The 49,913-nt window shown below is 56.1% G+C and carries 40 protein-coding genes and 7 tRNA genes (1 of these 47 only partly in view); 42 read left to right on the top strand and 5 right to left on the bottom strand.

The features are described 5' to 3' along the window. From aroC to AAF465_01040, 17 genes are all read left to right on the top strand, one after another. On the top strand, positions 1 to 712 hold the 3' portion of the coding sequence (gene aroC / locus AAF465_00960) for a chorismate synthase (GenBank protein ID MEM7081296.1). 374 nt of this gene lie to the left of the window's left edge; 712 of the gene's 1,086 nt are visible here — the last part of the coding sequence; the start codon falls outside the window, past its left edge; the stop codon is at positions 710 to 712. A gap of 65 nt (positions 713 to 777) precedes the next feature. Beyond that, complete coding sequence (locus AAF465_00965; protein MEM7081297.1) at positions 778 to 1,803, top strand: aspartate-semialdehyde dehydrogenase; 1,026 nt, start codon at positions 778 to 780, stop codon at positions 1,801 to 1,803. Positions 1,804 to 1,921: 118 nt separating this feature from the next. Then, positions 1,922 to 5,296 (top strand): FimV/HubP family polar landmark protein, encoded by a 3,375-nt coding sequence (locus tag AAF465_00970; GenBank protein MEM7081298.1) that lies wholly within the window; start codon positions 1,922 to 1,924, stop codon positions 5,294 to 5,296. A gap of 128 nt (positions 5,297 to 5,424) precedes the next feature. Then, positions 5,425 to 6,216 carry a tRNA pseudouridine(38-40) synthase TruA gene (gene truA / locus AAF465_00975; protein ID MEM7081299.1) on the top strand — a complete coding sequence of 264 codons (792 nt, stop codon included), beginning with the start codon at positions 5,425 to 5,427 and terminating at the stop codon, positions 6,214 to 6,216. 104 nt (positions 6,217 to 6,320) lie between these two features. Then, positions 6,321 to 7,208, top strand: a complete 888-nt coding sequence (accD, locus tag AAF465_00980; GenBank protein MEM7081300.1) for an acetyl-CoA carboxylase, carboxyltransferase subunit beta — start codon at positions 6,321 to 6,323, stop codon at positions 7,206 to 7,208. 22 nt (positions 7,209 to 7,230) lie between these two features. Next, the gene (locus AAF465_00985) at positions 7,231 to 8,526 is read left to right on the top strand and encodes a Mur ligase family protein (protein MEM7081301.1); all 1,296 of its coding nucleotides are present in this window, start codon (positions 7,231 to 7,233) and stop codon (positions 8,524 to 8,526) included. A 9-nt stretch (positions 8,527 to 8,535) separates the two neighbouring features. Beyond that, entirely contained in the window at positions 8,536 to 9,318 is a 783-nt protein-coding gene (locus AAF465_00990; protein MEM7081302.1) for an SPOR domain-containing protein, read from the top strand. A gap of 193 nt (positions 9,319 to 9,511) precedes the next feature. Continuing rightward, complete coding sequence (locus tag AAF465_00995) at positions 9,512 to 10,081, top strand: CvpA family protein (GenBank protein MEM7081303.1); 570 nt, start codon at positions 9,512 to 9,514, stop codon at positions 10,079 to 10,081. A 14-nt stretch (positions 10,082 to 10,095) separates the two neighbouring features. Continuing rightward, a complete protein-coding gene (gene purF, locus AAF465_01000; protein ID MEM7081304.1) occupies positions 10,096 to 11,619 on the top strand; it encodes an amidophosphoribosyltransferase in 1,524 nt (507 codons plus the stop codon). A gap of 229 nt (positions 11,620 to 11,848) precedes the next feature. Further along, a complete protein-coding gene (locus AAF465_01005; GenBank protein ID MEM7081305.1) occupies positions 11,849 to 12,151 on the top strand; it encodes an Hpt domain-containing protein in 303 nt (100 codons plus the stop codon). A gap of 53 nt (positions 12,152 to 12,204) precedes the next feature. Further along, positions 12,205 to 13,452, top strand: coding sequence for a protein kinase (locus tag AAF465_01010; protein ID MEM7081306.1), 1,248 nt, complete (start codon positions 12,205 to 12,207; stop codon positions 13,450 to 13,452). Between the two features lie 51 nt (positions 13,453 to 13,503). Then, a complete protein-coding gene (locus AAF465_01015) occupies positions 13,504 to 14,232 on the top strand; it encodes a response regulator transcription factor (GenBank protein ID MEM7081307.1) in 729 nt (242 codons plus the stop codon). A gap of 80 nt (positions 14,233 to 14,312) precedes the next feature. Beyond that, positions 14,313 to 14,891, top strand: coding sequence for a hypothetical protein (locus tag AAF465_01020; GenBank protein MEM7081308.1), 579 nt, complete (start codon positions 14,313 to 14,315; stop codon positions 14,889 to 14,891). Positions 14,892 to 14,909: 18 nt separating this feature from the next. Next, entirely contained in the window at positions 14,910 to 16,766 is a 1,857-nt protein-coding gene (locus tag AAF465_01025) for a hypothetical protein (GenBank protein ID MEM7081309.1), read from the top strand. 18 nt (positions 16,767 to 16,784) lie between these two features. Then, positions 16,785 to 17,291 carry a Rab family GTPase gene (locus AAF465_01030; GenBank protein ID MEM7081310.1) on the top strand — a complete coding sequence of 169 codons (507 nt, stop codon included), beginning with the start codon at positions 16,785 to 16,787 and terminating at the stop codon, positions 17,289 to 17,291. A gap of 2 nt (positions 17,292 to 17,293) precedes the next feature. Next, positions 17,294 to 18,847, top strand: a complete 1,554-nt coding sequence (locus AAF465_01035; GenBank protein ID MEM7081311.1) for a response regulator — start codon at positions 17,294 to 17,296, stop codon at positions 18,845 to 18,847. Then, the gene (locus tag AAF465_01040; GenBank protein MEM7081312.1) at positions 18,844 to 19,476 is read left to right on the top strand and encodes a tRNA-(ms[2]io[6]A)-hydroxylase; all 633 of its coding nucleotides are present in this window, start codon (positions 18,844 to 18,846) and stop codon (positions 19,474 to 19,476) included. The genes AAF465_01035 and AAF465_01040 overlap by 4 nt, the downstream gene beginning before the upstream one ends. Before the next feature lie 177 nt (positions 19,477 to 19,653). On the opposite strand, the gene AAF465_01045 is transcribed toward AAF465_01040, so the two are convergent. Both AAF465_01045 and AAF465_01050 read right to left on the bottom strand, forming a co-directional pair. After that, positions 19,654 to 20,520, bottom strand: coding sequence for a UDP-2,3-diacylglucosamine diphosphatase (locus tag AAF465_01045; protein MEM7081313.1), 867 nt, complete (start codon positions 20,518 to 20,520; stop codon positions 19,654 to 19,656). A gap of 5 nt (positions 20,521 to 20,525) precedes the next feature. Then, on the bottom strand, positions 20,526 to 21,149 hold the full coding sequence (locus AAF465_01050) for a peptidylprolyl isomerase (protein ID MEM7081314.1): 624 nt from the start codon (positions 21,147 to 21,149) through the stop codon (positions 20,526 to 20,528). Between the two features lie 200 nt (positions 21,150 to 21,349). On the opposite strand from AAF465_01050, the gene cysS reads away from it, so the two are divergent. The 14 genes from cysS to AAF465_01120 all read left to right on the top strand — a co-directional run bounded on the left by cysS (position 21,350) and on the right by AAF465_01120 (position 33,892). After that, the gene (gene cysS / locus AAF465_01055) at positions 21,350 to 22,732 is read left to right on the top strand and encodes a cysteine--tRNA ligase (protein ID MEM7081315.1); all 1,383 of its coding nucleotides are present in this window, start codon (positions 21,350 to 21,352) and stop codon (positions 22,730 to 22,732) included. Between the two features lie 156 nt (positions 22,733 to 22,888). After that, positions 22,889 to 22,965, top strand: a tRNA-Pro gene (locus tag AAF465_01060). 33 nt (positions 22,966 to 22,998) lie between these two features. After that, positions 22,999 to 23,075 (top strand) — tRNA-Arg (locus tag AAF465_01065). Positions 23,076 to 23,097: 22 nt separating this feature from the next. Then, positions 23,098 to 23,173: transfer RNA gene (locus tag AAF465_01070), tRNA-His, on the top strand. 226 nt (positions 23,174 to 23,399) lie between these two features. Beyond that, a tRNA-Leu gene (locus AAF465_01075) sits at positions 23,400 to 23,484 on the top strand. Between the two features lie 73 nt (positions 23,485 to 23,557). Further along, the gene (gene tig / locus AAF465_01080; protein MEM7081316.1) at positions 23,558 to 24,847 is read left to right on the top strand and encodes a trigger factor; all 1,290 of its coding nucleotides are present in this window, start codon (positions 23,558 to 23,560) and stop codon (positions 24,845 to 24,847) included. 159 nt (positions 24,848 to 25,006) lie between these two features. Then, complete coding sequence (gene clpP, locus AAF465_01085; GenBank protein MEM7081317.1) at positions 25,007 to 25,654, top strand: ATP-dependent Clp endopeptidase proteolytic subunit ClpP; 648 nt, start codon at positions 25,007 to 25,009, stop codon at positions 25,652 to 25,654. A 141-nt stretch (positions 25,655 to 25,795) separates the two neighbouring features. After that, positions 25,796 to 27,103: an ATP-dependent Clp protease ATP-binding subunit ClpX gene (clpX, locus tag AAF465_01090; GenBank protein MEM7081318.1), complete on the top strand. Its 1,308-nt coding sequence runs from the start codon at positions 25,796 to 25,798 to the stop codon at positions 27,101 to 27,103. A 127-nt stretch (positions 27,104 to 27,230) separates the two neighbouring features. Continuing rightward, positions 27,231 to 29,657 (top strand): endopeptidase La, encoded by a 2,427-nt coding sequence (gene lon / locus AAF465_01095; GenBank protein ID MEM7081319.1) that lies wholly within the window; start codon positions 27,231 to 27,233, stop codon positions 29,655 to 29,657. Positions 29,658 to 29,859: 202 nt separating this feature from the next. Further along, positions 29,860 to 30,132, top strand: a complete 273-nt coding sequence (locus tag AAF465_01100; GenBank protein MEM7081320.1) for an HU family DNA-binding protein — start codon at positions 29,860 to 29,862, stop codon at positions 30,130 to 30,132. Between the two features lie 21 nt (positions 30,133 to 30,153). Next, positions 30,154 to 30,229 (top strand) — tRNA-Val (locus tag AAF465_01105). A 7-nt stretch (positions 30,230 to 30,236) separates the two neighbouring features. Beyond that, a tRNA-Asp gene (locus AAF465_01110) sits at positions 30,237 to 30,313 on the top strand. Between the two features lie 239 nt (positions 30,314 to 30,552). Continuing rightward, on the top strand, positions 30,553 to 32,433 hold the full coding sequence (locus AAF465_01115; GenBank protein ID MEM7081321.1) for a SurA N-terminal domain-containing protein: 1,881 nt from the start codon (positions 30,553 to 30,555) through the stop codon (positions 32,431 to 32,433). Between the two features lie 175 nt (positions 32,434 to 32,608). Further along, entirely contained in the window at positions 32,609 to 33,892 is a 1,284-nt protein-coding gene (locus AAF465_01120; protein MEM7081322.1) for a dicarboxylate/amino acid:cation symporter, read from the top strand. A gap of 115 nt (positions 33,893 to 34,007) precedes the next feature. Here the strand turns inward: AAF465_01120 and AAF465_01125 are convergent, their stop codons facing one another. Further along, positions 34,008 to 34,787, bottom strand: a complete 780-nt coding sequence (locus tag AAF465_01125; GenBank protein MEM7081323.1) for an enoyl-ACP reductase — start codon at positions 34,785 to 34,787, stop codon at positions 34,008 to 34,010. A 10-nt stretch (positions 34,788 to 34,797) separates the two neighbouring features. Next, the gene (locus tag AAF465_01130; GenBank protein ID MEM7081324.1) at positions 34,798 to 36,333 is read right to left on the bottom strand and encodes a LysM peptidoglycan-binding domain-containing protein; all 1,536 of its coding nucleotides are present in this window, start codon (positions 36,331 to 36,333) and stop codon (positions 34,798 to 34,800) included. A gap of 199 nt (positions 36,334 to 36,532) precedes the next feature. On the opposite strand from AAF465_01130, the gene AAF465_01135 reads away from it, so the two are divergent. From AAF465_01135 to AAF465_01180, 10 genes are all read left to right on the top strand, one after another. After that, positions 36,533 to 37,297, top strand: a complete 765-nt coding sequence (locus AAF465_01135; protein ID MEM7081325.1) for a methyltransferase domain-containing protein — start codon at positions 36,533 to 36,535, stop codon at positions 37,295 to 37,297. 45 nt (positions 37,298 to 37,342) lie between these two features. Next, positions 37,343 to 37,774, top strand: a complete 432-nt coding sequence (rnhA, locus tag AAF465_01140; protein MEM7081326.1) for a ribonuclease HI — start codon at positions 37,343 to 37,345, stop codon at positions 37,772 to 37,774. Positions 37,775 to 37,844: 70 nt separating this feature from the next. Continuing rightward, a complete protein-coding gene (dnaQ, locus tag AAF465_01145) occupies positions 37,845 to 38,582 on the top strand; it encodes a DNA polymerase III subunit epsilon (protein ID MEM7081327.1) in 738 nt (245 codons plus the stop codon). Between the two features lie 166 nt (positions 38,583 to 38,748). Continuing rightward, entirely contained in the window at positions 38,749 to 40,275 is a 1,527-nt protein-coding gene (gene nhaB, locus AAF465_01150) for a sodium/proton antiporter NhaB (GenBank protein MEM7081328.1), read from the top strand. 41 nt (positions 40,276 to 40,316) lie between these two features. Then, positions 40,317 to 41,594, top strand: coding sequence for a Vi polysaccharide biosynthesis UDP-N-acetylglucosamine C-6 dehydrogenase TviB (gene tviB, locus AAF465_01155; GenBank protein MEM7081329.1), 1,278 nt, complete (start codon positions 40,317 to 40,319; stop codon positions 41,592 to 41,594). A gap of 17 nt (positions 41,595 to 41,611) precedes the next feature. Beyond that, positions 41,612 to 42,619 carry an NAD-dependent epimerase gene (locus AAF465_01160; protein MEM7081330.1) on the top strand — a complete coding sequence of 336 codons (1,008 nt, stop codon included), beginning with the start codon at positions 41,612 to 41,614 and terminating at the stop codon, positions 42,617 to 42,619. Positions 42,620 to 42,672: 53 nt separating this feature from the next. Then, positions 42,673 to 44,013 (top strand): UDP-glucose/GDP-mannose dehydrogenase family protein, encoded by a 1,341-nt coding sequence (locus AAF465_01165; protein MEM7081331.1) that lies wholly within the window; start codon positions 42,673 to 42,675, stop codon positions 44,011 to 44,013. Between the two features lie 41 nt (positions 44,014 to 44,054). Next, a complete protein-coding gene (locus AAF465_01170; GenBank protein MEM7081332.1) occupies positions 44,055 to 45,488 on the top strand; it encodes a mannose-1-phosphate guanylyltransferase/mannose-6-phosphate isomerase in 1,434 nt (477 codons plus the stop codon). Positions 45,489 to 45,550: 62 nt separating this feature from the next. Continuing rightward, the gene (locus AAF465_01175) at positions 45,551 to 46,915 is read left to right on the top strand and encodes a phosphomannomutase (GenBank protein ID MEM7081333.1); all 1,365 of its coding nucleotides are present in this window, start codon (positions 45,551 to 45,553) and stop codon (positions 46,913 to 46,915) included. Between the two features lie 264 nt (positions 46,916 to 47,179). Continuing rightward, positions 47,180 to 49,150, top strand: a complete 1,971-nt coding sequence (locus AAF465_01180) for a nucleoside-diphosphate sugar epimerase/dehydratase (GenBank protein MEM7081334.1) — start codon at positions 47,180 to 47,182, stop codon at positions 49,148 to 49,150. A 67-nt stretch (positions 49,151 to 49,217) separates the two neighbouring features. Here AAF465_01180 and AAF465_01185 read toward each other — a convergent pair. Then, positions 49,218 to 49,292: transfer RNA gene (locus AAF465_01185), tRNA-Val, on the bottom strand. Positions 49,293 to 49,395: 103 nt separating this feature from the next. On the opposite strand from AAF465_01185, the gene AAF465_01190 reads away from it, so the two are divergent. Continuing rightward, positions 49,396 to 49,913 (top strand): glutamate--tRNA ligase family protein (locus AAF465_01190; protein MEM7081335.1); only part of this gene is annotated, 518 nt, incomplete at its 3' end.

The following is a 49,913-nucleotide window of genomic DNA, read 5'->3' on the forward strand; positions in this document are numbered from 1 at the left end:
GTCGTCGGCGCGCGAAACCGTCATGCGTGTGGCGGCGGGTGGTATTGCGAAAAAGTACCTCTCCGACAAGCTGGGTGTGCACATTTACGGTTACGTGCGGCAGCTTGGTGAGTTGCGATTTGATGTGGTCGACGCGGCCAGCGCCTACGACAATCCGTTTTTTTGTCCCGACCCTTCTCGAATAGATGAGTGCGAGCGCTACATGGACAGCGTTCGTAAATCCGGCGACTCGGTGGGAGCCCGACTGGATGTGATTGCGTCCGGTGTACCGGTGGGATTGGGTGAGCCGATTTTCGACAAGCTGGACGCCGATATCGCGCACGCCATGATGAGCATCAATGCGGTCAAAGGCGTTGAGATCGGCGCCGGTTTTGCGTCGGTAGAGCAAAAAGGCACCGAGCATCGTGATGAAATCACGCCGGATGGATTCCGCAGCAATCACGCCGGCGGCACACTGGGCGGCATTAGCTCGGGTCAAGATATTGTGGTTAGCACAGCGTACAAACCCACGTCGAGCTTGCGACTCGCCTGCGATACCGTCGACATCAATGGTGAGCCGGTTGAAGTGGTGACGCATGGTCGCCACGATCCCTGTGTGGGTTTGCGTGCCACACCGATCAATGAGGCGATGCTGGCGATTGTGCTGATGGATCACTACCTTCGACATCGTGCGCAAAATGCGGATGTCACCACGTCGCTGTCGCCTATCTAGCCGCGAGCAACGCGACAACATAAGATTGCATTGAATCCGATTAATACAAACGAGTACTGAGGTAAATCGTGTCCCGAACTTTTGACGTCGCCGTAGTAGGCGCCACGGGTCTGGTGGGTGAGACCTTACTGAACATTCTCGAGCAGCGTCAGTTTCCGGTGGGTAATTTATATCCGCTGGCGAGTGCGCGTTCGGCGGGCAAGACCCTTCGCTTCAATGGCAAGAGTGTGCGCGTCCAGGATTTGGCCGAATTCGATTTTTCGACGGCCGAGGTCGGATTGTTCTCGGCGGGCGGGTCAATTTCCGCCGAATTCGCACCGAAAGCCGCGGAAGCGGGTTGTGTGGTCGTCGACAACACCTCGCACTTTCGCAATGACGACGACATCCCCCTGGTGATCACTGAGGTCAATCCCGAGGACATTGGTCTGTATAAGTCGCGCGGCATCATTGCTAATCCCAATTGCTCAACCATGCAGATGTTGGTGGCGATTAAACCGCTTCACGACGCGGCGCGTGTGAAGCACATTCAGGTCGCCACGTATCAATCGGTCTCAGGCGCGGGCAAATCCGGCACGGAGATGCTGGCCCGCCAGACCGCGTTATTGTTAAATGGAAAACCACTGGATTTGGCACCGGATGAGCCACGGATTGCCTTTAATGCGTGGCCACATATCGACCGTTTTCAGGATAATGGCTACACCCGGGAAGAAATGAAAATGGTATGGGAGTCACAGAAAATCCTGCATGACCCCGATATTCTGGTAAACCCGACGGCCGTACGGATACCCGTATTCTTCGGTCACTCGGAAGCGGTAACTATTGAAACAGAAAGGGATTTATCGGTCGAAGAGGCCACGTCGCTGCTCTCGGAAGCGCCCGGCGTGAGCGTGATGGACAGTCACGAATTCGGTGGCTATCCAACACCTGCACTCGAGGGTGCCGACACCGATCCTGTGTTTGTGGGTCGGATTCGACGCGATATTTCGAGGCCTCGCAGCCTCAATTTTTGGGTCGTGGCCGACAACGTAAGAAAAGGTGCGGCATTGAACACCGTTCAAATTGCCGAAATATTGGTAAAACATCACTTGTAAGCTATAGTTAGGCGATTTTACTAATAAGACGCTTGAGGTTCCGGCTGGATCTGTGCGGCCAATGGTGGGCCCACATGGGGTGAACCCGGCATAACGAAAGTAGGACTAAGGCATCCGTATGTTACGTAAGATTTTGCTCGTTGGATTAGGATTATCAGCTCACGCCAGCGCGCTGGCACTTGGACTCGGTGAAATCCAGCTCGATTCGGCACTTAACCAGCCACTCGTAGCCGAAATTCCAATCAACGTGGCCTCGCGCGATGAGCTTCGTGGGTTTGAAGCCCGTGTCGCGCTCAATGACACCTTCGCCCGTTACGGCCTGGACCGCCCGGTCTTTTTGAATTCGCTGCGTTTTCGAGTGACCAACAACGCGGCGGGGCAGCCGGTATTGGCCGTCACCTCCACGCGACCGATCGCCGAACCGTTTGTCACCTTCTTACTTGAAGCGACGTGGGACAGCGGGCGGCTGCTGCGCGAATACACCGTGCTACTCGACCCGCCGGTGTTTAGCGAGGAATCCGTTGCAGCGCCGGTGAACACGGCACAAAGCGTGACGTCACTGCCGTCCAACGGTGGTCGCATCACGAGCGCACCTGCTCCGTCTCCTTTGCCGGCACCGGCGCCCGTTTATCGTCAGCCGGCGATCACAGGCCAAACCTATGGGCCGGTGCAGCGCAATCAAAATTTGTGGAACATTTCCAAAAGCGTTCAGCTGGACGGCGTGACGATCAATCAAATGATGGTGGCGATTTATCGAGCCAACCCGCAGGCCTTTTTGGGCAATATCAACTTGCTTAAGGAAGGCTCAACACTGCAAATTCCCGACGCCGCTTCTGTTCGAAACTTGCTGCGTAGCGATGCCAACAGCGTTGTTGTGGCTCACAATGCGGACTGGCAAAGCGGTCGTGTTTCGGGCGGTGGAAACCGAGTAGCGGCCTCGTCGTCCGATAGCGGCACCCGTAATACCCGACTCAAGCTGGTCGCACCGGAGGGCAGCGAAGCCGGGGCGGGAAGCGGATCTGACGCACTCGACGCAACGCGCGAGTTACTCAATGAAGAGCAGGCTGAGAACGCTCGCCTCTCCGATGAGCTGGACAGCGTGCGCGATGAGCTGGCCGACGCCCAGCGCATGATCAGTCTAAAGAACTCTGAGCTGGCGGAACTGCAACAATCACTCGGCCAGACTGCCGACAGCACCTCGACAGATGCAGTGAGCGACAGCGCGGGCGCCGAACCGGTGGCCGCGGTTGACGCACCCGATGACGCCGAGTCTTCCGTCGATGCCGGGCCGGCGACGGATGAGGTCGACGAAACGACGGCAGCGGTGTCCGATCCGACGCGTCTGCTTGACGAACCGAAACCGGCTGCCAAGCCGCCTGTTGTGGTCGACACGCCGTCGGACGAGCCATCGCTCATGTCATCAATCATGGGCGTCTTGACCAACTGGCTGTTCCTGATTCCACTGGCTTTGCTGGGTATTCTCGGCACGCTTTATGTGATGTTCCGTAATCGCGGCGAAGAGACGGTCGAACCTTGGGATGCGATTGAAGCGGACGATGACGATGCCAACCTTGACCTGGACGCGTCGCTCGACAAGATAGCGCAGCAGACCATGGCCAAGGACACCGCAAACATCAGCGCGCGTGAGGTGGAGTACTTCGAAGACACGGGTACCTTCAAGCCGATCGACTTTGACAGCAGCGACACCGGTCAGGTGCCCGCGCTCTCCGCCGATGACGCAGCGCCGTTTGAGGACACGCTTGCAGGCGAAACGGGCGTTAAGCTCGATCAGACCGATGCCTTGTCGGAAGCCGATTTTCACATGGCGTATGGTCTGTATGACCAGGCTGCCGAGTTGGTGGGTAAGGCCGCCGAGCAGGAGCCTGAGCGCGTCGATCTCAAGATGAAGTTGCTTGAGATCTTCTTTGTGTGGGGCAATAAAGACGAGTTCCAATCACACGCCGCCGCAGCGAAAGACATGCTTTCTGCGCACGCTGGTGAATGGGAAAAAATCATGATCATGGGTAAGCAAATTTGCCCAGGTGAGGAATTGTTTGCGGGTGAAGCAAGCGGCGACGCCATGGCGGACGATGTCGATTTGCAGCTCATGACGGCGTCCACCGACGTGGCTGGCATCGATTTTGAAACCGACGATTTTGGCGGCGAAGACGTGTTCGCCGAGCAGCCCGAAGACGCGGTTGATCTGGATCTCGGCGAGGCCCTCGTGGCGGCAGACGATGCCCCGACTGCGGCCGGTGCCGATTCAAACGCGCTTGATTTTAGTTTTGATGAAGAAGGCATCAGCGACGATTCGCCTACCGAAACTCAAGAGCGTGTGCGCGCGCAAATCGAAGAAAAACTGGCCGAGACAGTCGGAGAAGACACCGAAGAAATGGATCTGGATGAGTTGGGCATCGACCTCGATTTCGGGGACGTGACGTCGGTCAGTGAAGGCACGTCTGGCGAATTCGCGGTACATGATGTGCGCGCCAATGAGCAGGAAGCGGAGAACGACGAAGACTTTGACGAATTGTTTGATGGTCTTGGCGACGAAGACGATGCGCCCAGTTCAATGATCGACGCCAACATGATTGGCGAAGAACAAACCCACGATAAATTACTCGACACTTCCGAACTCAAAGTGGAGATGGAGGAGTTACTCAAAGCGGATACGTCTGGACTGATGGACAATGACGAAACGGCTCGCGGTGTTGAAGCCCTCAGCGATGAGGACGCGCCATTTGAAGCGACGGGATCGTTCTCGGCAGAAATTCGTTCACTGGCCAGTGATGAACTCGAGATCGGTGAAGAGCTGGCTGCAACGTCCGGCAGCGTCGATTTTGGATTCGGCGACGCCGATGATGACGATGACGATGAGACGGTGCTGCAAGAAGGGTTGTCACCGGACGCGTTTGAGACCCCGGTCGAGGCCGACTCGGATGAAGAAACGGTCATCGCATCAACACTGGTATCGGACGAAGGTCTCGACTTATCGGAACCATTTGGCGATCCATCGCAAGACACCACGGCCATGCCCGTAATCGATGAGACTATTCTGCTTGATGGTGATGTGGAACTCGAGGTTGAAGGGGAGCAGAGCGCCGGCGACGCCGACGCCGAAACCTTCCACGGTGTGTTTGGCGATGACAATGACGGCACGCAGGCAATGCCCGCCATGGATGATTTTTCCGAAGACGTTTTCCCGAGTCCGGAGGGTCGAACGCAGGAGATGCGTGCGATGGATTTGGATGTCGGTGAGACCGTTGACGATTCGGGTGACAACACTACGATGCGTGTCGCTACTTCTAACCTCGCGCTACCGGAGAACGCCGACTTGGCGGTGAATGAGGTGGGCACGAAGCTGGATCTGGCGCGAGCCTATCTGGATATGGGCGATCCTGACGGGGCGCGCGGCATTCTCGAAGAGGTGATTCAGGAAGGCAACGATAATCAGCAAGCGGACGCACAAGCACTGCTTGACGGGTTGAGCTGATCCTGACAGTCAACGATCACGTGACGAAAGGCTCGAACGCAGTTCGGGCCTTTTTTCGTTTTAGCGAGCGAACTATCGATCAAATAATGGCGGTTCCATCAGTGAGCGTCCTGCCTTAGACTGGCCCCATGCGATGGGCGATCGGGATTGAATATGACGGCACGCGGTATAGCGGCTGGCAAACGCAGCCCGACGGACAAACCGTGCAGGATGCGTTACAGCGTGCGTTGAGTCGAGTCGCGGACCATTCCGTTGTGACGCAATGTGCAGGCCGGACCGACGCGGGCGTACACGCCATCGCGCAGGTCGCGCACTTCGATTCCCACGCATCGCGCACAAACAGGCAATGGTTGCTAGGGATCAACACGAATCTGCCAAAAGACGTCAACGTGTCATGGATTAAGCCCGTTGACGAGACATTCCACGCCCGATTCAGTGCCAAAGCCAGGCGTTATCGATATGTGATTCTCAATCGCGAACACCGCAGTGCGTTATTGCGCCATCGTGTCCATTTTGAGCCGCGTGCGATTGATGTCGAGCGCATGCACGATTCGGCACAAGTGTTGTTGGGTGAGCATGATTTCGCCGCGTTTCGGGCCAGTGGCTGTCAGGCGCGATCCCCCGTGCGCGTTGTCCACCACATCGCCGTGAGTCGGTATGATGATCTCGTGGCGATTGACATTGAAGCCAATGCATTCTTACAAAACATGGTGCGCATCGTGACGGGTGCGCTGTTGCGTATTGGCCGTTTGGAGGCGGACACCCCTTGGTTGCAGCGCGTGCTCGAGTCGCGCGACCGACGACATTTAGGCCCCACCGCACCCGCAGATGGTCTCTACCTTACGGGTGTGGACTACCCGGCGCAGTATGGGTTGCCCGTCGTGCAACGCGGCGGCGGTGCCTTACCGTTCGCGACATGAGGCGCGCTGATTGCGCGGTTATCGTGTGCGATCAAATGGTTTATGATGGCGGCATTCGGGGGTACGCGGTGCGATCCGCCGGGCCGTAGACAAGAGGCACAGTTATGAGTTGGCTCAAGAAAATCATGCCGTCGCGCATACAGACCGACAAGCGCAAACGGTCGGTGCCGGAGGGGCTTTGGAGTAAGTGCCCGGCCTGCGATGCGGTGCTGTATCGGGCGGAGCTTGAACGCAACCTGCATGTCTGCCCCAAGTGCGGCCATCATGGCAAGATCACGGCGCGAACCCGCCTGGAGGCGTTTCTCGATGAGGGGGCGCATGAAGAAGTGGCGACCGATCTGCAGTCGCTTGATCCCCTAAAGTTTAAGGACAGCAAAAAGTACAAAGATCGACTCAATCAAGCGCAGAAAAAATCGGGTGAGAAAGACGCGCTGATCGTGCTGCGTGGCAAATTGCACGATCGCCCGGTCGTTGCGTGTGCGTTTGAGTTCGATTTTATGGCCGGTTCCATGGCATCGGTGGTGGGCGAAAAATTTTGGCGCGCTACGCAGCTTTGCATCGAACTGCAGTGTCCATTGGTGTGCTATTCGGCCAGTGGTGGTGCTCGTATGCAAGAAGGTCTGTATTCGCTCATGCAGATGGCAAAAACCAGCGCTGGGCTCGCGCAAATGAGTGAACAGGGCTTGCCCTACATTTCAGTCATGACCAACCCCACCACAGGCGGCGTGTCGGCTAGCCTGGCCATGCTCGGCGACATCAATATTGCTGAACCATTTGCCTTGATCGGTTTTGCCGGTCCGCGTGTGATCAAGCAAACGGTTGGTGAGACGCTGCCAGAAGGATTTCAGCTCAGCGAATTTTTGCTCGAGCACGGCGCGCTCGACATGATTGTGGATCGACGCCAGATGCGAGACGAGATCGGTCGTCTGCTGGCTAAACTCGGTCAGCGGCTGCCGATGGAAATTCCGCCCGAAACACCGGCCGAAGCCTGACACTGAACGGCGATCCCACTCTGTGACCCCTCCGGCGCGCACACTGAGCGACTGGCTCACCCGCATCGAAGCGATGCATCCGGCTGAGATTGAGCTTGGGCTGGAGCGCGTGGCCGAGGTGTATCGCCGCTTGCCAAAGGCCCGTGTGCCGGCGGTGATCAGCGTGGCGGGAACCAATGGCAAAGGCAGCACCGTCGAGTGCATACGGCGCTGCGCCCTAGCCAACGGTTGGCGCGTAGGCGCGTATACGTCGCCTCATCTTGTTCATTTTAATGAACGGATTTGCATTGACGAATCGAATGCCGGCGATGCCGATATTGTCGCGGCGTTTGCTGCCGTCGAGGCCGCTCGCAACGAGGTGCCTCTGACTTACTTCGAATTCACCACGCTGGCGGCTCTGGCCTTGTTTCGCGCTGCGGATCTAGACCTTTGGGTGCTTGAAGTGGGTCTAGGAGGTCGACTCGACGCGGTGAACGTGGTCGATGCCGATGTGGCGGTGATAACCGCCATCGGTTTGGATCACCAAGACTGGTTAGGTGACACACGTGATGCGATCGCCGCGGAGAAAGCCGGCATCATGAGGCCCGGTCGAATAGCGGTGTGCAGCGATCCGGATGCGCCAAACCCGATTGCGGAGCACGCCCGCACGATCGGCACAACGCTCTTTCAGATCGGTCGCGATTTTGCGGTGGAGCGACAGGCTAGCCAATGGACCTACTCGTGTCGTTTGTCGTTGCCGGGTCAATCGTCGTTGACCGAGCGGTCGCGGTCTGAGCTCGACGCACCGCTGGGTGCGGTGCTAAACAATCTCGCCGGCGCGCTGACGGCGATGACGGCATTAAACGCACTGCCAGCTCCCTCTGCGCTTGAACCGGTCTTCGAAAATTGGTCGCACCCGGGTCGCTTACAGCGTGTTCGTCGACGCACCACGTGGTGGCTGGATGTCGCTCACAATCGTGAATCGGTTCAGCATCTGGTCAGTGTGCTTGAGCGGGAGCACCGATCAGCGCGGCCTAAGCAATGCATCGTCGTGGTGGGTATGTTGGGTGACAAACCGGTTGACGATGTGCTCCAATCGTTAGCGTCCGTCGCAACACATTGGTGTGTGGCGTCGCTTGACTCGCCACGCGCATTATCTGCACAGGAACTCGCGGCGAAAGTGAACCAGGTGAGTGCGCACACGGTCGAACGCTTTGACTCCGTCGCGGGGGCGATGGCGGTGGCCCGGGCAAGGGCCGGCGCCCGAGACTGTGTCGTGGTGACCGGCTCGTTTCACACAGTGGGGCCCGCACTGGCCTGGCTCGGATATTCGGATTGAGGAAGCTCAATGGAGCGCGCAACACAAGAACGACTCGTTGGGGCAACGCTGCTCATCATGGCGGGCGTTATCCTGATTCCCTGGCTGCTCGACGGGGACGTGTCGCCGCCCGCGGTGAACGAAACGCCGTTGGTGCTCCCCGGGAGTGATGAGCGAAACAGTAACGAGACGCGACGCATTTCACTCGAGACGCCGCGAAACGAATCGCGCAGTGCGCCCGTCACACTCGACACCCGTAGCGTGCGCGATGTCGATACGCCAGCCCCATTGAGCTTACCCGCGCCGGTTGAAACGGTGGATGCCGGACCGGCGGCGCCGGACCGTGCCGATACGGCAACGCCAGCTCAAACGTCGGGAGCAGAGGAGGAACGCCGCGCTGAGGCGACGGTGCCGGCTCGATTCGCTCGGGCGATGCCACCGGATGATGAGTCGACACCCGCACCACCCGTCGACGTCGCGCGCGAGCCGGCCGTCTCTGAGCCGGTTACGCCCGCTCCCAGTGTCAGTCAGCCGGCTGCGACGCCGCCACCGGCATCGACACCCACCGCGTCGGTGGCTGAGTCGGGGTGGGCCGTGCAGGTGGGCAGTTTTGCCAGTGAGGCCAACGCGCGTCGTTTGACCGCTCAGCTCCAGGACAAAAGCTATCGCGCCTTTATCACCGAGAGCGACTCGAGTGGCCGCACACTCTATCGGGTACGCGTGGGACCGGTCGCCGAGCGCGATGAGGCGGAGCTGCTCGCCGCAGCCTTACGCGAGGATCGGCAACCTGCGCGGGTGCTACGCCACCGTTAAGCGCAGTGGGCACAGGACTTTTCGGTGGTCTTCGAGCAGACGTATTGCGCGCCCGCGGTCTCAGGAGGGACATGCGGGGGCGGATCTGGGCGTTGATGAGCCGTGTTTGTCGGGTTTGCGCGTATTCGTACCTGAGACTTTTCCAACAAGCTGATAGAATGCGCGGCATTACCCACACACGAGATATAACGCCATGATCACGATTGACTATCTGATTATCGCCATCTTGCTGGTGTCGATGATCGTAGGCTTTTTCCGCGGCTTTTTCCCTGAACTTGTTTCCATTGTCACTTGGATTGTGGCGATCTTTGCAGCGATGAACTTCAGCGGTCTTGTCGAGCCGTATTTGCAAGGCAAACTCGGATCGGTGGTCGTCGAACTATGGGCATCACGCATCATCGTTTTTGTCATCGCGTTGATTCTAGGGGGGTTGCTTGGGCAACTCGTGTCGCTAGCGATCGATAAGTCGGGTCTTAGCGGCACTGATCGAATGCTGGGCTTGGTGTTCGGTGTGGTGCGGGGCGCCGTCATTTTGGGTGTGCTTGTTATTCTTGGTCAGTTGATGGGTTTTCAGCGCGAGCCGTGGTGGCCCCAATCGCAGCTCATTCCGATGGCTGAGCGCGTGGGCGATACACTAAGGGTGATGGTCCCTGATAGCGTCAATGAATTTCTCGACAACCGCATCGAGCCCGTGGGCGACGACATGACGGATCCGCCCCTAGACAATCCGGATGCAGACACTTCCGATAACGGATCGAACTGAGGCAATAGAAGCGCATGTGTGGGGTAGTAGGAATCGTCGGGCGCCGCCCCGTTAATCTGGCCATTTACGATGCGCTCACGGTGCTACAACATCGCGGCCAAGATGCCGCCGGCATCGTGACGTGTGATGGCAACAAGTTATACGCGCGTAAGTCAAACGGCCTGGTGCGCGATGTGTTTCGTCAAGATCATATGCTTGAGTTGATCGGGAACTATGGCCTCGGCCATGTGCGCTACCCCACAGCGGGTTGTTCAAGTTCGCTGGAGGCGCAGCCGTTTTACGTGAATTCTCCCTACGGAATCTGTCTTGGGCACAACGGCAATCTGACCAATGCCGCTGAATTGAGCAGCATGCTCGCTCGGGAAGATCGGCGGCATTTGAACACCGGTTCAGATACCGAAGCGCTCCTCAACGTGTTTGCGCACGAGTTGCAGTCAATCGATCGCGCGGCACTCACAGCGGACGATGTGTTTACCGCCGTGCGAGCGGTGCATCGTCGTTGCCGGGGTGGCTATGCGGTAACGGCACTCATAGTGGGGCAAGGCATCGTCGGCTTTCGCGATCCCTATGGCATCCGTCCGCTGGTGCTGGGTAAGCGCGAAACACCCGATGGTCGCGAACATATGCTGGCGTCCGAAAGCGTGGCGCTGGATGCGCTTGGTTTTGAACTCGTGCGGGATGTCGCGCCGGGGGAAGCGGTCTATCTCGATCTCAATGGTCGTGTGCACAGTGAAATGTGCGCACCCAATGCGCAGCTCAATCCCTGTATGTTCGAATACGTGTATTTTGCGCGTCCCGATTCAATCATCGACAACATTTCGGTGTACAAGGCCAGGCTTCGAATGGGCGAGAAGCTCGCCGAGAAAATTCTGCGTGAGTTTCCGAATCACGATATCGATGTTGTGATTCCCGTGCCGGATACCTCGCGTACGGCGGCGATGCAGGTGGCCCACCATCTGGGCGTCAAGAATCGCGAAGGGTTTATGAAGAATCGTTACATCGGACGCACCTTCATCATGCCCGGCCAGACTCTGCGGAAAAAATCCGTTCGGCGAAAGCTCAACGCGATCGAGCTCGAGTTTCGCAAAAAGAATGTGCTGCTGGTGGACGATTCAGTCGTACGCGGTACCACTTCGCAACAGATAATCGAAATGGCCAGAGAGGCTGGGGCCAACAAAGTGTATTTCGCCTCGGCTGCGCCGGCCGTGCGGCACCCCAATGTCTATGGCATTGATATGCCCGCGACAAAGGAGCTTATTGCGCACGGCCGCAGTACCGAAGACATCGCCCAACTGATCGGCGCAGACTGGCTGGTTTACCAGGAATTGGAAGACCTCATCGAGGCGGTAGGTCACGACAAAGCCGATATTGAACAATTCGACACGTCCTGTTTTTCAGGTGATTATGTGACGGGCGACGTCACGGCAGCCTATCTCAATCGCTTGGAGCAACAGCGCGCGGATTCCGTAAAGAACAAGCCAAATCGGCAGAAAAGTCTGTTTGATGATGACGGTCGCAATGCGCTGGAGGCCATGTAGGTCGCACACCAGGACGTCTGGGCGGGTGGTTTGGCGAGCGTCGCACCGCATCAAAGCCGCGGGTTGGCCTGACCTTCTGTGACGAAGATCACAGTGCAGGTATCATGTGATCCGCATACTAAACGTGGACGGCTGCTCAGAGCGCGTCGACGCATCCGATACCGTCTACTTGGAACGCCACGTTCAACGGATGGCCTTTGCCAACCAATTTTCGCCTGGGATAGACAACATGCTTGAATCCGCAACACCGGCTACTGAAGAGCTGGATCCGGCCGTGAGGGCCTTGCTTCCTAATTACATTCGACGTCGAGAATCGGACGTTGAGATGATGGCCGTGTTGCTGGGTCGGCGAGACTACAAAGAAGTCGGCAAACTGGCGCATAATATGCGAGGCTCCGGCACGGCCTACGGCTTTCCGCGCATCACCGAACTGGGTGGCCAAATTGAACACGCTGCGATGACAAGCGATACCGAGACATTGGAACGTCTGGCGGGCGAGCTGGGTGAATTTGTAGCGACAATGCGTCCCTGACTCGGTTGGGGCGCGAGGCATTCTCGCATGACGCTCCACCGACCAACTCATCAATGAACAATGCCGGCATGCTTCGGGTGCTGGTGCTGGACGACGATGCCGCTTTTTCGGCGTCGGTCGAGCAGCGTCTCAGCCAGCTGTGGCCCGAGCTCTCCTTAGTAGCGCGTAAGTCGACACATTACCGCGACACCTTGTCGCACGATGTGCAACAAGCAAACATTGTGTTTCTGGATCACGAGTTCGACCAACGTTCGGGCCTAACGCTGTTGCGTGAACTGCGTGCTGAACGGCGGGCACCGGCCATTATTTTCGTCACCCATAATAGCGATGAACGACTCGCCGTGGCGGCCATTAAATACGGCGCCGACGACTATCTGCCAAAAGCGACGAGTAGCGCGGAACGTCTCGTGACCACGGTGAAAGAGTGCCTGCGGGCGACGCGCGTGGTGGCGTCACGTCGACCATCCGGCGCTGCGCGCACACAGCCGGTGACCGGCGTGTTGGTCAAGGGCTATCGATTGATCGATAAAATTGCCATGGGCATGGGGTCGGTTGTGTACCTGGCGTACAGTGAGTCACGTCGTGAGGACGTCGTGCTCAAAGTGCTGGACGGAGCGTTTGAGTTAGCCGATCAGGACGAAACATTCGAGCGTTTTCTCATCGAGATTCAGTCCGCTGCGGAGGTGACACATCCCAATGTGATCCGAATTCACGATGTGGGGGTGGCCGACCACCGCTTATTTATTGCCATGGAGTACATCCGGGGTGGAAGTTTGCGTCAGCGCATCGCGCGCGACGGCGCACTCCGTCCGCGCGACGCGCTCGACCTCGCGCTCAACATTGGTGACGCGCTGGGCGTCATTCACGCGCAGGGCATTCTCCATCGTGACCTAAAGCCGGGCAACATTTTGTTTCGCGACGACGGAACGCCGTGCCTGATCGACTTCGGTCTTGCCAAGCATGTGCAGCTTGATCAGGAAATCACGCTGCCGGGGCGAATCTACGGTACCCCTTATTACATGAGTCCCGAACAGGGATTGGGCGAAGAAATCGATGCGCGCAGCGATTTTTACAGTCTCGGAGTGGTGTTATTTGAGGCGCTGACCGGTCGTAAGCCGTTTATGGCCGGCACACCCGTGGCCATGCTCTATAAGCATCGCTTTGCACCGATTCCCGAAATCAACGACAAAAACAAACAATATCAGCCACTTATCCATTCTCTGATGGCCAAGGATCCCGCCGAACGACCCACCTCGGTCGAGGATTTATTGGCGGTACTAAATCACTATAAAAGTCTGTAAACTTAAGAGGTTAAGTGATTCTTCACACAAATTTCGCAGGGTGGATAGACGTTGACTAACACTTCACAACGCACGCGGCTCCGTATTGCACTGCTCGAGGACGACCAGGATCAGGCAGAGTTGGTCAACGCCTGGCTCCAGGCGGCCGGGCACAGCGTGAACCATTTTTCCTCAAGCCGGGTATTTCTAAGGGAAGTGCTTAGAGATAGCTATGATTTGTTGGTGCTCGATTGGATCGTGCCCGAGATGGACGGCATAGAGGTGATGCGGCGTGTGCGGGAAAGTGCACGCCACTACACGCCGGTGCTGTTTGTGACGGCAAAAGACACCGAAGACGACGTGGTCGCTGCGCTCGGGGCGGGCGCCGACGATTACATGGCCAAGCCACTCCGGCAGCGTGAATTTGCCGCGCGTGTGCTGGCGGTCATCCGCCGCGGGCGGGATGGCGCGGGCAAGGATGAGCTACCGGATGCGGCGCCGTTTGTGATCGACCTCAAACGCAAGCAAATCGAGCTCAATGACGATGTCATTGAATTAACGCACCGCGAATTTGATCTCGCTGTGTTTATGTTTCGAAATGCCGGTCGGGTCGTGTCGCGCAGCCACATCCTTGAGAGTATCTGGGGCATGCACGGCGCGGAACTCAATACCCGCACGGTGGATACGCACATTAGCCGGTTGCGCAAGAAACTGGGCATCAAAGCGGAAAACGGCTGGAAGCTATCCGCCATCTATCAACACGGCTATCGACTGGAGCGTACCGATACGCTCGAGGCCTGAGGACACTCGGCGACAGTCCATTCCAACGAGCCTGATGGGTGTGATGCTTGTCAGGCGATCATTCTGCAACGGGTAGTGTGATGAGCAAAGACACCAAAACCAATTCACCGTCTCAATCGAGTGCCGCTGAGCACGACGAGAGTCAGGAAAATGTCGACAAGATACGCGACATACTATTCGGCGGCCAAATGCGCGACTATGAATCGCGCTTTCGTCAGCTCGATGGCCACATATCCAAAGAGATCAATCGCATCAGCACGGACATCAATTCGCGGCTTGATCAGCTCGACCATTACATCAAAAACGAATTCACCATTCTGACGGAAAAGCTTAATGGCGAAGTAAAAGAGCGGGCCAGTGCGGCCGACGAGCTTGCAGGCAGTATGGCCGACATGCGCAAAGTACTTGAAAACCGCATCGCGGACGTTGATGAGGTGCACGGTGCCGCAGCACAGGAAATGCGTGGTCGTATGCATGAACAGGCGACCGAGCTATTGGAAGCGATTCGCAATAATCAGGCCGCCATCGAGAGCAGTCTACGTGATGAGTCGCGTAAACTCGGCGATGAAAAAGTAGCCAGGACCGATCTTGCCAGTTTGTTTACCGAGGTGGCGATGCGTCTTCAACGCGATTTCGATTTACCCGACGAGAAAGGATGAAGTCGCTGAGTCGCCGCTTTGAACGATCTTGAAAAAATAAAGAACATCCTTTTCGGTAACGAAAAGAAAGCCCTGGATTCCTTGGTGCGGCGTCTAGAGCGACCGGAAGCACGAACCGCGGATGTCGCCGACGTTCTCCCCGATGCTGTCACCCGCAGTTACAACACAGACGAGCGCCTGGGTAAAGCACTCAGCCAGCCACTCGAGTCCACGCTCAGCGAAGCCATTCGACGCGAACCCAAAAAATTTGCCGATGCTTTGTTTCCCGTGATGGGGCCGGCGATTCGTAAGGCCATCAGCGAAGCGATTAAATCCACACTGCAAACCATCAACACGGCCATCGAAGAGAAATCGATTGGCAACCGAATTCGCGCGGCACGTGCCGGCGTGCCGCTTGCGGAGTACGTGTTTCTCAAGAGCGTGGTCTACCGCGTTGATGAAGTGTATCTGGTCGACCCCGAGTCCGGTCGCCTCATTCATTACCTGCACCATCGGGACGTTGACAGCAAAGACGAAGACGCGGTGTCGGCCATGCTCACCGCTATACAGGACTTTGTACGCGATTCGTTTAGCAAAGGCACCGGCGGCGGGTTGCAGCGTGTGGCGATTGATGAGTACACGGTATTGGTCTCGCAGGGGCCTCATGCCATGTTGGCGTGTGTTGTGCGCGGCGGGCCACCGCAGTCGCTGTTGACCAATATCGACGCCGCCAACGAGCGCGTGCATCTGCGTCACGCGGAGGCGCTTGCCGAGTTCGACGGACAGGCCGGCAGTATCGCCGGGTTGGATGCGGAGCTTGAAACACTGTTGCAGGTGCAAAAACAGGAGACGGCGGCCACTCGTCCGCTGTTCGGCTGGAAGTCGAAACTGCTGGCGCTCGGGGTGTTGCTGTTGGTGGGCTATTTGATAGCAAACGCCTGGACGGTGAATCAAAAAATGCGCGCGCTGGCCGATCTTGTGCGCGCCACTCCCGGTATTCTCACGACCGAGTTGGCGCGTGACGGTCATCGCGCCATTGCGATTGAAGGGCTTCGTGATCCGCTCGCGCCACAGCCGCTTGATTTGGCGCGCCAAGTGGGCATCGATCCCAAACACTTTACGGCGAGCTTTCTGCCCTTTCAATCGTTGGAAGCGGCGATAATCGAGCAGCGTGCGCAGTCCACACTCGAGCCGCCGGCGGGCGTGTCATTAACGTTTGAAGACGGCACACTGTCCGCGAACGGCAGTGCGGCGGCGGGATTTCGCGAGCGGTTTATCAATCTTGCGCCATTGCTCGGCGGCGTGACGGACGTCGACGCGACGCAGTTGCGTTTAGATGATGCCTCACTACTCAAGTCGCTTGAGCAGGCGCTGGAACCGCCGCCGACGGTCGATCTGAGCGTGACGCAGGCGGTCGCCGTCGTGTCGGGTTCGGCGCCGCAGGCGTGGCACGATAAACTCCAAACCGTCAAAACGCTGGTGCCTGGCATCACTGATGTAAATCGAAAAGCGCTCAAACTCGAAGAGCGGGTCACGTTAGCCGGCCTGGTGGCATCGCTGCATAATCGAGCGGTGTTTTTTTCCTCGGGTGATCAGCTGGTGCCTAATCAAGAGGCGCAGATCAATCGCACCGCGACACGACTGCGCTCGTATGAGGAACTGGCGATCGGTCTGGGACTCAAACCTGTTGTGCGAGTCATTGGCGAAGTCGATGGGAGTGGCGATCCGCGTGTCAACGAGTCGTTGATGGCGCGGCGCGCGAGCGTCTATCGAGAGGCGCTCATCGCGTATGGCGTGAATGCTGCGTTGCTTCGTATTGAGGCCTCTGCCGTACCTCAGTCCGAAGTGGTTGATCCTGCCAAGCGCCGGGCCATCATCAAAATGTCATCACAATAAAAAAACAGGGGCGTCACTTTGGCTGAGCTCACAAAAAAAGTATGTATCATCGGCGATTTCGCTGTTGGTAAAACCAGTTCCGTCGCGCGTTGTGTCAACAACGTGTTTTCCGAAAAATACCTCACGACTGTGGGCGTTAAGATCGATACGAAAGAACTGTCACTGAGCAATCGAAGCGAACCGGTTAAGCTTGTGATTTGGGATATTGCCGGCACCGATCGTTTTTCGGCGGTTGAGTTTTCATACCTGCGCGGATCAAACGGCTTCATTTTGGTGATTGACGGCACGCGACAACACACGCTGGATGTGGCGAAAAAACTGCGTGCTGAGGCGTTTGAACGCTACGGTGAGCAACCGTGCGTGACGTTGATCAATAAGTCGGACCTGGAGGACGAGTGGCAAATCAGTGACGAGATGGTCGCTGAACTCGACGAACAAGGTTTCATGCCGTTTGTGACGAGCGCTAAAACCGGCGCGAATGTCGAGGCGGCGTTCACGCGCTTGGCCGAGTTGGTTGTGGACTGATCGTGTCGCTACCGTCCGCTGTTTCTCGTTACTTATTTCGTCTCGATCGAATTCAACGTCAGGCGCTGTGCCTCATGGTCGATGACCGCTATCGCGTTCATGAGGCGTGGGGAGATTGGCAAGGAATGGGTGTGTCAACGACACTCGATACCGACGCACGCGAGCTCGTTCCCGCACTGCATGGATTGCCGCTCGATGAGGTGGCCGTGCTTGAGTTTGTCGGGTTGCCCGGTGCAGGGACCTTCGATTTGCATGTGTTTACCGAGGGTAGCGACCGTTTTGTGTTGTTGTTGCCCTGCGATGCCGCCGAGCGACGCACCGCTGACATGCAGCAGGTGGCCAATGAAGTGCGCTTGCTCAACGAGCGACAAACTCGTTTGCTTAAAGAGCTTGAGGAGGCCCGTGCGGACCTCGAGGAAAAGAAACGCCAAGCTGATCATGCCAGTGCCATTAAATCACGGTTTATTGCGAGCATGTCACACGAGTTTCGTACCCCGCTGACATCGGTTATTGGCTATACCGAACTATTGCTGTCGGACCCAGGGACAGACGACATGAGTATGTCGCACGCCAGCGCCATACGACGATCGGCACACCATTTGTTGTCGATGGTCGACAACATTCTCGACCAAGCTCGGATCGAAGAGGGTAATGTCGCGATTCGACTGGCGGCAATGAATGTACGTCAGGTGACGGACGACATCACGGCGATGCTCGCACCGCTTGCCGCAGAGAAGTTTTTGGGTTTTGCCGCGTTTGTGGCGCCCGATGTGCCCAAATGGGTGTATACGGACGAAGTTCGCGTGCGGCAAATATTGGTAAACCTCGTGGGCAACGCGATCAAATTCACCGACACGGGTTCGATTCGGCTCGAGATCACGTGGCAATCCGATCGTCTGACTTGTGTGGTTATCGATACCGGTCCCGGCATCGAACCCGATCAGCAGGCACTGATCTTCAACGCGTTTCATCGGGTGAATGGCCAAGACACAAAGCGCGGTACAGGACTTGGGCTGAACATCACGGCGCGTTTGGTTGAGTTGCTCAAAGGCACCGTTGCACTCGCATCGCAGCCAGGGCACGGCAGCACGTTTACCGTGGAGCTACTGGCGCCCATTTCAGAACCTGAGGCGTTGACGGCTGACCCCAGTGTCAGTGCACAAGGGGGCAATGCTCGGGTGATGGTCGTGGAGGACGATCCTGATTTGGTGGAGCTACTGAGTTTGTTTTTGGCGCGCGGTGGCTACGACGTAGTGCTTGCGCATGATGGCCAGCAGGCGATCGACGTGGCGTTGAGTGAACAGCCTGATTTGGTGCTGATGGACGTCAATATGCCGGTCATGGATGGCTTGTCAGCCGCGAAGGCACTGCGAAGCGAAGGCTATCAAAAGCCGGTGATCGCCTTGACCGCAAGTTTGAGTGTCAATGATCGCGATCAAGCCTTCGACTATGGGTGCGATGGCTATTTGGTCAAACCAATTAGCATGCCCGAGCTGCTGTCATCGGTTGAGCGATACCTCAACGAAGCGGCTCAGAGCGCCGAGGCGATACGATGAGCGCCCGACCGTTGCGGCAGGACAGCGGGACCGAGGTCAACGCCTTTTTGGCAGTGCCGACGTCCGATGAATGGGTGGCGTGGGCGCTTGAAAACGAAGCGGCATTGCTTTGGGATCATGGCAATTGTGAGAAGAAGGCCGCCTCAACGGCGCTGCAACTGCTTTATCGCTACCCGCAAAATGACGCGTTGGTTTATCGCATGTCGCGATTAGCGCGGGAAGAACTGCGTCATTTTGAACAGGTGCAAAAGCTCATCAAGCAGCGTGGCCACGAGTTTGTGCTGGTGCCAGCGGCTAAGTACGCGGCCCGACTGCTCAAAGCCGTGCGAACGCATGAACCGCAGCGACTCATCGATCAGCTCATTATTGGCGCCTTTATTGAGGCGCGCAGCTGCGAGCGCTTTGCGCGGGTGGCACCGAACCTCGACGCGCCGCTCAAAAAGTTCTACCTGGGCTTGATGGAGTCGGAAGCGCGACATTTTCGCGAGTATCTCACGCTCGCCGAGCCGCTTTGCCAAACTGACGAACTCGATGCACGCATTGCGTTTTTTCGTGCGCTAGAAGCCGATGTTATTTCAGAGCCGGACGACGTGTTTGCGTTTCACAGTGGTCCACCACGCAACGAATAGGCCATTTTTGTCGTACAGCGCCTCCCCGTTTGTGTCGGCATCGGATCGACCACGCCCGCCGGCAATGCGCGTCCACCCAAATGGCTCAAGCGCGAACCCACTGTCTGGCAAACCATCGCGATGAGGGGCGAATCGATCCCGTGCTCGGCATCGTTGATCGCGCGGGGAACGGTTGGGTTAGCGAGGTAGGCGCTGCAGTTCGGCACCTTGCGCTGACCAGTACAGAACGCTGCCGTGTTCGAACCAATCGCCCAGCACAATGCGCTGATGGGTCTGCTGCTCGTATTCGATTGTGTGCACTCTAGGTCGATGGGTGTGACCGTGCAATAGGATCTTCACGTCATGACGAGCAAATGCATCACGGACGGCGTCGGCGTTGACGTCCATGATGTCCTCGCTTTTGCTCGACATTTCCGACGCGCTGGCCGAACGCAATTGTTTGGCCAGGTCCAGGCGCTGCGGCACACTCATGGCCAAGAGGTTGGCCTGAAAATCGGGGTTGCGTAACGTGGCGCGTAGCGTTTGATAGTCGGTGTCATCGGTACAGAGTGTGTCACCGTGCATAAGCAGCAGGCGTGTTCCATAGCAGCTGATCACCGTTTCATCGGGCAGCACCGTGAGGCCGCAGGCGTCGGCAAACGCACTGCCAATCAGAAAGTCGCGATTACCGTGTGTAAAGAAAATGGCAATGCCGCGCGCAGTCACGCCGCGCAATACTTCGATCATCGCGTCGCCGGTTTCCCCCGGTGCATCATCTCCGATCCAGGCTTCGAACAAATCGCCAACGATATAAAGGTTTTCGGTGGTGGAGGGAAGCGCGTTGAGAAAATCGAAAAGCTGTGCAGTGATCTCTGGTCGTGTGGGATCAAGGTGTACATCGGATAAAAACACCGTATGCGGGTCAGTCGAGAAATCTCGGCCGACGGCGCTACTGATCGCCTCAGTTTGTTTGAGCAGCGCAACGGCACCGTCTCCGGAGTGGTTGGCGTGCTTGATTGACGGGCGTGCGTTCAAGAACGAACCGTGTACGGCAGGTTGAACCACAGGGGCTACTTGCGCAGTTTTGCCGATTTGAGCATCACGGTTTCAAGGGGTACGTCGGATGGGAAACTGCCCTTCGAGCCGGTCTTAACCGCGCCGATTTTGTCGAGCACATCCAATCCTTCGATGACCTCACCAAACACGGTGTAGCCCCACCGTTTTTCGCTTGGGTCGAGGCTGTGATTGTCGACAAGATTGATGAAGAACTGGGACGAAGCGGTGTGGGGCGGACCGAGCCGCGCCATGGCGATCGTGCCGCGGTAGTTACGCAGACCATTGCCCGATTCGTTAGGAATTTCAGGCTTAGTGGGTTTTTCGGCGAAGTCGCTATCATAGCCACCGCCTTGGACCATGAAGTCGCCGATCACGCGATGAAAAATGGTGCCGTTATAGTGGCCGCTGCGTACATATTCGACAAAGTTCTTTACCGTGATGGGCGCGCGACGGCCATTGAGTTCGAGCACGATCGTGCCCAGGGTAGTTTCCATTTCAATGATCGGAAAGGTTGGAATACGCGGCGTGCGTTTTTTCTTGGCGGGCTCCTGGGCGTGGGCACCGGTTGAGAACAACAGCGATAACATAATGCCAGCCAGCCAGCGGTGAGCAACAAAAGTGGATACAGCCTGTTTCATAAGTTGAGTTCCTCTAGAGAGTGCCAGGTCGTCTGTTCGTGGCGGAGCGCCTCTTCGGTCCGCCTGTCGGTCTTGCCAATCGCCCGGTTTACGCTACCATCTGCCGACGCGCTCCACGCTTGGAGGCGAAGACGGCCGGTGAGTTCCCGCGCAATAATCAATAAATGTGTCCGCCCCTAGGGGCCAACAGCAGGTGTCGCATGACCATTCAATTGTACAACAGCCTGAGTCGGCAAAAGGAAACCTTCGAGCCGATGGTGCCTGGCAGGGTCGGAATGTATGTCTGCGGCCTGACGATCTATGATCACAGTCATCTTGGACACGCGCGCATGCTCACTGCATTTGACGTCATCGCGCGGCATTTCTCGGCGGAAGGCTTTGAGGTTACCTATGTCCGCAATATCACGGACATCGATGACAAGATTATTCAGCGCGCTGCCGAGAATGGCGAGACCGTTGACGAACTAACGGCGCGATTTACGGCGTCGATGCACCAGGATTGCGACGACCTGGGCCTTTTGCGCCCGACCATCGAGCCGACTGCGACAGGCTCGATCGCCGAGATCATCGCCATGATTGAGGTGCTGGAAGCGAAAGGGTTTGCCTATCAGGGTAGCAACGGCGACGTATTTTACGCGGTCAAGAAGTTTGCGCCGTACGGCAAGTTATCGGGCAAGCAGATTGACGATCTCCGCGCGGGTGAACGTGTGGATGTGGACGACGCCAAGCGTGATCCGCTCGATTTTGTTTTGTGGAAAGCGGCCAAGCCTGGTGAGCCAAAATGGGATAGCCCGTGGGGCGAGGGCCGACCCGGCTGGCATATCGAGTGCTCTGCCATGTCAACCACCCATCTTGGTAATGAGTTTGATATTCACGGTGGCGGCATGGATCTGCAGTTTCCGCATCACGAAAACGAGATTGCGCAAACGTGTGCAGCGACCGGTCAAGATTTTGCGCGGTATTGGATGCATAACGGTTTTGTCCAGGTCGACAATGAAAAAATGTCCAAATCGCTGGGCAACTTTTTTACCATTCGCGACATCATCAAGCTCTACAAACCGGAAGAAATTCGGTTGTTTTTGCTCAGCGCACATTATCGTAAACCGATAAACTTCTCCGATGGCGAGTTAAATCAGGCGAGCACGAATCTAACCCGGCTGTATCTGTCGTTGCGTGGTCTTACTGACGGCACGCCGCCGGTTGAAGAATCCTACACCGAGCGGTTTCGAGCTGCGATGAATGACGACTTCAACACCGCTGGTGCGATGTCGGTCCTGTACGAGCTGGCGCGCGATATCAACGTCGCCCGTGAGCGTGATCGCGATCAGGCGGCTGACCTGGCGGCACTGCTCAAGGTACTCGGTGGCCGCTTGAATATCCTTCAGGCCGATCCGGAGGCTCAGTTGCGCGGCGATTCAGGGGACGGACCGTCGGATGCGGAAATCGATGAGATGGTGGCAGAACGGACGGCGGCGAAAGCCGCCAAAAATTGGGCGAAGGCAGACGCGATCCGCGAGACGCTCTCCGCCCAAGGAATTGTGCTGGAAGACAGCGGCAACGCCACTACCTGGCGGCGACAATGACCCCGGTGGGCGGTCGTTCGCAGCGCGATTTTGTCGCGCAGACCGAACGCTGAAAAGGTCTGAAATTTACGGCTTTTTGCTTGTTGACCTGACCTAAACCCGCACGTATTATCCCAGTCCCGCGCGCGGCGTGTGGAACGTTTGGATCGTTATGATCGGGGTATGGCGCAGTCTGGTAGCGCATCTGCTTTGGGAGCAGAGGGTCGGGAGTTCGAATCTCTCTGCCCCGACCACCTAACTTCCTGAATTTCATTGATAAATGACTTGCGCCCGTAGCTCAACTGGATAGAGCATCGGCCTTCTAAGCCGAGGGTTGCAGGTTCGAGTCCTGCCGGGCGCGCCACGCTTGGTGCGACAACACTATGGTGGGCGTAGCTCAGTTGGTAGAGCCCCGGATTGTGATTCCGGTGGTCGTGGGTTCGAGCCCCATCGTCCACCCCATTTATTGTCGCGGCCGATTCGTCGGCAGCGACTCCGCGCACGCTGCAAAGCTGGCGCGGAGGCATCGTCGATGTGCGCGGCGAGTTCGGGGTCACGATGAACGCCGAATTGGTCGCCGTCGGGGATGAGTGAATTGGGCCGCAGTGCGGCCTTTTTTGTTGGTCCGAATGGCCGCAAATCGCGACCAAGCGCGACCGTGGTTTATACTTTGACAGTGACATAATTTGCGAGAGTGGCGGAATTGGTAGACGCGCTGGATTTAGGTTCCAGTGGGGCAACCCGTGAGAGTTCGAGTCTCTCCTTTCGCACCATTTCATACCGGCTTTCATGGCGCGCCCGACATCGAAAACCGGCAGACACAAACAGGGCGTAGAGGCGCACGACATGCAAGTTTCCGTAGAATCCACCGGCACACTGGAACGCAAAATGACCGTTCAGGTGCCGGCTGACAAAATTGGCTCCGAAGTCGAAAGCCGGCTCAAAGAAGTGCGCAAAACGGCGCGCCTCGACGGCTTTCGCAAAGGCAAGGTTCCGTTCAGCGTCGTGCGTAAGCGCTTCGGTGGTCAGGTGCGGCGCGAAGTACTTGGGGATCTCATCGAATCGAGCTATCGCGATGCCCTCATCGAAGAAAAATTAAATCCAGCGGGTCAGCCCAGTATCGAACCGTCGTCGATGGAGCCCGGTAAAGATCTGGAATACGTGGCGACGTTTGAGGTCTTTCCAGAGGTTGAGCTCAAGCAGATCGAAGGCTTAAAGCTCGAAACCGTGACGGCTGATGTCGCGGACAGTGACCTGGATACCATGATCGAGACCCTGCGCAAACAGCGGGCGACATGGGTCGACAACGACGCCGCGGCCGCGCGCGATGATCGCGTGACGATCGACTTTGTCGGCACACTCGACGGCGAGCCGTTCGAGGGCGGGTCGGCAGAGGACTACCCAGTCGTCATCGGCGCGGGCCAGCTTCTGCCAGACCTCGAGGACGGCCTCGAAGGGATGAAAATCGGCGACGAGAAGTCGGTGGAAGTGAATTTTCCCGACAACTACCAAGCCGAACAGCTCGCGGGAAAGAAGGCCGATTTTGCGGTCACTGCGAAAAAAGTCGAAGTGCAGGCGCTGCCCGAATTGAATGAGGAATTTATTCAGCAATTCGGCGTCGAAGACGGCACGATGGAGGCCTTTCGAGATTCTGTGCGTGACAACATGCTGCGCGAGCTGGGCGAGCGTCTTAGCGGTCAACGCCGGCAGGTAGCGCTCGATGCACTCTGGGAGGCCAACGAGTTTGAGCTACCCAAAGCGCTCGTTGAGCAGGAAACTCAGGCCATGCGCGAGGACACGGGCCGGCGTATGGGCGTGACCGACGAGGCGCAGTTGCCGCCCGCCGACATGTATGCGGAGCAGGCCAAGCGTCACGTTGGGCTTCGATTGCTGATCAACGAGATCATTACCAGTAAAGAATTGACCGTAAATGCCGATCAGATTGAAGAGAAGCTAGCGAGTATTACGGGTAGCTACGAGCAAAGTGAAGAGGTGCTCAAGCAATACCGTAGTAATCCGCAGATCATGCAGCAGATCGAAGCGATGGTCATGGAAGAACAAGTGGTTAACCTGCTTGTCGACCAGGCCGATGCGACCGAAAAGTCGGTAAGCTTCGATGAGGCGATGAACGGCTAACGTCCGGGAAAGACTGCCGCGGGTGAGCGCTTGAAAACGGCATCACCCGTGCACATATTGAATAGGACGGTCAGCAGTAAAGTCGGGCCGACCACCCACGGCGGCGCGGCGCGATCGGACCGCCATCGATCGGGCGTAAGCCCTTGCAGGAGTGCAGACATGACAGCCCACAATTCCAATTCCGGCCCCTTAGGGGCGATCGATAATGCGCTGGTGCCAATGGTGGTGGAGCAAACCGCCCGTGGTGAGCGCTCCTACGACATCTACTCGCGTCTGCTCAAAGAGCGCGTGATTTTCGTGGTGGGGCCGGTTGAGGACCACATGGCGAATTTGATTGTGGCCCAGCTTCTGTTTCTTGAGTCAGAAAACGCGGACAAGGACATCAGTTTGTACATCAACTCACCGGGCGGAGTGGTGAGTGCCGGCCTGTCGATTTACGACACCATGCAGTTCATTAAGCCCGATGTGAGCACCATCTGCCTGGGTCAGGCGGCGAGTATGGGTGCTGTGCTGCTCGCTGGCGGCGCCCATGGCAAGCGCTATTGCCTGCCGCACTCCCGCATGATGATCCACCAGCCATTGGGTGGGTTTCAGGGCCAGGCGACCGATATTGATATTCACGCGCGTGAAATCCTGCTTGTCAGGGAACGCCTGAACACGATTTTGGCCAATCACACCGGTCAATCCGTTGAAACGATTCAAAAAGACACGGAGCGCGACAACTTCATGGATGCCGCCACGGCGACGTCCTATGGACTCATCGATGAAGTTTTGGACCGGCGACCGGACGCACCGAAGGCCGATTAACAAAATATCTTTATAAACAGGAGTTTGTGTTTATACTGATTCCAGCTCGGCGCTGTTTTTCTTTGCCAATACGCGGTAAGGTCGCTATCATCAAAGAGAGGCGTGCTGGGCGCTGAACCTGTACTAGTCGGAGACCGCTGCATGAGCGACGATACACGAGGCAAAAACGAAGACGGCAAGCTGCTGTATTGCTCGTTTTGCGGCAAGAGCCAGCACGAGGTGCGTAAGCTCATCGCCGGCCCTTCGGTATTCGTGTGCGACGAATGCGTCGAGCTGTGCAATGACATTATTCGCGAGGAGCTCGAAGAACGCGGCGACGAGGGTAATGAGAAGCTGCCAACGCCGCACGAGATCAAAGCGACACTCGACGAGTATGTGATCGGTCAGCAACGGGCGAAAAAAGTCTTGTCCGTCGCGGTTTACAACCATTACAAACGTCTGCAGACGCATCGCAGTGACAACAGTAAAAGCGATGTCGAGTTGTCAAAGAGCAACATCTTGCTGATCGGGCCCACCGGCTGCGGCAAAACGCTGTTAGCCGAAACGCTGGCACGATTGCTGAACGTACCGTTTACGATCGCTGACGCCACGACCCTAACCGAAGCGGGTTACGTGGGCGAAGACGTCGAGAACATCATTCAAAAGCTTCTGCAAAAGTGCGACTACGACGTCGACAAGGCACAAACTGGCATTGTCTACATTGACGAGATTGACAAGATCTCTCGCAAATCCGACAACCCCTCTATCACCCGTGATGTGTCGGGTGAAGGGGTGCAGCAAGCCCTTCTGAAACTCATTGAGGGGACGGTTGCGTCGGTTCCGCCGCAGGGAGGTCGTAAACACCCGCAGCAAGAGTTTCTGCAGGTCGATACCTCCAATATCTTGTTCATCTGCGGTGGCGCGTTTGCCGGTCTGGAAAAGATTATTGTTAATCGGTCCCAGAAGAGTGGCATTGGGTTTGTGGCCGAGATTAAAGGCAGTGAAGAAGACATCAATATCGGCGAAGTATTCCATGACACCGAGCCAGAAGACCTCATCAAATTTGGCCTAATTCCTGAATTTGTCGGTCGTTTGCCGGTGGTCGCCACGCTCGAAGAACTCGACGAAGACGCGTTGGTCACGATTCTCGTTGAGCCCAAAAACGCGCTCACCAAACAGTACCGTCGGCTGTTTGAAATGGAAGGCGCGGAGCTCGAGCTGCGCGAAGACGGCCTGCGCGCCATCGCCAAGCGGGCAATGGAGCGAAAAACCGGTGCGCGCGGGCTGCGGACCATACTTGAAAACGTCTTGCTCGACACCATGTATGACCTACCCGACATGCTAAATGCAACCAAGATCGTGGTGGATGAGTCGGTGGTGACTGGCGAGAACACGCCCTACATCATTTACGAATCAGAGGATGGAGCAAGCGGCGAACACCCGCAGCGACCAACCGGTTCCGACATCTAACCTATCGTTTTGAGGTGTCGAACACACCTCTCGCTACACCGTTTTTCCGCGCGTCGGTGCGCACAAACCGACGTGTAGATGACGCCGCAGGCTGCCGGGCGCCCAAGCGCTTCAAAGGAATCAATCAGTGTCTGATAAACCCAGTAAAACACTAACCGCGCTGCCCGAAGGTCAGCTTCCGGTAGTCCCACTTCGCGATGTTGTGGTGTACCCCCACATGGTCATTCCGTTGTTCATGGGGCGTGAGAAATCCAAACTCGCGCTCGAGCAGGCTGTTGAGCAGGGCAAACAAATTGTTCTGGTGGCTCAAAAGCAGGCCGATACGGACGACCCGGGATTGGACGACGTCTACCGGGTTGGCACGCTCGCCAATATTCTGCAGCTCGTAAAAATGCCGGACGGCACCGACAAGGTGTTGGTCGAAGGCAAGCAGAGAGTGCGTCTTGTCGACCTAGAGCTCGACAGTTACTTTACCGCGTCGGTAGACGCGCTCGAAGTCGACGTCGAGCATTCAGAACAAGAACTCAAAGTGTTGTCACGATCAGTCGTGTCGCAGTTTGAGCAGTACGTGAAACTCAATAAGAAAGTCCCGCCTGAGGTACTAACCTCGCTGTCGGGTATCGATGACAGCAGTCGATTGGCCGACACGATCGTCGCGCACATGTCGCTGGGCGTCGACATCAAACAACAGGTGCTCGAAACCGGTGAAACGCAGCCGCGTTTGGAGATGGTGCTCGGTTTGATTGAAGGCGAAATCGACTTGCTGCAAGTCGAAAAACGCATTCGTGGCCGTGTTAAGCAGCAAATGGAAAAGAGCCAACGCGAGTACTATTTGAATGAGCAAATGAAAGCCATTCAAAAAGAGCTCGGCGAAATGGAAGATTCGCCGAACGAGCTGCAAGATCTTGAGAATCGCATTGAAGCAGCGGGCATGTCTGACGAGGCGGTGGAGAAGGCGACGTCCGAGCTCAATAAACTCAAAATGATGTCTCCCATGTCGGCGGAAGCGACCGTCGTACGAAATTACATTGACTGGCTGGTCAAAGCGCCGTGGACCAAGCGCACCAAAATTTCGCGTTCGCTGTCTAAGGCTGAAAAGGTACTTGAAGCCGATCACTATGGCTTGGAGAAAGTGAAAGAGCGCATTCTGGAATACCTCGCTGTGCAGCAGCGCGTGCGAAAACTGAAAGGCCCAATCTTGTGTTTGGTTGGTCCCCCCGGTGTGGGTAAAACCTCGCTGGGCCAGAGCATCGCGCGAGCCACGAATCGCAAGTTTGTGCGCATGTCGCTCGGTGGCGTGCGCGACGAGGCCGAAATTCGCGGGCACCGTCGTACCTACATTGGCTCGATGCCAGGCAAGATCGTGCAAAATCTGTCCAAGACAGGCGTACGAAACCCGCTCTTTTTGCTTGATGAAATCGACAAAATGTCGATGGACTTCCGGGGTGACCCGTCATCGGCCCTGCTCGAAGTGCTCGATCCTGAGCAGAACACCTCATTTAATGATCACTATCTCGAAGTCGATTTCGATTTATCCGACGTGATGTTTGTGTGCACAGCGAATAGTCTCAATATTCCAGCACCCTTGCTGGATCGTATGGAAGTCATTCGCCTCGCCGGTTATACCGAAGACGAAAAAACCAATATTGCGCGACGTTATTTGGTGCCCAAGCAAATGAAGCAGAACGGGCTCAAAAATACGGAGCTGGAAATTGCCGATGAAAGTCTGCTGGACATCGTTCGCTACTACACACGCGAAGCGGGCGTACGCAATATGGAACGCGAAGTATCCAAGATTTGCCGAAAAGTAGTGAAAAAGCTGCTGTTAGAGAAGCCAGAAAAACCGGTGGTCGTGAACAGTGACAACCTTGAAGACTACCTCGGTGTTCGCAAACATCGCTTCGGCCTTGCTGAAGAACACAATCAGGTCGGACAGGTGACTGGGCTCGCTTGGACCGAAGTGGGTGGTGAACTGCTCACCATCGAAGTGGCCAACGTGGCCGGTAAAGGCAAGCTTATCCAGACGGGTCAGTTGGGCGATGTGATGCAGGAGTCGATTCAAGCGGCGATGACCGTGGTGCGCAGTCGCGCCAAGGTGCTTGGCTTGAGCGACGATTTCCATGCGAATCACGATATCCACGTGCACGTGCCGGAGGGCGCGACACCCAAAGATGGCCCAAGCGCTGGTATTGGGATGTGTACGGCGCTGGTGTCGTCTCTAACCAACACACCCGTGCGCGCCGATGTGGCGATGACCGGCGAGATTACACTGCGCGGCGAAGTGCTGCCCATTGGCGGTCTGAAAGAGAAGCTGCTGGCGGCACATCGAGGCGGCATCAAGACGGTGATCATTCCGGACGAAAACGCCAAAGATCTGGTTGAGATCGCGGACGACATCAAGGGTGACCTGGAAATTATTCCGGTTAAGTGGTTTGATCAGGTGGCGGAGATTGCACTGTCGCATTCGCCGGTACTTGGCAAATCGGGCAAGAAGCCAGCCACAACCAAAAAGAAGACGACGAAGGGCGCTTCGACAACCGTGAGACCGCACTAGCGGCTGATGGTGTTCGGGGTGGGTTCATTCTGCGAGTAGGCAGTCTCCCCGACCGAAGCGTCTCGATAGATCGGAAGTCGCCCAGTTACGACGCCGGATGCGGGCACGGGCACAACGCATTGACGAGGCCGATCCTCGCGGCTGACACCGCGAGCAACGGGGCGCAACAGCGCCCGCTATCTGGAATCAAAGGAGATACCGCATGAATAAAGGTGATTTAATCGATGCCGTAGCGGCCAGTGCCGATATGGGTAAATCCGACGCTACCGATGCCGTGAACGCTGTTTTTGACAGCATCAAGAGCACGTTGGCCGACGGTGGTTCGGTAAGCATTGCGGGCTTTGGCAGCTTTGTGGTCCGGGATCGAAAAGCCCGTACCGGCCGCAACCCGAAAACCGGTGAACCGTTGCATATTCCGGCGAGTAAGGCGGCTGCGTTTAAGGCTGGTAAAGCGCTAAAGGATGCCGTAAACTAGCGCGCCTTCAAGGCTGAGACTGGGTGCTTAGCTCAGCTGGGAGAGCGGCGCCCTTACAAGGCGTAGGTCGGGGGTTCGATCCCCTCAGCACCCACCATTAAATAGGAGTGGTAGTTCAGCTGGTTAGAATACCGGCCTGTCACGCCGGGGGTCGCGGGTTCGAGTCCCGTCCACTCCGCCATACGAACGGGGCGCATCTGCGCCCTGTTTTTTAAATGGCTGCTGAACTACCTCACACCTAATCCATACTCATCAGGTCCACCTGTGTCGATTGCCCGAGGCGATTGCACGCCTTTCTCGTGCGAGTTTCGGATGAAAATTGCGCGTTTTGGACTAGAGCCGCACGCCCTGAAACGCTAAACTAGCGGGCTTTAAGGCGCCCTGTGGCGCCATTTCTTTAGCAAAACTGGAACGCAGATTATGTTACAGAATATCCGCGACAACGCCCGAGGCGTTGGCGCCATCATCATGCTCGGCCTGCTTATCATTGCGTTTGCAATCTGGGGCATCGATTTTCAGTTTGGCGCCAATCAGCCAGTGGTGACGGTCAACGGCAAAGAGGTGTCCAACAACCTTATCGCGAATGCTTACCAGCAGCAGATTCAGCGGTTCCAAGAGTTCTACCCAAATGGCATTCCCGATGTTGCTCAGGAAGAACTTAAGCAAAACGTGATCGATTCGTTTGTGCGAAGCGAGCTACTTAACCAGCACGTGGTCGAACAAGGTTACGCACTGTCGAATGCGAGTGTGATGGACGCAATACGTGATCTGCCCGCGTTCCAGCTCGACGGCAAATTCAGCACCACGCAATTCGATTTTCGGGCGCGCACAGCCGGTATGACACAGGATGGTCTGTTCAACGAATTCCGCGATTCCATGCTGCTTCAGCAGCTGTCCAACGGTTTTGTCAATTCGTCGTTTATCACGCCCGCTGAAGCGATGTTGCGTGGTCGTCTGGAAAGCGAGCAGCGTACAATTCGGGAGCTTCGCGTGCCGGTCAGCACATTGATATCGACCGTGACCCTCGACGACAATGCGATTGCGGACGACTACGAATTCAATAATGACGACTACCTGACCGAAGAAATGGTGCGCATCGACTATATTGAATTGGATCCTGCGAAACTCGGCGAGCGGGTCGACATCAGTGATGAAGCACTCCAGCAGCGTTACGAACAGGGCGTGGATGCCGATGAGTATTCCAGTCCCGAGCAACGCAATGCCCGCCACATCCTAGTGGCAATCAATGATGATCGCGATGATGAGACCGCGCGCAGTGAGGCAAGCGCGCTACGGGATCGAATTCTGGCTGGCGAAGAGTTTGCGAGTCTCGCGTCGGAGTATTCGGATGATGCCGGATCGAAGCCCGCGGGCGGCGAGCTCGGTTGGAACAATGGCGAAGGCTATGTGGGTCCGTTCCGTGATGCGCTGTTTTCCATGACGGAAGATCAGATCAGCGAGCCCATCAAAACCCGGTTCGGCTATCACATTATTAAGGTCGAAGGCATTCGCGGCAACGAACCGAAGCCTTTCGAAGACGTGCGTGATCAGATTGAAGCTGAGCTGCGCAATGATGCCGCGCTCGACCGACTCAGCGAACTGGTGATCGAGTTGGATGAGCTGGTGTATGACATCGACGACAGTCTGACCACAGCGGCGGAAGAAGCGGAAGTCGAGGTTCAACAGCTCCCGTGGTTTACTCGCGCCAGTGGAACCGGTATCGCGACCTATCCCGAGGTGCGCGACGCGGCATTCTCAGAGCAGGTGCTCAACGATCGGCTGAACAGTACTTCTATCAATCTGGATGGCAAGATCGTGTATTTGCGCCTCAACGATCATCGACCATCGCGCACCATGACCCTCGAAGAGGTGTCGCCGCGCATCGAGATGCGCCTCCGACGTGAAGCAGCATCGCAGCAAGCGTTGGTGCTGGGTAACGATTTATTGGCCAAACTTAATAGCGGCTCATCGATTGATACGGTGGCCGGTGAGGTAGACCTCTCTGCCGGTGAACTAAAAACGGTGGCCCGCCTTGAACAATCGCTGCCCATCGAAGCGCGCAATGAGCTGTTTGCGACCGACTACGAAGAAGGACGCTATTCCTACGGCGGTGTGGCGCTTCCGAACGGCGACTTTTTCCTGTTTGAACTGCATGGCGTCGAAACGGGTGAGCCTCTTAACGCCGCAGCCGCTCAAGACGTCGCGCGGGCCAACGCAAACTCTGAGCTGGCAGCGTATATTGCCAGTTTGCGTGAGGCTGCCGATGTTGAAGTACGCCCGGATCAACTGATTACGCGCTAGCACGAATCAATACCGGCTGATCACGTGATGATCAGTGATGCATCAATCTAAAGAGCGGCACAGGCCGCTCTTTTTTGTGCGCGTGTTGTCTTGCGCTGCGTGACGGTTGTTATCCTTACCTGCTGGCGGTCCAGGTCTGCTATTCTCTGGCTAATGAATCGACCAGGACGACGACATGCGCATTAAGCTTCACTGGCAAATTCTCATTGCCATCCTTATTGCCGGGTTTGCCGGGTATTTTGTGCCGCAGGCGCTGCCGCTGTATGAGTTTATCGGCAAGCTGTTTATCAACGGCCTCAAGATGATTATCGTGCCGCTGGTTGTGTCTTCCATTGTGATCGGCGTTGCGGGGCTTGGAAGCGGTGAGCATATCGGCCGCCTCGGTATCAAGACCGTCTCGTTCTACGTGATCACGACGATGGCGGCGATTTTGGTGGGTCTGGTGCTCGTCAACGTGGTACAGCCTGGCCTCGATGGCGACGGCGAACCGGTGAAAGAACTGCTGAGCCTGTCCGCGAGCACCGATACTGTGGAATCGAAAGTCGGTGGCAAGGGTTGGGGCGACATTGTCGATGTGTTTGTGCGCATGGTGCCCAGCAATGTGTTCGAAGCGGCGAGTGACAATGGCCGCCTGCTCGCACTCATTTTCTTCAGTATCCTCTTTGGATTCTTCATGACGCGCCTCGAACATGCGTATGCAGAGCATCTGTTCAAGTTTTGGGACGCCATCTACAAAGTAATGATGATGATCACCGACATGGTCATGAAAGTGGCGCCCATCGGCGTGTTTGGCTTGATCGCGACGGTGGTGGCCAAGCAAATTGCGGATCTCGAAGAGAATGCGGGTGGCGTTGGCGCCATCGCGTCGCTTCTGCAGCCGCTCATTGTGTTTGCGGGCGTGGTGCTGGCGGCGTTACTGGTGCATATGCTGATCGTATTGCCGTTGCTATTAAAATTTGTGGCGCGGGTCCGTCCTTATAAACTCATCCCGGCTATGGCCGACGCCCTGGTGACGGCGTTCTCGACGGCATCCTCATCGGCCACGCTGCCGGTGACCATGGACTGCACGCGCGACAACTCGGGCGTGTCCGGCAAAGTGTCGAGTTTTGTACTGCCGTTGGGTGCCACGGTGAATATGAATGGCTCGGCGCTTTACGAATGCGTGGCCGTAATCTTTCTGGCTCAGGCGTATGGCCTGGAACTGAGTATTGCGACGCAGATAATCATTGTCATCACCGCACTGCTCACATCGATTGGCGTGGCCGGTGTGCCGGCCGCCTCGCTGGTGGCCATCACGATCATTCTTACGGTGGTGGGTATGCCAGCTGAAGCGATCGGCGTGCTGTTTATCACCGACCGGCTCCTGGATATGGCTCGTACCGCTACGAACGTGTTTGGTGACGCAACGTGCGCGGTAATTGTCGCACGGCTTGAGGGGGAAGAAACGAAGCTTACTTAGCTTCTATAACGGGTTGCACCACGCCGTCTGGACGCGCGTTTAGCAAAAACGCGTCCCTCAATTGCGTGGGTCAAAGGCGGTCAATCTGATGCGGGTGGGCGAACGCGGTGGCGGGTTAAAACGACATACCCACCATGTTGTAGCCGCCGTCCACGTACAACACCTCACCGGTGATACCCAGTGCAAGGTCCGAACACAAAAATGCCGCGGCGTTGCCCACCTGTTCCAGTGTGATGTTGCGTCGAAGCGGCGCGGTTTCCTCCACATGGCGAAGCATTTTGCGAAAGCCACCGATGCCAGCCGCCGCCAGTGTTTTGATGGGGCCCGCGGAAATCGCGTTGACTCGAATACCGTCTGGGCCAAGATCGTTGGCCAAAAACCGCATGCTCGCTTCAAGACTCGCCTTTGCTGGCCCCATCACGTTGTAGTTTGGGACCGCTTTCACTGCGCCAAGGTAGCTGAGCGTCAACAGGCTGCCTTGGCGGCCACGCATCAACGGTGCGGCGTTCTTGGCCAGTGCGCTGAAACTATAGGACGAAATGTCATGCGCAACGCGAAAACCCTCGCGAGTGACCGCTTCGCTATAACGACCGTCCAGCTGATCGCGCGGGGCGAACCCCACGGCGTGTACAACCACATCGATGTGCGACCATTCGGCCCGTATGCGGGCAAACGCGTCGCGAATCGCTTTGTCTTCCGCGACGTCCATCGGCATTAAGAGTGAACTGTCGGTTTGTTCTGCAAGGGCCTCCACGCGAGGTTTGAGTTTCTCGTTCTGGTACGTGTAGGCGAGGTCCGCCCCTTCACGATGCATCGCTTCGGCAATGCCCCAGGCGATTGAGCGTTTGCTGGCCACACCGACGATGAGCGCACGTTTACCGGTTAAAAATCCCATATTGCTCCCTTTATTGCCCGCCCGACTGATGGGTGACATCGACGTACAGACTGAGTTTCTGGCCAGGCTGTAAGTAGCGCTGGCCGTCGATTCGATTCCATTGCTTAAGCTGCGACACACTCACGTTAAACCGCGAAGAAATGCGCGAGAGCGAATCGCCGCGTCGCACAGTGTACCGGATCTTGCGGCGTGTGCCGTCCGGCCCGCTGCTGGCCGTGGCGGATGATGATACGCCTTTGACGATCAATTGTTTACCGATGCTCAACGTATCGCCAGGGGCCATACCATTCCAGCGAGCGAGTTGCCGGGTGCCCACACCAAAGCGCTTTGCTATGGTCCAAAACGAGTCACCAGACTTGACAGTATAGCGCGTGTGGTTGCCACGTTGATTGAGGCGCTGCGCTTCGCGTGCCGACGCCGACAAACTGTACTGATCGGGCGATTGACTGCTGACTGGAATGAGAAGATGCTTGCCCGCGCGAATCGACGTGCCGTTTAGGTCGTTGGCTGAGCGCAGTGCCGACACCGTGGTGTCGTAACGTTCTGCTAATTCACTGAGCGTCTCGCCGTTGGCAATTTTGTGTCGTTTCCAGCTTACACGTTGACTGGCTGGCAGCGCATCAAGCTGCTGTTGAACCGCGGCCGCACTGTCTGCCGGTACCATAAGTCGATGCGGTCCATCGGGGGATGTCGCCCAACGATTGTAGCCAGCGTTGAGTCGATACATTTCCTGCACGTCTACGCCCGCCATGTCCGCTACCAAGGCAAGGTCGATTTGACCACCGGTGGCCACCTCGGCGAAATACGGCGTGCTCGATACGAACGGAAGCTGAATGTTGTACTGCCAGTAATGTTTGACGAGATGGCTAATGGCCAGAAGTTTGGGCACATAGGCGCGGGTCTCTCGCGGCAAGCGGAGGTGCCAAAAGTCTGTAGGTTTGCCGGCTTTCCGGTTTTTACGCACGGCGCTACGCACACGACCTTCGCCGGAATTATACGCCGCCGCCGCCAATAGCCAGTCGCCATCCACGCGCCCATGTAAATGCTCAAGGTAATCGAGCGCGGCGCGTGTCGATTCAACCGGGTCGCGTCGACCGTCATACCACCAGTTTTGGTCGAGGTCGAACATGCGGCCAGTGGCCGGCACGAACTGCCACAGCCCGGCGGCGCGTCCATGCGAATAGGCGAATGGATCGAACGCACTTTCAACCACCGGCAACAGGGCAAACTCAAGCGGCATGCCACGTTTACGCAACTCGCTTACGATATGTGGCAGGTAGCGACGCGAGCGTTCAAATACGCGGTTCAGATAATCGGGATTGCGTACATACCAGTTGAGCTGAGATTGCGTGCGATCGTTGAGTTCGATGGGCCATGTGAATTCGGCACTGATCGTGTCGAGCAGGCTGTACGTGTAGGTTTGTGGTTCAGGTGGTGTGACGGCCGAAGCGGCGGCACCTGGCGGCACCAGTAGCCACAGCGTCAGCGTTGCCAGCAGCCCGTATCGCATCACGCCTGTCATAAACGAGGTGCAGCGATCAGGCATGGTGGTCTCCCGGCGGGTTGATAAAGCAAGGTTGGAGTAGGGCGCCCGCTGGCGCGGGGGCGGCTCTATCCTACGCAAAATCCGCCTGGACACAAACTGTGCACTCATTTCCCTCACGATCGCTTACTACGACGGCTCGGCATCGCCGGGGGGCATATCGATCAGGACAAAAGGGGGCCAAAAAGGTAATCTAGTGGTCATGGAGCCACTCGCACTCACTGAATCGACCGCGGCGGCGGCAGCCCAATGGCTGGCTGGCCCGGTCGGCCAGCGCCTGTTGGCCAGGGAAGAACACCTGATCGAGCGCGAACTCGAGCAGGTGTTTGGCTTTCAGCTTCTGCAGATTGGCACATGGGGCGACAGCGAACGTTTTGTGCAACACAGCAAGACGCTGCGGCACAGCGTGCTGTGCGCGCGGGATGGCGAAGGGGTGGACGTCATCGGTGAACCCGATGAACTGCCGATTGCCAGCGATTCCGTGGATGCGGTCATTCTGCCTCACACGCTGGAACAGCACCCCAATCCGCACCAAGTGTTGCGGGAGGTGCAGCGGATTCTCGTGTGTGATGGTCATGCGATCATTCTCGGCTTCAGCCCGACGAGTGCATGGGGTCTGCGCAACGTGTTTCGCTCGCGCCAAAACGCGATTGCGCGACCGCTGAGCGGCCGACGGGTGAACGACTGGCTGCGCTTGCTGGGACTCGAGCCCATCCACTGTCACCGCTATTTCTACACGTTGCCCATTGAGCACGAAAAAACCCTCGAGCGCACCGCTGGACTGGAACGGTGGGGTAGCCGTTGGTGGCCGCTTTTGAACGGGGCGTATGTGGTCACTGCAAGAAAGTCGATGGTGCGCGCCGCGTTGGTTGGGCGTCGCTGGCATCGCCGTCGTCGCGTGGTCGGCGGATTGGCTGAACCCGCCACGCGCACAGCCGCGGCCCGTCGGCCGAACGAATCGCGCTAGCCGTTCTGGACATGCGAGTGCTGCATGAGCGGTGAGTGTGGGCGCGTGCCGTCGGTAGTCATTCATACGGATGGAGCCTGTCGGGGTAATCCGGGGCCCGGCGGCTGGGGCGCGCGACTGCAAAGCGGTCAGCACGTTAAAGAACTGTTTGGCGGTGAGCCCGATACAACCAACAATCGTATGGAACTGCGCGCGGTGATCGAGGCGCTCAACGTGCTCAATCGTCGTTGCCACATTCTGCTGATTACCGATTCCCGATATGTGATGCAAGGGGTCACCGAATGGATGGCCAACTGGAAGCGACGTGGCTGGAAAACCGCTGGCAAGAAGCCGGTTAAAAACCGAGATCTTTGGCAACAACTTGACGAGGCGTTGTCTGGCCACGAGGTCGACTGGCGCTGGGTCAAGGGTCACGCGGGCGACGAGGGCAACGAACGTGCGGACGCACTCGCGAACCAGGGTATCGACAACCTGTGATCGTGACTCGATAGGATAGTTGGCGACAGGATGAATATCGTCTCAGTACACCGTCACTTGGAGTCTACTCATGACCGACCCGCATAAACGCCAGATTGTGCTCGATACGGAGACCACTGGCCTAAATCCCGATCAGGGTCATCGCATTATCGAAATCGGCTGCGTGGAAATGATAAATCGGCGCGTCACCGGGCAAACCTACCATGTGTACCTCAACCCGGATCGCGACATCGATGAAGGCGCCGTCGCCGTGCATGGATTGAGCCGCGAATTTTTGGCAGACAAGCCGCGCTTTGTGGACGTCGTGGATGCGTTTCTTGAATTTGTCGATGAGGCTGAGCTGCTGATCCACAATGCGCCGTTTGACATCGGTTTTCTCGATATGGAATTGCGCCGCCTCAAGAACCCCTATGCGCTGATGGCTGCGCGTTGTGAGGTGACCGACACGCTGACGCTTGCTCGTCAGAAACACCCAGGTCAGCGTAATTCACTCGACGCTCTGTGTAAGCGCTATCACATCGACAACAGTAGCCGCACGCTGCACGGCGCGCTGCTCGATTCTCAGTTGCTCGCTGAGATGTATCTGGCCATGACCGGCGGCCAAGGCAAGCTGTTACTCAATGAGGAGGCGGATTCCGGCGGCGGTCGAACCTCGGTGCCGCGCCGGGCGATTGATCGATCAGGTCTGGCGCTCACCGTGCTGGCGGCCAGTTCTGCCGAGCGAGCCGCACACGAGGCCAAACTCGATCAAATCGAGTCTGTGTCGGGCGAGCCGAGCGTGTGGCGTCGACTCGAACCCTCCTCTTAAGCGCCCTACTGGCGCGCTTCCCCAACAAATCGGGCGATCCGGCCGTCTTAACCTCTACCACGTCTCATTTTGAGACAAATCCGCCTTTCATACATGGTTCGCGACTGATAATCGGCATATAATCCGTGCCTTATCAAAATCCTGAGCAAACCGGGGGTACAGGTATATGGCAACGCACCATGGATCAGAAAGCATGCTAAGAGCACTGTGGCGAAACTTCCTGGGAAATTCCCCAGAATGGTACAAGCTGTTAATTGTTAGCTTCCTCGTTGTCAACATGGTGGTGTACTACGGGTTGGGTGAGGCAGGCGGCAAAATCGTCGGCTGGATGCTGGTGCTTGAATTCATTTTCACCTTAGCGATGGCACTGAAGTGCTACCCGCTGCAACCGGGTGGGTTGTTGGCCATTCAGGCCGCTGCCATTGGCCTAACCAGCGCCTACACTATTTTTCATGAGGTTGAGAAGAACCTGAAAGTCATCTTGCTGCTCGTTTTTATGGTAGCGGGCATCTACTTTCTTAAAGAACTTCTCATGTTTATCTTCACCAAAATTGTGTTGAAGGTGAGATCCAAGCGTTTACTGTCTTTGGCGTTTAGTGCTGTTGCGGCGGTTTTATCCGCCTTTCTTGATGCACTCACCGTGACCGCTGTTGTGATCACCGTTGCCGCTGGTTTTTACGGCGTCTATCATCGCGTCGCCTCCGGCAAACGCTTTCATGATGATCATGATCATGCCGACGATGAAAAGGTGTGTGACACCCATCAATCGGATCTCAAACAGTTTCGTCGATTCCTTCGCAACCTGATGATGCATGCCGCTGTCGGTACCGCCCTTGGCGGTGTTATGACGACGGTGGGTGAGCCGCAGAATTTGCTCATCGCCTCGATTATGGAGTGGGACTTTAAGTCCTTCTTCGTGCAGATGTCGCCGATTACTATTCCAGTCTTTTTTGTCGGCCTCACCACCTGCTTTCTCGTCGAGAAATTCAAATTATTTAATTATGGCGCTGAGCTTCCGGAAAATGTCCGGCAGATCCTCCAAAGCTATGATGATGAACAGGCTAAAGAGCGCGGTCCGCGCGACGTCGTGAAGCTTTGGTCGCAGGCGGCGATTGTCGTTTTCTTGGTGTTGGCGCTAGGTTTCCACATTGCCGAGGTTGGGTTGATCGGTCTGGCTGTGATTGTCTTGGCAACGGCCTTCACTGGCGTAACGGAAGAGCATCGAATAGGGCATGCGTTTGAAGAAGCGCTACCGTTCACCGCATTGCTCGTTGTGTTTTTCGGCATTGTGGCGGTGATCGAAGACCAAGGGCTATTCAAACCCATCATTGAATGGGTGTTTACCAAAGATCAATCGGCTCAGATTCCGTTGTTCTATGTGGCGAACGGGCTGCTGTCGATGATCAGCGATAATGTGTTCGTCGCTACTGTCTACATTGGTGAAGTGCAACGAGTCTACGAGTCAGGCGCCATTACGCGTGAGCACTTCGATCAACTGGCAATCGCGATTAACACCGGCACCAACATCCCGAGTGTTGCGACGCCAAACGGGCAGGCTGCGTTTCTATTTTTGTTAACGTCGGCGGTCGCGCCGCTCATTCGACTGAGTTATACACGCATGATGTGGCTGGCTCTGCCGTATACGATCACCATGTCGATTACCGGTCTGCTGGCAACGATTTATTTGCTGTAGACCGCTGCAACGATTGAGAAAGAAAAGGATAAGGATAAAACATGACTGATATGAAAGACGTCCGGATTGGTGTTGTTGGCTTGGGCTATGTCGGCCTGCCGCTTGCTGTATCGTTTGGCAACAAATACCCGACGTTAGGCTTCGATATCAACACGGCGCGGATTGCCGAACTCAATCGCGGTGAAGACAATACGCTTGAAGTCGATCCTGAGGAGCTAAAAGCGTCAACGCACCTCACGTTCAGTGCGGACCCGGATGATCTGGCCGATTGCAATGTGCTTATCGCCACGGTGCCGACACCGATCGATGAGCATAAGCGGCCTGATTTGTCGCCACTGGAAGCGGCTAGCCGAACGCTCGGGAAACAGATCAAGCAAGGCGATATCATTATTTATGAGTCCACCGTGTACCCAGGTGCTACCGAAGAAGTGTGTGTGCCTATTCTTGAGCATGTGTCGGGGCTTGAGTACAACAAAGATTTTTTTGTTGGTTACAGCCCTGAACGTATTAATCCCGGCGACAAAGAGCATCGGCTCGAGACGATTCTTAAAGTGACATCTGGTTCGACACCAGAAGTGGCGGAAAAGGTCGACGCACTCTATGCCTCGATTATCACCGCGGGCACCTTCAAGGCGTCGTCTATTCGAGTCGCTGAGGCGGCAAAGGTTATTGAGAATACCCAGCGCGACGTCAATATTGCTCTGGTAAACGAGCTTGCGTTGATTTTTAATCGCTTGGGCATCGATACCGGTGAAGTATTGGCGGCGGCGGGCACCAAGTGGAACTTCTTACCGTTTCGTCCCGGCTTGGTTGGCGGTCACTGTATCGGTGTCGACCCTTACTACCTGACACACAAGTCGCAGGAGATGGGTTATCACCCCGAGATGATTCTTGCTGGGCGTCGCATCAACGACAACATGGGCATCTATGTGGTGTCTCAGGTAACGCGCCTGATGACACAAAAACGCATACATGTCGTGGGTTCGAATGTTTTGATTCTCGGTTTTACCTTCAAGGAAAACTGTCCAGACGTGCGCAACACACGTGTGATCGACATGGTCAAGGAGTTCGAATCGTTGGACGCGAATGTCGATGTGTACGACCCATGGGCAAATTCGGCAGAAACGGAGCACGAGTACGGCGTGGCGCTTACTCAGGAACTTAAAACGGGCCATTACGACGCCATTGTGCTGGCTGTGGCGCACGAACAGTTCGTAGATATGGGGGTTGATGCCGTGCGTCAACTTGGCCGCGAGACGCATGTTCTGTACGACATTAAACACCTCTTTTCGCCAGACGACGTTGATGGTCGTCTATAGACTCTGAGCAGCGAACCATGAAGATCTTAGTCACCGGTGCCGCCGGCTTTATCGGTAATCACGTGTCAGAACGTCTGCTTGAACGTGGTGATACGGTTGTAGGTCTTGATAACCTCAGCGATTATTACGACGTCAACCTCAAAAAAGCACGACTCGCTCGCTTTGACGGTAATGATCGGTTCATTTTTGAAAAAGTGGATTTAGTTGATCGCGACGAAATGGAGCGCGTGTTCAAACAGCACAAGTTTGATCGAGTGATTCACTTAGCGGCGCAGGCGGGCGTGCGCTATTCGCTCGAAAATCCGCATGCGTATATCGATGCCAATCTGGTTGGTTATCTACATATAATCGAAGGTTGCCGCCATCACGATGTCGAGCATTTGACCTATGCGTCGACGAGTTCGGTGTATGGCGCGCACACCAATATGCCGTTTTCGGTTAAGCGCAGCGTCGATCACCCTCTGACGCTGTATGCGGCCACCAAAAAAGCGAACGAACTAATTGCGCATTCGTACTCCAATTTGTACAACATTCCGACGACCGGGTTGCGCTTCTTTACGGTTTATGGTCCCTGGGGAAGGCCGGATATGGCGCTGTTTCTTTTCACTAAGAATATTCTCGAGAACAAGCCGATCGACGTATTTAATTACGGTAAGCATCGTCGCGACTTTACCTATGTTGACGATATTGCCGAGGGCGTGATTCGCGCCAGTGATCGAGCGGCTGAACCGAGCGCCAACTGGGACAGTGATCATCCTGACCCTAGCTGCAGCTCGGTGCCGTATCGCATATACAATATTGGTAATAACCAGCCCGTCGAGTTAATGAAGTACGTATCGGTGCTTGAAGATTGTCTGGGTAAGAAAGCCGAAATTAACTACCTACCGCTCCAAGCAGGCGACGTGCCAGAGACCTTTGCGGATGTTTCCGAACTGATCACCGATGTCGGTTATAAACCCGATACGAGCGTAGAGGTCGGCGTGGCAAATTTTGTGAAATGGTTTCGCGCGTACTACAACGTTTGATCGTTGTGGTGCGATCTCGTTTATACAGCGCTATCCCGTTATTTGAGTAGTCTATGAAGGTAACCGTTTTTGGTTCTGGTTATGTCGGTCTTGTGACCGGTGCCTGTCTTGCCGAAACTGGCAATCAAGTTGTGTGCGTCGACGTTGATCACGAAAAAGTGTCGATGCTTAAACGGGGTCAGGTGCCCATCTACGAACCGGGCCTGCAAGAAATCGTTACTCGCAATATCGAAGCGGGCCGACTAACCTTTACTACTGTGGCGCGGGAAGGCGTCGAACATGGACTGTTTCAGTTTATTGCGGTGGGTACGCCACCCAATGAAGATGGCTCAGCTGACTTTACCCGCGTGATCAGCGTGGCCGAGACGATCGGTCAATTTGCGGATGACTATAAAGTCGTTGTCACCAAGTCGACCGTACCCGTGGGCACCGCTGCAAAGGTCCGCGCAACGCTCGATCGCGTGGTGCAAGACCGCGGCATCGACATTGAAATGGATGTGGCGTCTAACCCCGAGTTTCTCAAAGAAGGCGCAGCAGTCACTGATTTTATGCGACCTGATCGAATCATCGTTGGCACGGACAACCCGCGCACCGGTGAGTTATTTCGCACGCTTTATGATCCGTTTACGCGTAACCGTGATCGCTTGATCATGATGGATATCGAATCCGCCGAACTCACAAAATATGCGGCAAATGCGATGTTGGCAACCAAAATCAGTTTCATGAACGAAGTGGCTAATCTCGCCGAAAAACTCAATGCCGATATCGAGCAGGTCAGACTGGGCATCGGTGCTGATCCTCGCATTGGGTATCACTTTATCTATCCAGGCTGTGGTTACGGTGGCTCGTGTTTTCCAAAAGACGTTAAGGCCTTAATTGGGTCAGCGGCGTCGGTAGGGGAGGCCATGCCGCTACTCAACGCGGTGGACCAGGTGAATGCGCGGCAGAAGCACGTGCTGTTCGACAAGATCAGCGCGTTCTTCGGCGATGAGCTGGCCGGTAAAACGGTTGCGTTGTGGGGCCTGGCATTCAAGCCCAACACGGACGATCTTCGCGAGGCGCCGAGTGCGGTCCTACTCGAGGCGCTTTGGGAAGCCGGCGTGCGTGTGCGTGCCTACGACCCGGTAGCTGGAGGCCGCGCGCAGGCGCAATTCGGGCAGCGCGATGATTTTGAGATTACCGAGACCGCGCTCCAGGCGTTAGAGGGCGCCGACGCGCTGGCGTTGGTCACGGAGTGGACTGAATTTCGCAGTCCGGATTTTACCAAGATGCGAGAGTTGCTCACGCATCCGGTCGTGTTCGATGGGCGCAATGTCTATGAGCCTGCTCTGATGAGCAAACACGGCTTTACCTATTTTGGCATTGGAAGAAATAACGCAGCGGAGTCTGCGTGATGGTCCGCGAGCGCGGTGCCTGATACGAAGAGGAACGAGTCATGATTATTCCAGTTGTACTGTCCGGTGGTTCCGGCACGCGCCTATGGCCGTTGTCGCGGGGTCTCTATCCTAAGCAGCTGCTGCCCTTGATTACCGAGAAAACAATGCTGCAGGACACTGTCGGCAGACTGGATGGTGTCGATAACTGTGGGGCACCGCTTGTGGTGTGCAATGAGTCGCATCGGTTCTTAGTGGCGGAGCAGTTGCGCAAAATCGACTGCGAACCCTCGGCCATCGTGCTAGAACCCGTGGGCCGCAATACAGCGCCTGCTGTTGCGGCGGCGGCAATGCAGCTGATCGTCTCAAGCGACGATGACGCGCACGAAAACGTCATGCTCGTGTTGCCGGCCGATCACGTCATCCACAACGTTAAGGCGTTTCAGGAGGCCGTGCAGGTTGGCTATCAGCAAGCAATGTCTGGAAAGCTAGTCACCTTCGGTATTGTTCCGGACCAGCCGGAAACCGGTTATGGCTACATTAAGAAAGGTCCTTCGGCGGGTAACACGGCGTGCGAAGTCGATGAATTTGTTGAAAAGCCGGACGGCGCAACGGCGGCGGAATACCTTGCCTCGGGCCGTTACTTGTGGAACAGCGGCATGTTCATGTTCCGAGTTAATCAATATCTAGAGGAACTGGAACAGTTTACGCCAGAGATGGTCGCGCAATGTCGCCGGGCCGTTACCGACGCCGAGCGGGATCTGGATTTTACGCGCCTGGGCGTGACGGCGTTTGAAGCGTCTCCGTCCGACTCGATCGACTATGCACTTATGGAGAAGACCACCAATGCGGTGGTGGTTCCGCTTGATGCGGGATGGAGCGATGTGGGTAACTGGAGCAGCTTGCACGCCAGTAAGCCAGCCGATAGCGACAACAATGTCATGGTGGGCGATGTCGTGCTGGAAGCCTGCGATAATTGCTATGCCCATTCCACCAGTCGCATGGTTGCGGCGGTCGGTCTGTCGAACCACATCATAGTGGAGACGGCCGACGCGGTCATGGTCGCGCCGAAGGGGCGATCGCAGGATGTGAAAAAAATCGTCGATAAACTTAAGTCGCAGGGTCGCGAGGAAGTCGGTCTTCATCGCGAGGTGTTTCGGCCTTGGGGCTCCTACGACAGCATCGATAATGGTTATCGCTATCAAGTCAAACGCCTGACTGTGAAACCCGGTGCCGTATTGTCCTTGCAAATGCACCACCATCGCGCCGAGCACTGGATAGTGGTGACGGGTACCGCTGAAATTACTCGAGGTGAAGAAGTGTTCTTACTCACCGAAAATCAATCGACTTATATTCCGCTTGGCACGGTGCATCGCATCGCCAATCCGGGCAACGTACCGCTCGAGATTATCGAAGTGCAGTCGGGCAGCTATCTGGGTGAGGACGATATCGTGCGCTACGAAGATACGTACGGTCGCGCTGGTCGCACCGACTGATCGACGTTAAACCGTTGCCCTACCTGGCATTACGCCACTTCACTATTTCGGGGATTTAGTCCATGAGTGCATTCGAACCGATCGATATTACGTGTTTCAAGGCCTACGATGTGCGCGGACGCCTGCCTGACCAGCTTAACGAAGAGGTGGCGTATCGTATCGGCCGGGCTTATGCCGAGTTCTTATCGCCGTCGAAAGTAATTGTGGGGCGTGACATTCGCCGGTCGAGCGAAGCGCTTAAAACAGCGTTGTGCCGGGGCCTTACCGACGGTGGTGCGAGTGTGCTCGACATCGGTCAATGCGGTACCGAAGAAGTGTATTTCGCGACCTTCGATCTTAAAGTAGACGGTGGCATCATGGTCACCGCCAGCCACAATCCGATCGACTACAACGGACTCAAGTTTGTGCGCGAGCAAAGCAAGCCGATCAGCGGCGACAATGGTCTGAATGATATTCGACGAATCGCCGAGGCTGGCGTATTCGAGGATCGGACACCCGGATCAATCGATGTTATTGCCAATGAAGAGCGGTATGTTCAACACCTGTTAGGCTACGTCGATGTCGACGCTCTCAAGCCACTCAAAGTGGTGTGCAACTCCGGTAACGCCGGTGCCGGCAAGGTGGTTGACTTGTTGGAACCACACCTGCCCTTCGATTTTATTCGCGTGCACCATGACGTCGACGATAGTTTTCCGCACGGTATTCCCAATCCATTGCTGGAAGAGAATCGACCGGCCACGATCAAGGCGGTAAAAGAAAGTGGCGCTGATATCGGCATCGCTTGGGACGGCGACTACGATCGTTGCTTTTTCTTTGACGAGTCGGGTTTCTTTATCGAGGGCTACTACGTGGTGGGTCTGCTCGCCAGCAGTTTCTTGGCACAGCGCCCTGACCAGGCGATTGTGCACGATCCGCGATTGACCTGGAACACAGTCGATATTGCCAACAGCGCTGGTGGGACGGCGGTGCTCAGCAAAACCGGACACGCCTTCATCAAGCAGGTTATGCGCGATCACGATGCGGTCTACGGTGGTGAAATGAGTGCGCACCACTATTTTCGTGATTTTGCCTATTGCGACAGCGGCATGATTCCGTGGTTACTGGTGACTGGTCTAGTATCGGCGACGGGCAAACCACTGTCGGAATTGGTCGCCGAGCGTATGGCCATGTTTCCGGCCAGCGGCGAGATAAATCGTACGGTTGCGGATGCCCCGGCAGTCATTGCGCGCGTTGAGAATAGCTACAGCGCCGATGCACTCAAAGTGGATCGAACCGATGGACTGAGTATCGAGTTCGTCGATTGGCGCTTCAATCTGCGCAGTTCGAACACAGAGCCCCTGTTGCGGCTCAATGTGGAAAGCCGGGCTGATAAGGCGCTCATGCAGAACAAGACGCGTGAACTGCTGGCCATCATCGACGCGGACTAATTGGCCTGTCACGTCGCTCTGCTCGCCAAGCGCGATCTGCAGATAGCCTATATTCCAAGAAAAGCCGAAGCGTCCTCAGCACAGCACATCGTGTATGGCTTTTTTACATTAAATGAGTGATGAGGTGGATTAATCGGGATATACTTAGTCATAGAGTTGATTGCCACAGGGGGCATGCAGGGGCAATGACTGTCGCCGACATCGAATGTCGTCTAAACCAGGCGCATTTTTGTCATCGCGCTTGATCTAAGGAAGGTACATAACATGAATTCTGTGCTAATCCGATTCACGGACTCGTTTGCACGCAGGCTCCGCGGTTTGCCGCGAGACGTTAAGCGGATCATCCTTGCCGCAACCGACTTCGTTATGATGCCCGTGGCCTTTTGGTGTGCGGTGGTCATCAAGTCTGAGAGCTTCTCTCCCGAGATAATCCACACCCTTTGGTTGTACCCGCTTACCGCGATCATTGCCCTGCCAATATTTTCCTATTTCGGCCTGCACCGGATGATCGTCCGATTTGTCAGCACCAGCACACTCAAAGCAATGGCAATTGCGATCGTCTTTTCCGTGACTGTGTTTGGCTTGGCTGCCAACTTTCTTTTCAATTCAAATCTGTCGATCAGCCTGCTCTTGCTCTACGGCATTTTTGCGTTCATCTATTTGGGTGGCTGCCGATTGATGGTTCGGAGCCTGCTACGTGCCCGATTCAGAAGTCGCGAGCGCGTCGGTATTTACGGCGCCGGCGAGGCTGGAGCGCAACTGGCGGCGACGCTGTTCAGCGGCGAGTCATTTTTGCCTATGGCCTTTTTTGATGAAAAGCGCTCGCTACAGGGCAGTGAGGTCAGCGGTGTCACGGTGTATTCGCCGGAAAGTCTCGAGCGAGTGCTTTCGGAGCAGTCAATCACCCGACTGCTGTTGGCCGTGCCGTCGGTCAGCCGACGTCGACGACAGGAAATCATTAATTCACTCGAGAACATTCCGGTGCATGTGCAGATCATGCCAGATCTCAGCGATTTGGTGTCGGGCGAAACACGCATCGACGATTTTCGTGATGTCGAAGTCAACGATCTTCTCGATCGTGAGGCTGTCCCGCCAAATGAATCGTTGTTGCGACGATGTCTGGCCGACAAAGTTGTTATGGTGACCGGAGCAGGCGGGTCCATTGGTTCTGAGTTATCGCGTCAAATTGTTAACCATGAACCCAAAGCCATACTGTTATTTGAGAACAGCGAGCTGGGGTTATACAACATCGAAAAAGAAATACGTCGGCTACGGCACGAATCAGGGGGTGATTATGAGATTTTTCCTCTGCTAGGCTGTGTACGTGAGAAGCGTCGATTAACCGAGATCATGACAACCTTTGGCGTGAACACGGTGTATCACGCCGCGGCTTACAAACACGTGCCAGTTGTGGAAGGCAACGTTATCTCCGGTGTGATCAACAATGTATTTGGCACCTATCAGTGTGCAGCGGCCGCGATCAGTGCCGGAGTCGAGCATTTTGTGCTTGTTTCGACCGATAAAGCGGTAAATCCAACCAATGTGATGGGCGCAACCAAGCGTCTTGCCGAGCTAGTGTTGCAGGCGCTAAACGAAAGAGGCTCGGACACACGATTCTGTATGGTCCGCTTTGGCAATGTGCTTGCATCAAGCGGATCCGTGGTGTTGCTGTTTCGGGAACAGATTCGGCGCGGCGGTCCGGTCACGGTCACACACCCTGAAATAATCCGCTACTTCATGACCATTCCCGAGGCCGCGCAATTGGTTATTCAGGCCGGTGCCATGGGGCAAGGCGGTGACGTTTTCTTACTAGATATGGGCAAGCCAGTAAAGATTGATGATCTTGCCCGACGAATGGTTCATCTCATGGGTCGCACCGTTCTCGATGATGAGAATCCCGATGGTGATATCGAAATCAAGTACACCGGCTTACGGCCGGCCGAAAAGCTCTTTGAAGAGCTGTTAATCGGTGATCGGGTAATGGGTACAGAACACGCTAAAATCATGCGGGCTCAGGAGAAGAATCTGCCGTGGCCAGTGATTGAAACGCTGCTGTCTCGCATTGAGAGCTGCGCCGAGCGATCGGATATCGAGGGCATGCTCAACGTATTGAGTGATGCGGTTGAGGAATACTCACGAGACCACTATATCGTGGATCAGGTCTGGAATCGCCGTCGTAGCGAAAGCCCACCCGTCAAGGTGGCGTCGGTTACAACCATCAAACGGCGGGGTTGAATCTGCCTGGATCGAATATCCGGTCGGAGCCATATTCGATCGCACAGCACCGATTGCTGGGAATGAATGGTGGGCGATGCTGGGATTGAACCAGCGACCCCTGCCGTGTGAAGGCAGTGCTCTCCCGCTGAGCTAATCGCCCGAAATGAGGGGCCGATTCTACGGCGCGTCGCGCAACGGGTCAATCGCGTTCGCCCCGGCGATTCTGGTAGACTATCGCATCGATTTTCGAGAGTTTGTCGCCGATGGTCTACACCACCCGATTTGCGCCGAGTCCAACCGGCTATTTGCACGTTGGCGGTGCCCGAACTGCGCTTTTTTGCTGGTTGCAGGCGCAAAAAGAGCAAGGACGGTTTGTGCTTCGCATTGAAGACACCGACCGGCAGCGCTCAACGGATGAGGCGGTTGAGGCGATTCTCGACGGGATGCAATGGCTCGGACTTGATGCCGATGAGGCGCCTGTATTCCAAACCGATCGATTCGAGCGCTATGCCGAGGTGGTCCGCCAATTGGTCGATGGTGGTCATGCCTATCCTTGTTATTGTTCAGCCGAAGAACTGGAGTCGATGCGCGAGGCGCAGCGCAACCGAGGCGAGAAGCCCAAATACGATGGTCGGTGCCTGCATCGTCAGTCTCCACCCAGTGATGTGCCAGTGGCCATTCGTTTTCGGTCGCCGACAACCGGCAATACCCGTTTTACCGATTTGATTCGGGGTGAGCTCATGGTTGACAACAGTGAGATAGACGATCTGATCATTCAGCG

The sequence above is a fragment of the Pseudomonadota bacterium genome (assembly GCA_039028935.1).
In the GTDB taxonomy this organism is placed as follows: Bacteria; Pseudomonadota; Gammaproteobacteria; order Steroidobacterales; family SZUA-146; genus SZUA-146.

Excerpts from the sequence above, each read along its gene's own strand:
- AAF465_01130 (MEM7081324.1), bottom strand. The coding sequence starts at position 36,333 with ATGCCTGATCGCTGCACCTCGTTTATGACAGGCGTGATGCGATACGGG.
- tig (MEM7081316.1), top strand. The coding sequence starts at position 23,558 with ATGCAAGTTTCCGTAGAATCCACCGGCACACTGGAACGCAAAATGACC.
- accD (MEM7081300.1), top strand. The coding sequence starts at position 6,321 with ATGAGTTGGCTCAAGAAAATCATGCCGTCGCGCATACAGACCGACAAG.
- AAF465_01100 (MEM7081320.1), top strand. The coding sequence starts at position 29,860 with ATGAATAAAGGTGATTTAATCGATGCCGTAGCGGCCAGTGCCGATATG.
- AAF465_00995 (MEM7081303.1), top strand. The coding sequence starts at position 9,512 with ATGATCACGATTGACTATCTGATTATCGCCATCTTGCTGGTGTCGATG.
- AAF465_01020 (MEM7081308.1), top strand. The coding sequence starts at position 14,313 with ATGAGCAAAGACACCAAAACCAATTCACCGTCTCAATCGAGTGCCGCT.
- tviB (MEM7081329.1), top strand. The coding sequence starts at position 40,317 with ATGACTGATATGAAAGACGTCCGGATTGGTGTTGTTGGCTTGGGCTAT.
- purF (MEM7081304.1), top strand. The coding sequence starts at position 10,096 with ATGTGTGGGGTAGTAGGAATCGTCGGGCGCCGCCCCGTTAATCTGGCC.
- AAF465_00990 (MEM7081302.1), top strand. The coding sequence starts at position 8,536 with ATGGAGCGCGCAACACAAGAACGACTCGTTGGGGCAACGCTGCTCATC.
- truA (MEM7081299.1), top strand. The coding sequence starts at position 5,425 with ATGCGATGGGCGATCGGGATTGAATATGACGGCACGCGGTATAGCGGC.
- AAF465_01170 (MEM7081332.1), top strand. The coding sequence starts at position 44,055 with ATGATTATTCCAGTTGTACTGTCCGGTGGTTCCGGCACGCGCCTATGG.
- AAF465_01120 (MEM7081322.1), top strand. The coding sequence starts at position 32,609 with ATGCGCATTAAGCTTCACTGGCAAATTCTCATTGCCATCCTTATTGCC.
- AAF465_01160 (MEM7081330.1), top strand. The coding sequence starts at position 41,612 with ATGAAGATCTTAGTCACCGGTGCCGCCGGCTTTATCGGTAATCACGTG.
- AAF465_01175 (MEM7081333.1), top strand. The coding sequence starts at position 45,551 with ATGAGTGCATTCGAACCGATCGATATTACGTGTTTCAAGGCCTACGAT.
- AAF465_01050 (MEM7081314.1), bottom strand. The coding sequence starts at position 21,149 with ATGAAACAGGCTGTATCCACTTTTGTTGCTCACCGCTGGCTGGCTGGC.
- AAF465_01165 (MEM7081331.1), top strand. The coding sequence starts at position 42,673 with ATGAAGGTAACCGTTTTTGGTTCTGGTTATGTCGGTCTTGTGACCGGT.
- AAF465_01125 (MEM7081323.1), bottom strand. The coding sequence starts at position 34,787 with ATGGGATTTTTAACCGGTAAACGTGCGCTCATCGTCGGTGTGGCCAGC.
- AAF465_01005 (MEM7081305.1), top strand. The coding sequence starts at position 11,849 with ATGCTTGAATCCGCAACACCGGCTACTGAAGAGCTGGATCCGGCCGTG.
- dnaQ (MEM7081327.1), top strand. The coding sequence starts at position 37,845 with ATGACCGACCCGCATAAACGCCAGATTGTGCTCGATACGGAGACCACT.
- clpX (MEM7081318.1), top strand. The coding sequence starts at position 25,796 with ATGAGCGACGATACACGAGGCAAAAACGAAGACGGCAAGCTGCTGTAT.
- AAF465_01040 (MEM7081312.1), top strand. The coding sequence starts at position 18,844 with ATGAGCGCCCGACCGTTGCGGCAGGACAGCGGGACCGAGGTCAACGCC.
- AAF465_00970 (MEM7081298.1), top strand. The coding sequence starts at position 1,922 with ATGTTACGTAAGATTTTGCTCGTTGGATTAGGATTATCAGCTCACGCC.
- cysS (MEM7081315.1), top strand. The coding sequence starts at position 21,350 with ATGACCATTCAATTGTACAACAGCCTGAGTCGGCAAAAGGAAACCTTC.
- AAF465_01135 (MEM7081325.1), top strand. The coding sequence starts at position 36,533 with ATGGAGCCACTCGCACTCACTGAATCGACCGCGGCGGCGGCAGCCCAA.
- clpP (MEM7081317.1), top strand. The coding sequence starts at position 25,007 with ATGACAGCCCACAATTCCAATTCCGGCCCCTTAGGGGCGATCGATAAT.
- AAF465_01010 (MEM7081306.1), top strand. The coding sequence starts at position 12,205 with ATGAACAATGCCGGCATGCTTCGGGTGCTGGTGCTGGACGACGATGCC.
- AAF465_01180 (MEM7081334.1), top strand. The coding sequence starts at position 47,180 with ATGAATTCTGTGCTAATCCGATTCACGGACTCGTTTGCACGCAGGCTC.
- AAF465_01115 (MEM7081321.1), top strand. The coding sequence starts at position 30,553 with ATGTTACAGAATATCCGCGACAACGCCCGAGGCGTTGGCGCCATCATC.
- nhaB (MEM7081328.1), top strand. The coding sequence starts at position 38,749 with ATGGCAACGCACCATGGATCAGAAAGCATGCTAAGAGCACTGTGGCGA.